We start from the raw sequence: 55786 nt of genomic DNA on the forward strand, positions 1-55786 counted from the left end.
TTTAGACTGAAAAAAACCACTTCTGAAAAACGATTCAGAAGTGGTTTTAAGTAAATAAAGACGATATTCAAACTGACTTCATTTTTCGTTCCAAATGATCGTCTGGAACGATGTCTTCCAATTCGATGAATTCAAACTGATTTCTTTCTTTTTTTTCATTTTTTGTTAATACATGAAATCCTTATTTATTCTCGTCGTTACTCGTTTATTCGACAAATACTCCAAAAGCTTTGTGCTATACTAAATACAACGTTATTGCCAACCCAGCGTGAGAAAGGTCACCTGATGAAGGACAACAAGCTTACCATCACAAAAACGTGCATCCCAGGGACGAAGGTCCACTCCCTGTACCTGTGGCAGGGTAAGTGCTACTACATCTTCCCTGACCTCACTTCCGAGACTCGACTCGGGGACATCACTGTCTTCACGACACTCCACCACACGGTGTACGTAGACGGTGATCGGCGCTTCAAGGTGCAGCCGAATGGAGACTCGAAGAAGCGCTTCTTCAGTACAGATAAGGATATGCCCGGCACTGTCAATATGCGCAGTCGTTTCGGCATCTGGCTCCAAGTCATCGGGCACTATCTCTTCAGTGCGGAAGACGGGCAGGAGCCGGAGCACCTCATCAACACGGAGGACCCGAAGCTCGAAGAGGATCGCATGGTTAACGACTGGTGGTTTCTTTGGCTCCGGGATAACCAGCGTGAGTCGAACTGATCGCTTCTCTGGATAAGGCAATAGCCTCGCTCCTCTCCATGAGAGGAGCACCAATTACACTTTCAAAAAATCCATATATAGATTGTTATCATCTCCGCAGATAAAAAACATACTTCTAAAAATTTGCTTTTGTATTCTTTTCCGCGGCTTTCGCCGCTTATTTTAGTACTCGTTCAAATACCAAGCTTACAAAAAACAGATAGAAGTGCTGTTCCATCTCAAAAATCCATTTCTATCAATTCTATCATTATTGGAATCCTAGCCAGCAATGTTCCCTAACTAGACCATGTGTATGTTAATCACACACTTCTAATGTTCCTGTGACGATCGTTTTCTCTGGAAGGTAATTGTACGGCACTGGCAGATCTCCATCATGCACAACATACGGCTCATGGACAGTGAGATTTAGGAATCTACGCTCTTTTAGTAGATTGGGAAAACACTATTTTATGAATTCTAACTATCCTTTGAATTGTACGCGATCAACCCATGAATGAGTTGCCCTTTTTGGGAATCCCCCTCTTTTATCCACAAAAGATTCTTTGTTCTGGTACTTTTTCATCCAATCCTTCACTTGACTTTCCTTTCGTATTCCTAATTCATTTGCAACTGCTCGATAACTTTTCTCTTGTTCGAGATACATTTTTCACTGCTTTTCATCAACGATTGGATGACCCCTATATATTTGCACCAATTTTTTTGCAGTGTGGCTTGGAACAGAACGATTGTTGTCCTACTTCTATAGCTGTGTTATTCTGTCGTAATACCTACTTTAGTAGGTCAATTTACAGGAGTGATTAGCATGTTAAAACAGCATGATGATTTTATCCGAAAAATAAAAAAGCAAATAAAAGATGATGAACGTTTTATAGGTATACTAGCAGGAGGTTCCATGATAAACAATACGATGGATCAATTTAGTGATCTTGATTTGATTCTCGTTTATGACTCAACCTTTCAAAACAGCATACTAAAAAATAGATTACAAATTGCAAGTGAATTCGGTCATCTCTTATCGGGATTTACTGGGGAGCATGTAGGTGAGCCTCGATTACTGATTTGTTTATACAAAGCTCCTATTCTTCATGTAGATTTAAAATTTGTAACTTTGGAAGAGGTAAAGAACGGAGTGGAGAAACCTATTATCGTTTGGCAGAGGGATTCATCTTTAAGTCAACTACTCAGTAAAACAAATTATTCTTATCCCTATCCTGATATACAATGGATGGAAGATCGATTTTGGGTTTGGATACATTATAGTGCTACAAAACTTGGAAGAGGAGAACTATTTGAGGTAGTTCATTTCCTTTCATTTCTCAGAGAAACTGTTATAGGTCCATTAGCGTTAATGAAAAACAATTTGTTACCAAGAGGGGTACGAGGGATTGAAAAAGATGCTCCAGAACTTACTGAAAAACTGAAAAGAACAGTAGCCATCCATGAAAAGAAAAGCTGTTATAACGCAATTATATCTTCAATATCTCTATATTTAGATCTTAGACGAGATTATGAAGAAGATATCCAAATAAAATATGAAGCTCAAAAAGAATCTATTAAGTATTTAGAAGAAGTATACATTAAAAGTTAATAGGACTTCCCATTTTCGTTCTATCAACATCTCAGTCTCCTTTATCTGGTCAAATTGCGCTTTATGACAATGCTGGTTCTATGCCTATGAGGAGTTTATAAGTATTCACACCATTTAGGGAACTTTTCTATATGGGTATCGCCATTTTGCCAATTTATAAGCATGACGATCTACAGTGATATCTTCGGCTGGGGGTTTGCTGCTTTTTCCGGTACCTAAGCGACTAAACTCAGAGTTACATAACCTGATTTGTTGATTGCATCTACATAAGAGTATGTTTCATGCTGATAAGGAAAGTCCCAATATGTACTTGTGAGAGTAAATCCAGGCACCAATACATGAATGGTTTTCCCAGTTGGATCTCCTTGGCTGCATAAATTTCCCGTTACTTGATAGGTTACAGACTTCCCTTTTCCCAGTGATACAGGAAACGAATGGCTGATACACTTCTTGGTGGTCTCAGTCCCTTCTGCAAAACTTAAAGAAGTTTGCAGAAACAGAGACAGAACAAGAAATATTCCGCAGAGAATGGAGAGAGGACGATAGAAAGAATGAGATCTCATACATTACTACCTCCTATGATTTGATTGTAAGATTAGTTAGATAATTATAGTTATATCACAATATTTTCTATCCTACTATCGCTGTTCCTGCACTCCATTAGCATTATTAATCGCTGTGATAAAGAAGAAAATAATACACTAATATAAATCAATTTTTCCATCAAATGGGGTGCGTCCATCTCTTTCTTGAACTTCATAATCGCAGAGGGAGTATGTTAATGGGGCAAGGATTTCCCAAAAGTAGGGATTGATACATAAAAACAAAGCACTAATCGGAATCCTGATCACATATAACTTAGAGGATAAAGGGTTGATTAGAGGAAAAAGTTAACTTATAGCATTGGTAAATAAACATGACCGACAAGGAGTGTATAAATTATTTAAACTTACTAGATCCAATCGATTTGCCGATTATTTAAAAAGGTATGTATCCCAAGACAAGAGTACGAAACCATTTCTGCAAAGTGATCTTGCATATTTGGGTAATATCACCCCTAAGGAAGAAAAAGAAATAGCACAGCGTTTAGAAATATTTTTTACTCGATTAGCATCCAAGGCTTCAAATTGGAAAATGGCAAGGCGTGCTTTTTCTAACGAAATATTCATCCCGGAGACGTATTTCAAATTCGCCCGATCCTTTGCTTTCCGTAAATCCGGCCCACTTCCCAATCATGTCACTGAGCACCTCCATAAACGAGGCTATACCGACCAAGATTTAAAAGAATGTATAGGTTTAGCAGCAATACCAGCAGTTTGCATGACAGATGATGAGTTTCAACGAGTGAAGAAGTTTCGGTTGGAATGCCCTGTTCCCGAAGTAGGTTTTCGTATCATGCGAGTGGAAGATAGGGATCGGTATTTAACTGGAGAATTTCATTCTATTTGTGGATTTTGGACAGATCATATGCATTATGATGGGGCTGCTAGCGATAAGTTGATCTATGATCTGTTGCGTTTGGACTACCCAAAGTCTGATTATCGAGCTCACGAAAAAAAATTTTATGCGATCCGCTTTGCTCTCAAGCATGCTCCATTGAAAGGTCAGATCCCTTTTATGAACCGCATAAAAATCAATGAATATGGGGAAATTTCCTCTCACAATACTCCGGGAAATCCACTAACAGCAAATGGCTTTACAGCTACGCGCGAACCCCTTTTAGTTCCTGAATATAAAGCTACTGCCTTTCAACCGATCCCTCTAATCGAAGAACAAACTTGTCTTGGCTATTTGGATAAGCATGGCAAGTTTCATGAGGAATTTATGTTTTACAAAGGCAAATGGATAATCAAAAAACAATACGAAAAGCAGAAAGAAAGCGAAAAATCTATCTCTGTATTAAAAGTTCGCATCTCTGATCCCCCAAAAAGACCCCATGAGAACTCTCTAGTGATGGATCGATGATGGAAAAAATAGACGAAAAATTTCATATTATCAAAAACTCCCTTGCTCTTATCCTTCGGAGTTCTTTTTATGCTTAGACGCAACGTAAACTTCTATTTTCATTCTATTAGCTGCAGTTGTATGCACAAACGATATAAATAATGGATGCCACGCACCTGATTTTGGATTTGTTTGTGAATATAACGAAGCGAATCATGAGCAATCTTTTCTGTTTGTTTGGCATCATGATGATCTAAATCTTTTAGAGCCTGCTTCAAAGATGTTAAATCTATTGAATAAATAAAAGGTCTTAAAGAGTTTATGATAAGGATTTTTCGGATATGGGATCGCTTAAAAAGACGATAGTTATTGGTTTTATCGCGATCTGGAGTAATAAGCCCGATCTTTTCCCAGTGACGAATAGCGGAAGCAGGAATATGTGTCTCCGCTGAAACTTCCCCAATGGTAAGCAGTCTGTTACCTGCTTTTTTGTCCACATCGGATAGTGTATGGGACAACGCCATATCTAATAGCTTTTCTGCAATCTTTTTTTCTTGATAGAGATTGGCTTGAGCTTCATTTATCAATGAAAAAGCTGCTTCGATATCTCTGATTTGAATACATCGAAGGACTTTCGAGGTAACGTCCATTCCAAAACCGCCAGACATGGCTTGAATACATTCAAAATAAGCTACATGTTCCTCCGTATATATTCGATAACCACTCGCCGAACGCTGCACAATGGGAATAAGTCCACGTGATTCATAATGTCGCAGGGCACTTGTACTAAGCTTTAATTTGCGTGCGATATCAATCGGGCGTTTATTCATCCTGCACCTTCCTTTGATCCTATTGTAAGGTTCCCTCATAAAAACCGCTTTGACAAAGAAAAAATATATCATAACCTTATCATTTGCACTCATGTTATAGACTGGAGAAGTAAGTGAAATTGTTTGTAAATGAAAAAGGGGTCTTGCAAATGCAATCACTAAAGGAACTTCTGGAAGAAAACAAAAAGGATACCATTTTTACCATTGCCCAATTTATCGAAAAACATATAGCGGAAAACTGGCAAATCATACTGAAAAAAAACCACGATCAATTGATGGACGCATACCACAAAGCCGGAGATATGGCATATGGAACATATTTAAATTTATTGTATCTAACGATTCATCAGCAGCTAAAAGAAGCCAAATTAAACCCTCATCCAAGACTGCCAGGTGACTTTGATATCTCCAGAGAATGGGGACAAAATGCGGAAGGAACGGACCAACAACGTTGGATGTGGAGTACGATTCATCAAATAAAAACCGGAGAGCCAATTGGTACCATTGTAACAATCGTTTTTCACGATCACACCCAATTTCGACTCCCACGATCTCCGCAGATCATTGGTTTAACGGAAACAACCAAAGATACCATTGTAGAAGTTCTTTCCCAGCAGTCCAATGATTTTAAACATGCACTGGAATTCACAGTAGAATATGCTAAATACTTGGAAAATCAAAATGGATAGTGATATAAATCCTCTTTGCTTTTATCGCTTATCCAGACGATAAGAGAACCAGATTAAGCGCCAATAAACCATTATCGAATCGTTTTAAGCATTTTATTTTTGACAGAGAAACTGCTTTGCCAAAATAAAACCTCTGGCACTTGGTCCGCCAGAGGTTTTATTTCATTATCTTAAACTATGCTCTTCTTTCTAATAGTCCCTTTTATTCAAACATCAGATACCAATATATTGCAGTTTCATCATTTTGCTTGTCTATACCTTTGTATACGCAAAAATCAAAGCCACCAATTACAAAGCCACAACTTTCATAAAACTTGCACGCTCTCACATTATTATTCTGTGTTTCTAGCATAATACCTGGCATGTTATGAGATCGTGCCCACTGTTTTGCTTGTTCGATCAGTCTTCTCCCTATCCCATGCATCCTGAATCGTGCGTCTACTTTTATATCTTCTACATACGCATACTGATTCCAGTTTCTTTTTAAAATGATTTGTCCGACTACTTGATTTTCTACAAATGCGAAGTAGATGATTTGATTCGGATTATCAATGTACGTAAAATAATCCTCCATTGACATCTCTTCGTATGGTTCACCAATGTAGCTCTTTCGATAACTTGGGATTTCTTTTATCGTGTAACTGATTTCCTGACCTTTTGCGGACAAAACAAGGGCAGAATCCACGATAAAACTCTCATCCACGTTCATATTCTTGATTTGATCTTCATTTCTCATTTCTCTAATAAAAATATCCATTTTCGTCCTCCTAAATAAAAGTTTTTGAAGTAGAAATGGATACTTTGATGGAGCTCGGACTTAATAAAAAACGCATTTTTCGTTCAAACGGAAAACCTCCACTTTTCAGTCATCTCAATAAAAATTTTGTCAACTTCTACCCTTTTCAGAACCCATATAGAATATATTTTATTTTGGTTTGGCATAAGAATTGACATTTTCGTGCTCTTTTATAAATTTATATCACAAAATTTAATGAGAATGGTATAAATATGTGCACCTATCGCTATTGAAATACTTTTTTTACTGAAAGTGTCTCCCATGGTAGGAAAGGCAGTAAAATTCCATAAATGACTTATTTTCCAAAGCAAAATACATGAATGATTTTCTACCATGGATGTCTATTCTTAAAAAAGCCCGGAGACTGGCACTACAAGTGTAGTACCAATCCCCTTAAAGCTCATCGCTTACTTGAAGGGCTCTACTTTCATAGGCCCATCCCCCCTGCGAATTAGTCGAGCACTGTACTGCTTAGGTTTCAGTACCTTGATCAGGTACTGCATGGCAAGCGCGGGGTCAACAGTACTACCACACGTGTAGCAGTCCAGACCCGCAAACCCTTTCTCTGGGTAAGTATGGATGGTCAGGTGACTCTCGGACAGTACCACTGCAACCGTGACGCCTTGTGGCTTGAATGCCTTTGCCTTCACGGCCACAATCGTAGCACCGCAAGCTTTAGCTGCTAACTTCAGCTGCTTCTTCAGCTTCCTCTTACTATTGAGAAGAGCAGAGTCTACTCCCCAAACATCCAGAACAACGTGCCTGCCAATCGTGCTGTACTCTTCTTGCACCCAAACTCCAAGGATGAAGCAACGATCTTTCTTAGATTTTAATTTAATAATTATATTTTGTAAATTATGAATAATTATTTTTTAAATCATTTTCTATTTTTGGGTGACATCAAATAAAGTAGTGGATCCTGAGATGACTTTTGAAATAAACGCTGTACAATTGTTCGAGACAATGATATTTCACATGATGAATCTAAGTGTCTCTAAATTTATAAGAGAATAGTTTTAGAATACTTCTGACAAATCGTTTAATCGTTCAAGATATTTTTGTATAATAAAAAAGCAAGAAGATCCGCAAACCCTGATTGGAGAAACACATGTCCTTTTCTGCAGCGGACGCCCTCGCTCACTGCCGTTCGGAGATCAAGCTCAGCAAGCTTGTGCTGTGGTTGCTGATGCTGTGCTTCCCGATCGCATCCCTCATTCGTTGCGACGTCTGGATGACGAAGCAGAAGGAAGAGTGGACGGCGTATCTCCGCCTTCAGGAAAAGCAGTTCGAGGAGTACCACGAGCTGCTGTCAGGCAAGCGCAATGTCCCTTCAACATCGGAGGAAACCATGGGACAGTTCCAGAAGAAAGTTTTCGTGATCGAGGCTGTCCAGTACACTGGCAGCAATCTCGACGAGATCAAGCAGTTCGTCGGCGCAGAGAACGTGAAGTCTGAAAGCGGACGGTATTACATCGTTACGCTCGAAGGTGACATGGATCTCAATACCCAGGATTACGTGATCAAGGGTGTCGAGGGGGAGTTCTACCCTGTTCCTGCTTCTATCATCATGGAACGCTACGACTGGAAGGGCGGCATCAAGTACCAGAAAAAGCCGATCCTCGTCGAAGCGATCAAGTACACGGGAGATAATCTGGACCAGGTGAACGAGTTTTCCAACGGAAGTGTTGTTGTGATGGAGGGCAAGCCCTACATCCGGCACCACAAGGGAAACATGCTCCTCCGCCTGAGCGACTACGTTCTCCCGAATGCTGGAACCAGTGGCTACTTCGTCCACGAAGGAGAGCTCTTCGAGAAGACTCACGACAGGGTGAAGTAATCCCAGTCAGTTGGGTCGACTTTGGGACAGAAAGCTTTTTATAATTCTAATGAACACTCTTTTAAAAAAACTTCGTTGTTCTATTCTTAAAGGTGATTTCAATGCTTATTGCAAAGTCTGATATCCCAAAATGGGCAAATAGATAAATATTCTGTTTGCCCACCATAAAAAAAACAAATGTTAACATAGATTCCATTAAGGTGAGAACAAATTCAAAAAACGACGTGAAGATATCTTCGCGTCGTTTTAGTTCTATAATGAACTTGGTAAAATCTGCAACGCAAGTTATACATTATTCCCTTCATTCCCAAGTCAAGCAGTTACCAATCGCGCCATTCCTCTGTTATATCATCTAATTCTTTTAACCCCTTCCTTTCTGCTGCAATATCTATAAAATAATGTAATTTTACTCTTTCCAGTCTCGTAATAAAGTGATGTTTCAATATCCCAATCATTTATAGCTAAAAACAACATCTTTTACACAGTTCATGATTTCTTCTTTGGTGGGATTCACCAGCTGAGATAACTGGGATATGTATTGGTCTAAAATAACATCCAAACTATTTATTATCTCTCGTATAGGTAGAGTCACTTTCCTCTTTTCTCTGTCTCCATATATGAATTGGATTATATGTATCCATCTCGTTTTTCACTTTTTATCTTCTCTCCCAATGTACGAATGCATCATTTTGTTTGTAATATTCATATATGCAACCATCAATAATATAATATACAAATATAGTATAAATCCCATTTATATTCATCTGAAAACTCATAAATTGATATAGTAACATCATATTCATACCATTGTTAGGTTAATTGTATTATGATTGTTACGATTGCAAAAATTAAAGTCACCAAGGGGTTGTTTCCATGAAAAAAGCCTTAACACTTATGTTTACCTTAACACTGATGTGTACTTTCATTTTCCCCAATGCGTCTTTTGCATCACCTGAAAAATCCCGTCACTCCTCTCTTGTAGCATTAGGTGATTCCATTATATTTGGCTACAATTTAGGGGAAAATAATGATACTCCCTCTAAGTATGCATTTCCCTATTTGATCGGAGCTACTATTCATAAGAACGTTGAAAATTTAGGAATTCCTGGTTGGACATCTGATGATTTGTTACAAGCATTGCAAACCCCAAAATTTCAAACAGCGCTAAAAAAAGCAAAAGTTGTCACCTTAAATATTGGCAGTAATGATATCTTAAGCCTAGCTAGTAAATATGGGTTATTAAATCCAGAAAATGCACAAAAACCTATTCAATTAACCCCAGAACAGCAAGCAGGTTTTGACCAAGCAACTCAAAAATTTGCTAAGAACTTACCTACCATTCTTAAAAAGATAAAACATCACGCTCCTTCAGCAAAGATTGTTTTATATAATCTTTACAATCCAATCCCATCTGCATCTGTCTATTTACATCCTATTTCCGAGTCTATCCTTGGATCACTAAATACAATCATTGATCAAAACGCGTCTAAATTCCATTTAAAAGTGGCAGATGCACACGCAGCATTTGACGAAAAGCAATATACGCTAGTTCGATTAGCTCAAAATGATGTTCATCCAACGATAGAAGGACAAGAAGTATTAGCCAAATTAGGAGAACAGATTCTTCATAAAAAACCAAAATTAATCGCAAATTGAATTGATTTTTCTATCATTTTTAAGAAATCCTGATACTAAAAAGAAAAGTGGATTATATCCACTTTTCTTTTCTTTTGTATTTTATTAGTTTTGCGCTCGAAAACGAAGGGTTAATGCTCCTCCAGCAATTAGTGCTGCACCAAGTACAATGACAGTTGGATAAGAACTTGCTGTTTTTGGTAGTGCTCCACCATTTGGTTTGGTTTGTACTGGTGTTGGGGTTTTTCCATCTGCAGGTAATGTAGTTGGTCCACCGTTACCCGCTGTTGGTGGTTCTATTGTTGGTGGTTCTACTGGTGTTGGCAGTGGCTTAGGTGGAACAGTTGTACCACCGTCATCTGTTGATGGCGGAGCTTCGGTGCAGTTGTTCACTACGATTTCTTTGCTCCAAATTGAACCATTTGGTTCAACCAAATGGAAAATATAACGTCCTTCTTTTCCATTTTCATTTTTGGTAACGTCATAGGAAATGTTATGCGCTTGCCCTTTTTTCAATGCTGGAATATCACCAGTAGCAATTTTTTTACCTTGTTTTGGGTTACCAACTTTGGACCAGTATAGATCGTAATGGCCTGCTTTTTCGCTGTCGCCTTGCTCAATGTTAACGGTAACATCTAGTTTTTTACAATCTCCACTTGCTTGCGCTCCCCAGTTACATGCCAATGCCATGGTTGGTACTGCAAAAACAAGCGTAGCGGCGAATGCTCCAGAAACAATTTTTTTGAACATTTTGTCAATTCTCCTTCTCTTCAAATGGCTCGTGGTTGTTTAAATAAATATATTTCATATTCTAATAGATAACACCTTATTTGAAAGGTATTAATAGTGTACTTTGTTTGAATATTTCTTTAAATAACATCTATCATTTTCTACTTTTCTTAATAAAATCAGCGCACGGCGAAATAGATTTCTCTATTCCGCCGCGCGAGTGACTTACAGAATGAAGATTACAACCATCTGCATCTTTTCAGCCAGCTTAATCTGGAATTCCAAAAGAGCCTTCAACTTGTCATTTTCGGACTTCTTTCCCTTCTTAACAGCAAGGCAAGTCCCTTCAAAATGGAAAATCGACTGTTCCAGCTTCTTCGAAACACGACCTATACCACATACCCTGCGTACAGGCTTCAGTCTCGGGTACTTATTGGCAAAGCCATGGGATATATCCTCTGCCAACTTCTGATCCTTTGGATCGGTGATCATGATAAATCCAGGCATCTCCAGAATTCTGATCACCTTTGGCCCCATGTCCGTGACCATTGTATCTACAGGAAACACTTGGCTCACGAGAATATGAATCTGACCACCGAGTATTTCTCGAAGACTAGTAGCCACTTGTTCCAAAGCCTTCAGGTGATTTGCATTGCCAACTTGGAAATTGTCCGGAAGATTCTTTACTGCATCGCTTAGGCTTCCCATAGGATTCCTTTCTTTATCGGCATCGTTGCCTTGAGTAAATTGTAATCCCTTTGCATATATATTGCAAAAAGATATTCCTAAACGAAGTGTGCGGTGGAATAGATTTCTCTACTCCACCGCACGGTCCAGACTACAGAACAAACACAAGTGTAGTCTTGATCAGCTCAGCGAGATTTCGCTGGAAATTTTGCAGCGCAACCTTCATTTCATTTGCAGAGGGGTTTTTCTGCTGACAAACCTCTGCCAACCTTTCGATTGCTACTCCGATAGTGAAACGTGAGCTCCCCTTCGGATGATAAATACGCACCCAACGAAACCTAGAGTCAGACTCCAACAACTTTGCAAATCTTGCCGAATGCTTCTGATGAGCAGCATCTGCGATGAGAATGGAGGACGCACGAATTTCTCTTATCGAGCCCTCGAGCAATGCATGCAGATTGTCCGCATCTACAGAGTCCTGACAAGGGTGGATACGAATCTTTCTGCCGAGCATATTTTCCAAATGCTCCTGAACCAGCTTCATCTTCTCCAATTCCTGCTTCCCACCAACCTGAAAAATGCGAGGAAGATCTTTGATGGACTTGGCCAGAGCCGCCACTGAGGCACTCATTTACACTCCTGGAAGTTATCAGCATAGTCGCCTTGTCTTTATTTTACGTTTGAACGAAAATTTATGCAAAAGGATAAATCACAACAATTCATGTAAAATAAATAAATGTGTATTATAAATAGAATAGAAATATAGAGGTGGACGCATGATTATTCCAAAACCAATTTTCCAAGGAGCACGTATAGGAATCATCGCGCCTGCAAGTCCAATTGATCCCCATCTCACTTACCAAGCGATTGATCAATTGAGCGAGATTGGCTATGAGCCTGTTTTAGGTGAAGCTATCTTTGATCAACTTGGTTTTTTAGCTGGATATGATGAAGACCGACTGACAGATTTCCACAAGATGTTTGCTGATAAAACAATTGATGCGATCCTTTGCCTTCGTGGAGGTTACGGTTCCATGCGTATGATCGATCAGATCGATTATGATCTGATTCGCTGCAACCCAAAATGGTTGATTGGGTACAGCGATATCACAACTTTGTTAAACGCGATCTATCAAGAAACAGGAGTAATGACCATGCATGGACCAATGTTAGCGGAATTACTGGGATCTGTTCATACCAATTGGTGGTCAGAACTCTGGCGTCGGGTGTCCAATCCTACTTGCCCGTATATGTATCCAAATATAAAAAAAGCCCAATGCCTCTTTCCTGGAGAAGCAGCTGGACCCATTATAGGGGGTAATCTAACTTTATTGGCAGCATCCTTGGGCACACCATATGAAATAAATACGACAGACTGCATTTTATTTATCGAAGAAGTTGGGGAAAACCCTTATCGCATTGATCGAATGTTAACACAGCTTCGACTGGCGGGAAAATTACAGACTGCAAATGGAATTATATTTGGAGATTTTACAGACTGCAAAGCTCCTGACCACAAACCTAGTATTCCCGTAGAAACGATACTTTTGAATCATATGCAGCAAGTATGTACCCCTTCTTATATCGGTTTGCCAGCTGGGCATTCTTTACCTAACTATCCGATCCCGATAGGAGCACCTACCTATATGGATGCAGATGCTTGTCTTTGCACCATTTTCCCTGAGTAACATCTATAATAAAAAGAGGTTTATCACGCTCAGGATAACGAATATCGTTATCCTGAGTTTTTTCATCAAAGCTACCAAATGGGGACGATCGACTCGACTCCCATTGCTTGCTTCAGGTAGAGAAGGAAGTCGGCCAAAGCGTGCTCAAAGGTCAGCGAATCTGCCTGTTCCAACCTAGAGGCTGCCCTGACCAGTACCCCTTCATTTCTCACAGGTGGGTGAGAGAAGTAGCCTTTAATAGACCACATCACAGATGGTCCAAGGAAATCTGATAATGCATTCTTTAGTTCCTTGGCAACTCGATTAGCTGCAATTTCCGCTTCTCCCGCACCGACACCGATGAGCTTTTCAAGATAGGCTGCTTCATACGCACGAGGTACTTTTTTTGTTGCTTCTACAATTTTTCCCATCGTTATATCCTAAGTTCAGCTGGACGATCCTTACCGTCATTATAAAGGAGGAGATAAAATTCTGCAAATTCTGACTAACTGACTAAATCCTGTATTTTGCTTAGATCCCCATCTTCAAAATATCTCTTGAGCAGTCTCTCCTCTGGTATAAATCCTAATGAATTTCCTTTTCTATCCGTTAGTTCAAACACATGGTAACATTCTTTGTACCAACTATGAAGGATAGATGTTGTAGTTACCTGTTGTATTTGAACTCGGTGAATGGGAACATCGTGACTAATTCCATGGTGATGACGATGTAACAAAAAACGCAAATATTGGAGATGATGTGCCCGCAAATGTTTTATGTTTGTCATCAGTAAAAAGAGTGCGATCGTAAACAAGGGAAAAGAGGTAAAGAAACCCCATCCAATTAAACCAATAGAAAACAAAATACTCGTCCAGTAGGTAAGCCTTATACAAAGATGGTAAGGCACTACATAACTCAATGCTGCTTGCAATACTCTGCCGCCATCCAAGGGATAGATTGGTACTAGATTGAAGAGTGCAAGAAAAAGATTTCCTTGGATAAAATATGTTGTCCATTCCTCACTCCACCAACCAAGCCGAAAAGCAAGAAGGCTAAACAATACCATCCAAACATGATGAAAAGGACCAGCTAATGCCACTACAATCTCTTCTTTAGCAGGAACTGTCCCCCATTCGTCTGTTTTTGCTACTCCACCAATCGGTAAAAGTTCAATTGATTGGATGCGCCAGCCATATGACCAAGCCGCTACAATATGACCTAGTTCATGGATAAGCACTAAAATACATAAAGTGATAATTTCTAAAAAATGGCCAGTCCAAACCGAAATAACAACAAGCAGCCAAAACGTTGGGTGTAGGCGAATTTTTTGAAGTTGAGCCATCTTCTATTACCTTAACGGAATGATTCCAGTAGGATCGATAAACTGTCCATTTTCTTGAAGTCCTACATAAACAAAATACTGGTTATTTCGTGGTTTAACTTGTCCGATAATTTGTCCTCTTTTCACATTATCTTTCACATGTAAATTTACTTTGCCGAGAAATCCGTACCAAGTTTCTTTGCCGTCCCCATGGCGGACAATAACTGTTTGACCAATACCTGTCTTATCCCCAACAAAAATAATCGTTCCTGATTTTGCTGCTGCCACTGGAACATTTTTGGTGGTTTGAATCACCACTCCTTTTCGTTGCTCATTGAAAGAGAGTACAATTTTCCCTTTCACTGGTGCTGCCCATTTCTCTATTTGTTTTTTCTCTCCAGAAAACACAGGTAATAAAGTTGGTCGACTTCCTACTATTTCTTGATAATAGGCTGTCAATTTATCATAGGGAATTTTTTGGTTCCAAGCAGTATGAATCCATTCCTCGGCAGCTGGGTATCTGGAACCTAATACGGTAATCAAAAAAAGCATAGCTGCTGCTACCAATTGAAAAAGAAACACATTTTTGGGTTTCTTGTATTCCTTGTTTTTTGGTGTATCACTCCATTTCATAAAAGATTGCTTCTCTATATCTGTTTCTATTTCTTTTGGTTCCCATGATGGTTCACGCCTGCCTAATTCTAATTTCCGCTCTAAAGATCTTATCTTTTTCTCTCTATTCTTATTTAACTCATATCCCCAGTCCACCATTACATATCCCTACCCCTCATTGCTCGTACCAATTTGTACAATCATATGATGAAGATGTGCGTCATATGCTCCTATTGTACAACTTGAAAAAGGAGGAAAATAACAGTGACAAAGATACGTGATTGGGTACAGAAAGTCTGGAAAGTATCTATCCAATGGTGTAGAGCAAAACTGCCTTCTAAGCGAGCAAACTAAAAAGGGCGACCCTTAAAGGGTTGCCTTTTTTATTCTAGTATTATACTATTATTGAACGAATTCTCTAAATTAAAAAACTAGAAAACAGGATACTAGATACTTGCTGAATTGCACCTAGCACCTTACTTTCATTCGAAAATCAATTCAAATCCCAAGAAACACGTTCATGAAACCAATCAGAAGCTGCTTGAGCTCTCTTTTGCAATTCTTCTTCGTTTGCTCCCTCGACAACAAAAGAAGCAATGTGATCGACTTGACTGACAGGATCACCATAATCTTGTCCAATTTTACCGACTGATTTGTACTCTACAACAAAACTAGGCGGTTGTTCTGTCGGTAAAGATAGTAAAGTCCCATTTTTCGGTGGAAGAATCATCCAAGCAGCAAGTATATCTGGATTTTTTTGTTTTTCAACCGAAGGAACAGGTACTGTTTTTCCACACTGCAATCGCAAAGATGCTTCTAATAGGTTCGCACCAAATGCATGTTCATTCATTTGGGCAATACGTCCGCCACCTGTACGACTTGCGATTTCTACTAATACGATTCGATCATCGGGTGTATGGAACCATTCTGCGTGGAAAGTAGTATATTCAGGGGTAGCTAAACTAGTAATAAGCTTTTTCGTCATATCTACTAATCTTTCTGCAATACTACTTGTTGGAGTGAGCAAAAATGCTCCTTGATAGTCAGTAGTGTGGAAATGCAGAGGTGCATCATAATATTTAGAAGCACTAATAAAAGCTAGCTGTCCCTCCTGCACTATTCCATCAACATGGTAAACTTCTCCCTCAACAAACTTTTCTACTGCGATTTCCAAAGGGACACCTTGTGCAATAAAGCGAGATAAAGCTTCCTTGTTTTCTAACACTGATGTTCCAGTAGAACCTCTACCAGTAACAGGTTTCACAACAACTGGGAAATCATGTTCCTGAACAAATTGGATGAGATCAAAAGAGGAGTGAATTCGGCGAAATTTTGTTACAGGTATTCCATTTTTACCAGCAACTTCTTTCATTCGCACTTTATCCCGATATTGTTCAGCGCTATCGGAACGCTGTCCTTTGAGGTCAAACCAATCCCGAATACTAGCGGCTCGTATGATGTCCATTTCTTTTAAAGCAATTACGGTATGGTATTGGTATGTTTCATACAGTTCTATCGCCCGAAGTTCAACGTTGCTATTCACGTCGTATGAGTCAAATGCTTCGATATAGGCGTATTTTTGTTTGGGAAAACCGTCAGCATACTTGCTATCAGTCAGTAAAACAAGCTCTTCCCCCAAGTCACCTAACAACTCATCATATGGACAATCTGCATGGGAAACTGCGTTTAAAATTAAGATACTCATTGGTTCCTCCTCTTTGTTACATTTACGGAATTTTCTTCAAAAAACCCCTTCAATCCATCCTCCCCCATTATAATTATATCTTTTTATTTCATGCAATCAATTAGTTATTTGTAATAAAGACCGAATTTTCTTTTTAAAACCTAAAAATTTACTTTTTTGTATAATGGTTTCCTATAATTTTTTTGCAATTTTTATCCATATAAAAAACCCCATTCGGGGTTGTTTTAAGCAAATCCAAGCCACTTTTTCATTTTCCCTATCATATTAGGTTCTTTTTCTTGAACGAGAAGCGGAACCATTTCACCCATTATTCGCCGTGCTACATTTCGATACGCCTTACCTGCGAATGATCCGCTATTCCAAACCGTCGGTTCTCCCGCATTACCAGCTCGAATCACTTGCTCATCATCTGGTATTACTCCAAGTAAATCCACTGATAAAATGGAAACTACTTCTTCGACATCAAGAATTCCACCATCCTTGACCAGTTGCTTCCGGAAACGATTGATGATTAATTTTGGAGTAGCAATCCTCTCTTTTTCTAAAAGCCCAATTACTCGATCTGCATCTCGAACAGCAGTATGTTCTGGTGTCGTCACAACAATTGCTTTATCTGCACCAGCAATTGCATGCTGGAAGCCCGATTCAATTCCTGCCGGACAATCGATGATAATATAATCAAATTGATCACGTAAATCTGCAATTAATCTCCTAAGCTGATTGGATGTGATCGCACTTTTATCTTTTGTTTGTGCTGCTGGGAGTAAATACAGTTCTTCGCATCGTTTATCTCGAATCAGAGCTTGATCTACTCTGCATTGCTCTTCGATCACATCTACAATGTCGTAAACGATCCGATTTTCTAAACCCATTAAAACATCTAGGTTACGTAGACCAATATCTGTATCTATTAAACATACTTTTTTACCAATTAGTGCTAATGCAGTGCCTATGTTAGCAGAAGTAGTAGTCTTCCCTACTCCTCCTTTTCCGGATGTTACGACAATACTTTCTCCCATTACTGGTCCTCCTCCCTAGCCGAATCTTCTACTGAGCTCTTTCCATTCCATTTCAGGCCGAATATGGCTAAGATGACTCATTTTATCTACCGCGATCTGATCTTTGACGATATAAGCAAAACGCATATGGTTTTCGGATTCTTTCCATTCGTCTGGCGGACGAGAGATAATATTATGAATTCTTAGTTGTGTTGGGCGGAAAATAGAAGCTGCAATAATTACCGTTTCATCTCCGTCACTGCCGGCATGCGCCAAACCTCGTAGTGCTCCTAATACAAAAATACTTCCGGTTGATTGTACACACCCACCTGGATTCACATCTCCAAGCAGCAGTAGATCTCCTCGGTGCGTAAGTACTTGTCCTGATCGAACGGTACCTGTGAGCATCTCCATTTTTCGTGGTGGATCTAATAAGTAAGGAACACCATCTGACTCCAACGTATGTACATGAAGATTTTTTCGGAATGAAAATATCTCGCGCATATCTTGTTCTTCACGTCTTGTAATCTGCCTTTTTCCTAGCTTTATCTGTACTCGCATATCAGGACCATTCCAAATATGGGATGCGTTTTCATGGAGCAATTTATGTTTTAATTCATTAAGCACTATGGAAAAGGGGAGGTTATCATCTAAAAAGAAAAGAAGTCCATCTTTTGTACCTTTGATTAATACACTTGGTTTTACTACCTTTGCCATTCTAGCTCACCCCATCTCCTTATTCTTTCGCTATACCCTACTGTTTTCCTTCCTGCTTGTACTTATAGAGGAAAAAAACCCCGTTCCTTTAAACTAATAAACCGTTGATCTCCGATAATAATATGATCCAATAAATCTATTCCCACTGTCATAGATGCTTGATATAAAAGTTCCGTTACCTCAATATCTTCTCGACTTGGCGATGGATCGCCACTAGGATGATTATGTATGCATATAAAAGCAGAAGCACTTGCAAGAATTGCCGCTCGTAAAACTTCCCTTGGATGAACGACAGAAGCATCTAGACTTCCAATGAAGACACATTTTTTCTCGATCACACAATGCTTGGTGTCTAAGTAAATACAGACAAAATGTTCTTGCGTCAGATAACGCATCTCATCCATGACATAATTCGCTACATCATCTGGTGATTGCATTCGTGGCTTTTCTTCTGGGAGTGTACGTGTAATTCTCCTACCTAACTCCAGTCCTGCTACTAACTGAATGGCTTTTGCTGGTCCAATTCCCTTGAGATTCATCAACTCATTTAAACTCATATTAGCAAGACCTCTTAAACCTCCGGTCTTACTCAATAAATTTTCTGCTAAATGTGTAGCTGAAACTCCTGCTGTACCAGTTCGCAATAATAAAGCAATTAGTTCAGAGTTCGATAAGTTGGCTTGTCCCAATCTCATCATTCGCTCACGAGGACGTTCGTCTATGGGCAGATCCTGAATTAACAACGCTCATCACTCCTTTAACGAGAAAAATCTGTCATGAGGTGATAACCCAGTTGTCCAAACATTTGATGAAGCAAGGGAAGCGATAACCCAACAACATTAAAATAACATCCATCAATCCGATCAACGAGACATGCCCCAAGTGCTTGAATACCATAAGATCCAGCTTTGTCCATCGGTTCCCCTGTATCTACATACCAAGCAATGGTTTGATCAGATAAGTCCGTCATCCATACATTTGTCTGACGAAAATCAGTTATAACTTGCGTAATCTCTCCTGCTTTGCATTCGATGAGCGTAATACCTGTGAAAACTTGGTGTTTTCTACCAGATAATTGCTGTAACATTGCTACTGCATGCTGCCTGTCCGCTGGTTTTCCTAGTATTTTTCCATCAATCGATACAACCGTATCTGCCCCAATTATCACAGCAGACGAAAAAGAGGTGGCAGCTACTGATCTTGCTTTAAGAAGTGCCAACTCCATAACCAGTTGTTCAGGTTCAGTAAGCGCGATCTGTGATTCATCAACGGAACTACTAATCACTTCAAATGATAGTCCTAGTTGCTCGAGCAACTCCTTCCTGCGGGGAGAGGAGGAGGCGAGAATAAGATGAGTCAAGCCGAAAATTCCTCCTATTGGAAAATATAAATGGGAATATACGTACTGTACTATTCTACAAGATTTTACTCAACTCCTGCAAAGCCCAGAAGCAAGAAAAAGCCTTGTATTTCTATAAAAATATTTTATCATTATTTTCACAAAAAATCACGCAACCCTTATCACCGTTTTTGAGAAAGGGCATAAATGAGTTGCTCATATCCTGTTGTATATCGAACTAAACCTTCTTGCACAAACCATGCAAACGCTGTACTTTGGTGTTTGGACAACTCATCTGCACCTTGAACGGCTTGATCAAGACCTCTAGCTAACTCTATCATTGCAGCACGAATTTCGTTTGAGTATGCATTCGATTTTTGATTTGCTTTCATAAATGCTTGTTGCTTCGCTTTTAAGTTAGCGGGTATTTGTGCTTTCTCAGGATTTGTAATGCTCGCTACTGATATAGCTTGCAGCTGTGTAAATAACTGATTACCTATTTTTAACGTCTGAATCAAATCAGCAATTTCTGGAGCTTTTCCCGAAAGGGATTGCTCTTTAATATAAACTGTAATCCCTTTTTCAGCGTACCTCTTCGTCAATTTCTGTGCATCCTTTTTATTAGCAGCGACTCCTAAATAGATACGATATGGTGCTTGATCAGACATAACAGCAGCAAACCCTTTTGTTCGGTACTTTTTTGCTACTGCCGTCGCACTACTCTTCGATTGGTAATTTCCTGCCTGCAAAACAGAAACATGCAGGGCAGGTATGTTCATGCTTGTTGGTTTTATTGTTGCTGATTTCTGATCAATCTGTTTGTTTGCTGCTGGTGTTTTCTCAGAAGGTGCAGGCAAATGTGCATCAATTGTATTACTATTGGCATTGGGATGATCAGAGAAAAATAACGTTAGAACCGAGAATCCCATCACTGTACCTACTAACAAAGCACCAGCAATGGAGATAAATAGATGAACAAATGGACGTTTATCTTTTTTCTGACTTCCAAACGGCTTCCCAGGAGAAGACCAATCAATCACATCACTTTGTGTGCTCACCATATCTTCTAATGGAAAAGGGATGATACGTGGTTTGATCTTGGATTTTGGTGGTTCATTGGATTTGCCGATTTTTTTAGTTTGTACTTTCGGCTGGAAAGTCTCTTTATTTGTCTTCCTTTGTACTTTGGTTCCGATATTTACTTCCATCTCATCTACCCTCTCTCAAACTTGTTAGTAGAGTATATGAGCTAGTAGAGTTGATAGAACAGATTTACAGGAAAAAAAGATAGAGCATCGAAGGCTTACCAGATAAGAAAAAAATGCTCCAAATGCAAGATGCGGACCAAATGGAAACTCTTGGTTTAAAGAGAATGTCTTTCCTCTTATGAAAAGAAACACAACGCATAAAAGACCACTGATAGATGCCAGCCAGAGTGCAAATAATACACCTTCCCAACTGATCATCAAAGAACACAAAGCCATCAACTTGGCATCTCCCTGCCCCAGACGATTGGTGCCTTTTGCAATGGAAAAGAGAATCAAATACGTCACGATGCTTATACCAATTTGATAGGGCAAAGATGGTAGATCATGCATTGCTAGTAAAATGACGAGAATCACATATCCACCAATTGTTAGTTGATCGAATATATAAGAAGTATGCCAGTCTATCCAGCCAATCAGCAAAAGAAGAAAAAGGAATAATAACGCTATTCCTATCTCAAGAATGGTATGAAGTTGAAAAAATAGAAGCCCTCCTCCCACTCCTCCTAATATAGCGAGCAAGAACGAATAAGAATGAAGGAATTCATGTGAGATGTTGCGGTATGCTAGAAGTTTTTTTCCAAGTAAAGGCAGGTAGAAACTACTAATACTGACTAAAACGATACTGATGATAGAAAGATATTCCAATATTATCATTCATTTCTAATTTTTTAGAATATCATAACAAAAAAAGCAACCTTTTTAAAAAAAGTTGCTTTTTGATTTCCTAATTCGGGACGGGATCAGCTTTTTTCTTTGACACTTCTACTCTTTCATTTCCCATCAAGGAAACGCAGATAAATGCAAAAACTGCTGGAATGATCGCCCAAGCAAATGTATATGCAATGGAATCCGACAATACAGCTGTGATTTTCTCTAGGATAATTGGTGGAATTTTTTCTCTTGTTTCTGGGTTCAAAAGAGCTCTAGGATCTGCCAATGGACCAGCAGGTAGATTTGCACCACCTACACCAGAAAACACGCTTGTTATCTTATCCGTAAAATAGTTTCGCTGTAAAATTCCGAAGATCGTAATACCAAGGGTCATTCCCAATGTCCGTAAAAAAGTACTCGTAGATGTAGCAGACCCTCGTTCTCGATATCCAAATGGTTGAATGGCTGATTGTCCTAATACGGAAAAAGAGAAGCCAACCCCAAAACCGGTAATGATCATATAGGTTGTCAAAACGGAATTTGTTATATCTGGAGAAATGGTACTCAATAAAAATACTCCCATTATAAATATCACGCAGGATGTGACCATAATCGTTCGAAAATTAGTCTTGGAAACAAGTAATCCACCGATCTGAGCTCCAACGACACTTCCAAGAGTCATAGGAATCAAAATAAAACCAGCATTTGTCGTTGATCCACCCATAACTCCTTGTACGAAGATCGGTATGTACACGGTTCCTACAATAAAAGCAATTCCATAAAACAAATTTGCTAGTACACTAGAGGTGAAAAGCCTTTTTCTGAACATCTGAAAGTTAATGATAGGCTCTTTAGCTCGCATTTCAATCCAAATAAATGCAAGAAGGAAAACCGCAAAAGAAACAAACAGGCCTAAAATCTCCACTGAATCCCATGCATATTCATTTCCGCCAAGCTCTAAGGCAAACATCAAAGACACAACACTAATAACAAGGGTAAGTGCCCCCCACCAGTCGATTTGCGCTTTGGTATATGTCTTAGACTCTTTATAAAATGGCACAATAAGCGCAAGAGAGATGATTCCTAGCGGTACATTGATATAAAATATCCAATGCCAACTAAAATTATCTGTTATTAGTGCTCCAAAAAGTGGTCCAAAAATACTAGATAAACCAAAAGTTGCTCCAAATAGACCAGACATCTTTCCACGTTTTTCAGGAGGAAAGAGATCAAACATAATCGTGAAAGCAATTGGATTTAATGCACCTGCTCCTATCCCTTGGATCGCTCGATAAATACTCAATTGCACCATGTTTTGTGCCAGTCCACACAAAATACTCCCGGTCAAAAACACGATGAGACCAAATAAAAAAAACTTTTTCCGACCATACATATCTGACAATTTCCCAAAAATCGGAGTTCCTGCTACCTGTGTGATAAGATAAGCAGACGTTACCCAGACAAATTTGTCAAATCCTCCAAGGTCGGAAACAATCGTACCAGTAGCAGTAGCGACAATGGTATTATCCATTGCAGCGATCAATATTCCAAGCAATAGCCCTGCTACAACAAAGCCATTTCTGCTCTGCTTTTGAGCAACCATCCGTATTTCCCTCCATCAAGCTGTTACTTTCATCGATTTCTTGATGTTTGTTAAATCGATTTGAAAAAACAAACTATTATTCATTTGACTGTGACTAATGAATCATTTTCATTCTTCCTTTGGAGTACTTATCAACTCCCGCCATTCATTCTACTTTTATAAGTGGATAATCACAAACCATTATATTATACCAAAGGGTCGATTTATCATTCGATTATATTCTTCACGAAACTATTTTTCTAATCTAGCATGTGGGCTATGTATAATAATGAAAAAGTCAAATTTCTTCATACTGAAAGGATTTCCGACTATGGAGACGTTCATCACTTCATTTTCGCTTTTAATGAGTTTGGAGAGTCGATTCGGCTTTCTCTGGCTCATGGTCTGCTCCTAAGACCCAGCTTAAGGGGCACGAATGCACGATCCGATTCGGTGACTACCTCCTTCAGCTCACCAAAAACCAAGCAGTGCTTTTTGTTCTGGATGAGATGGTCGATGCGCAGATCGATCGTATGCTACTAGGGAATGTTGTTCCTGATTCTCTGCGGAATTAGCTTTGGAAGCATGTTGAAGTTGTAACGAGCGGATCTTATAAACTGGACGGAGTGTGTGAGATCACGTAGAGAAACTACTTGAATTCTTCCTGTAATGCCCATTAGAGCTATCGATAAATACATCTGCTTGGGCAGCATATAAACATTCCGCTGCCCAAGTAACTAAATCACTGTATCCTTACCAATATCTACCTGTTGCCACCATCAAGCTGTTACTTTCACTTCCTCTTTTACGAATGACTGCTCATGCTTTTCGAAGTGATCCCGATATTCCACACGATCAATCGCTGCTGATTGACCGAGCTTCACTCGATTTCCACGAACAACTTTAATATTTGCCGTTTCGATATCCAGATCGTCTCCTTCCATCATATCCGTAACTACTTCTGCTTCATACGAGGAGAGGAATTTAAACCATTTGGTGAGACCAAAAGGTCGATTGAACTTTCTAACCATTATTTTTTCTCCGCCGATTTCAGGTGCTTTGCAATCCGCATAAGGAACTATATCTGCCGTCCCAATGTTCAAAAGACCTTTAATGGTAAATGCTCCACGAATTTTGAAGTCTTCCGCTTCACAATCTCCTGCTACTTGTAAACCGCCTTTGAGATTCAAGGAATCAAAGGTCGCATTTCCTTTTATTTTTAATTCTCCATAGATAGATGCAGTTTTCATAACAAGAGAAACTCCAACAGTTGTCTGACCATAAACTTTTAATCGATCCGCATTTACTTGACCTTCAAATGTTCCGTCACCATTAATTCTGATTGATTTGGCTTTGAGATTACCAGCGACTTTTACCCTGCCATTGCATATCAATTCCACGCATTCTATATCACCTGTTATCGTTGCATCTCCATTGATTCGCACCCGATCATACACTCCACCAGAGGCTGATCCATGCCCCATTAAGACTAAGTTATTCATCTTTTTTACCTCCTTGCGATATCTCTTTTACCTCAATGAAAAGCTTATGAAAAGAGTACTTTTCTATGATTCCTACCTCTGGATCAAAATGAGCATCTCCTGGTGGTGAGACGACAGTTACGACTGGTACTCCCATTTTTCTTGTAAAATAAAATACTCCGTCTTTCTGGTGTACATGCTGTAGATATGGCTCAACTGTTTGATAGATCAACTCACCTTCTGATCTGCTTATTTTTCCTTCTCTTAGCATTTTGTCAATCAAATAATACAAACAGACAAGATCAAAGGAAATGCGATCTTCTAAGGTGAATTTCTTAGCAAATTGCTCGATAACTACAGAAGAAACAATGTTACGTTTCAATATATCTTCTTTAGTAAGATAGGCAGGAAACGAATCAGGTTTTTTATCGAACACAGTAACCATATCATCCAAGGAAACATCATCTTTCATACTTTTAATCCGTTCGACACGCTCCAAAACTTCCTCTTTTAGAAAAAATGTCTCTTGCCCAGTGAACGTAGATTTACGGATAAACCACTCTTCCGGGATTAACTTTTTACGTTTCCATCGGTACAATTGCCCATATGAAATGCCTGTTTTGATCAGGAGATCCTTTTTCGAAATCAATTCTTGTTCCATATTCGTCCTCCCCTTTTTCACCAGAGTAACATAACATTGTTACATGATAAAGAGCAAATACATCTTTTAAGGGTAGAACCAGCATCCGGCGACTGAGGGGCAACGCAACCATATAACGGAAATGAACCGTGCCCCAATAGAAACCTCCACCAATCCAGCAACCTCAGATGAACTCAGTGGATAGTCTTTCAGGGGGTGATTCTCCACCAATTGGAAGATATATTGGAATTCTTTAATGCTGTAGTCTGGTGCTATTGTTGCAGCAGTTTGTCGAACTCCTAACGGAATCAATCGTTCAAAAGACACATCTATTCCTAATTCTTCTTTCATTTCTCTGATACCGTCTTCTATCTTTTCACCTTCTAGAAAGTGCCACCAACTGCCACATCTACATAATTTGGCCTATCAAAAGTATATTGATTAGGAGACTTTTTCTGAAGCAGCATTGTCTTTTTTTCACTGTTTATGACTATACATGTGAATACTCGATGCCATAATCCATTTCTATGTGCCTCTTCTTTCGAAACCTGTCCAATAAACTCATATTGGTCCGTAAAAATATCAATAAATTCATTCACCATTTTCCCACTCAAATTTAAACTCCTTGTAATTCTTGTCTTTGGGTCAATTCTAAAACATACATACCTCTTGATATAACCCAAGGATTACTAAGAGGTAAATGAAAACCAGTAACTGATTCTAAAAAATCCTTGAAGACATCAGCGTAAACTCCCCCATGTGCTATTTCAGGATGTTTTTGTTGCAATTCTGCTAATTCTTTTGCCATTGATCATAAGTCACATCTGAAACAATTGAAGTGTTTATCTATAGTACAGAAAAGAATGGATCAGAATTTGTCGACGACGACGATTAATTAATTCAAGTGCTTCAACATTCATTGGACATTCTCCCAAAAAATACAATCAAATTACTGCTACATTTAAAGGTAATATAGATTCTCATCTTTAAAAATACCTAGCGACTACTTTATTAATCACAAAGAATACCCCAGTTGTTTTGTAACCACTCAATCTCTAAAAAGAAATGTTGTGGAACTATACTACAATTCTCAATATCTGTTTTCATCTGCCAAAGTGCTTCTATTGTCTATAGTAATTGAAGTGATCGTCCTAAATCTTTTAACTCAAAGGAAGGAAGCCATCCTTGATAAACCTTTTAAAAATGCAGCTAACTTATTCTCATCCAAACCATTTTCATCAATGTAACCAGATAAGGTTGCACGAGCTACATCTAGTTCTGGTGCTGAAATATGATCATTTTAGAATAGCATATATAAGTGGAAGTCCCAGTGAGCCCAACCACTTGGACAAGTTTGAAATAGGTTGAAATCAAATTGGTTTAAGATCTCTTGTTGTTGCTCTAATTCCACTAAAAAAAGATGAGTCTAAAACCTCATTGAGTTAAAATCCTTCAACGAGACGTTGTGATCTCTTTAGAGCTTCCTTTATATCTGTGATTCGTCAACGGTTCGAAGTTTCCGATCTCTCATGAGAATTTCTCCATTCACAATGGTTGTATGTACATCAGCACCCGTAGCACAATATGCCAACAGCGCGTGAATATCGTGGTGTGGAATTAATGGGGTTGCATAATATCCACGAGGATGATATCTGCATACTTCCCTATTTCTAGTGTTCCTACATATTCATCAATTGATAATAGTTTTGCTCCCTCGATAGTAGCCATCCTTAATAACGTTTTCGCATCGAGAACTGTTGGATCAAAGTAGTTTACTTTTTGAAGTCCACCAACGATCTTCATTTCTTTGAATAGATCTAGAGTAGAGGCACTTCCTGCTCTATCTGTTCCAATCCCTACCGTGATTCCTTGATTCAGATACTTTTTAATCGGAGCAATTCCACATCCCAATTTTAGATTGCTCATCGGATTGTGAGCTACTCCTTTGTTATATTTGATTAGATCGATATCTTCATCATTCAGATGTATTCCATGAGCCAGCAACACATGGTGTTCACCCGAAAACATACCTAGATCATACAAATATTTTGTTGGGGATTTTTTGTATTTGCTTTGCATTTTCGCTACTTCTTCTTGTGTTTCAGCAAGATGAATATGCATGGGTACCTGTAGTTCTTCTGCTAGTTGAACAACTTTCTTTAGGTACTCGGGTGTACAAGTAAATGGAGCATGAGGATCTAACATGGTTGTAATTCTTCCATTCGCTTTCCCTGTCCATTTTTTGATGAGATCAATTCCCTCTTGTAACTGTTGTCCCCCATCCTCCCCTAACATTTGAATGATCCCCTTGTAAGAGAAGCACGAATACCGGAATCTTCCACTGCCCTTGCAACGTGATCCATCTGAATGTACATATCTGCATAAGCAGTAGTTCCAGATTTAATCATTTCCACAATTCCTAGCAAAGCACCCCAATAAATGTCCTCTTCATTCATTCTACTTTCGGCTGGCAACATCTTTTTCTCCAGCCAATCCATAAGACGTAGATCGTCACTAAATCCCCGTAACAATGACATCGGTGTATATTATGTTGATTATTAAACCAGGCATTGCAACCATTCCATCTGCATCTATTACTTCTTTTACCAATGAGAGATCTTTTGGGGAGATTTGGCCAATCGCTCTAATCTTTCTTCCTTTAAGAATATTCCCTTTGATAGAACTTCATCTGGTTCCATCATCGTAAGTATGATTGCATTTTGGATCAGATGAATACTCATTCATCCCAACTTCTTTCCCTCTAGAGTTTCGTTACTATTTCGCCATTTCCATCTACTTAAAACTAATGTTAACAATCCTTTCCGTCTTTTCGTCCCATTAAAGCAGTTACTGTTACCTGAAAAGGAAACTTTCCTGACGGTTCGAGCGGACAAAGGAAGGGTTAGCAGCAGCTAAATTGCATGGTCGAACACCTGGTAGACCTCAAACGGAAAAAGATAAGATGGAATATGCTCGTTACCTTCTAGATCAGGGGAATATGACGATGCAACAGGTAGCTGATAAAGTGGTGATATCTCGGATGACACTACATCGAAAATTGAAGGATGCAAATTAGCATGAATCAACAAGAACTTAGAAAAGAATTCAACAGCAAAATTAGACGGCGTTATTTCAAAGAGCATAAAGAGATTTGTTCACGATGTGGGCGTTATAGTGAAGGAATAGATTTGCATTACAAGATTCCTCTTGGTGAAGGAGGGAATAATGATTTTTAATAATCTAAATCCTTTGTGTGCTGTTAGCCATAGAGAATGGCATGATATAGCTCATTTGGTTTCATTCGATGAATTTATGGAAATGCCCAATGCAGTAGAAGTTGCAGCCTTACTTAGAAAAGAACCCATTATTTTGGTAGGTGATCAACAAATACCATTAAAAGAGTTGGTAAAAATAACACGTGGTCATATTAGGGATTATTTTGACAGAGTTACCGAACCAGCATCCGGCGACTGAGGGGTATCGTAACCATATAATAGAATCTATCTGACGGACTAGAGCACGTACGTCTCATATGATTGGATATTTTTCAAAATGTTGTGGATTTGGCGGAAGTAATACGACAGTTAAGAAAGGAAGGTTATACGGTAAACCCAGAGGATCTAAGTGCATTGAGTCCTTATCTGACGGAACATATTAAACGATTTGGTGATTATGTCATTGATTTGGAAAAACAATCTCAACCTTTTGATGGGAAATTAAAATTAGAGTTGGAAAGTGCTTGATAGAAAGGGCCTTTATTCCCTTTTTACAATTTTTTCTATCTATTGTGCCGTTTTTGGACTTATCTCGGACGACCCCCCCCTATGAGGAATGCAAAAAGGACAATACATATTTTATATTCGTTGAGCTATTTGAGAATGCTTCCCCAAAAAAGGCTCGCTTTATAAAAAAAGATTTTGTTTTCATTTAGCCTATAGCTATCATGACATTGGAAATGATGCTAAGGCTCAGATGTTATATGAAGAAAATTTAACTGATAACCCCAACAAATGATAGAAAAAACACTTCTGAATCGTTTTCAGAAGTGTTTTTTCTTCAGTCTGAAATGATTTCTGAAAAAAATCAGAGGTCTTTTTTGTTATCAATCATAAATTTTGTATTGATCATTATAGCCAGATGATTTATTAGTTGTTTGGAGATAAATTTCAGCTTGCCCATTAGTCCCATCTTCTAAAAATCGAATCCAATAAGAATCACAACTATACGGGCTAAGACTCTCATAACCACTAGTTAAATATTCATCTGAACTATCTGGATCATAATCTTTGATATAAAAATTTTGTGTCGAACCTGTTGGATTGCATACTCGAATATATTCTGAGGCATGTGCGCTATCTACAGGTGTAATATAAGCATTAAGAGTGGAATTATAATGTACCTGTCCAGACCATAACAATTGCCATCCAGCAGAATCTGCAAATACTAATGAAAACGGTGTCAATAGTGCAAAAAGAAAAGCAAGAAATGGTACTGTAATCTTTTTGAAACTCATGATGACTTCCTCCCTGTTGTCATGTAATCGTTCACAAACAATTAAGTAAAATAAAAACAAGTGACATTTATTAAATATTTAATCCTCTTGGGAATCATTATACATGAAAATAGAATAAAAATCTAATATTAAATTAATAAAATATATTATAATATGTGGTAATGATTAGAATTAATAACCATTTTTAGAAAATTCACCTAATTTCCTATAGCTATATGCAACTCTAGCAGCTAACCGAAAGATTGCTTATTAACATTTATTGCTAACAAAAAAAGCCGAATGGAATTTGGGTGTTTTTGCCATCCCCTCGAAAAGAAATATTTCAGAATTTTCCGATCAAAAATCTCATGCCTATCACCTAATAATAGCACCTGGGGTTTAGGGAGCAAGTGAACAGAAAACTGGAATAGACCTTACCGGACATGAATTTTAGCTCCTATTTCCTGCCTTATCGGATAAAGAAAGGAATCGTCTCATTATCCTTACTAGAAACAAGTAATCCCCTTCAGAAATAAGTAATGGAATATAAAAGGGGGAGGGGAATCGCTATGTTTCAGTTTGAAAAAATTCAACCTAGTGAGGATGAAGAATACATAGAGTGGGTACAAAAATGCTCGGGACGCTGTCCTGATGGGTTTGTTTAGTAAAACATAGAACAGTATGTGGACAACTAGAATTACAGATTATGTAAATCTATTATTAATTCCATCTTAGTTTGGGAGGAATTCTAAAGATGGAAAATCGTTTACAGTACGATCGTTTTTGATACATGAAGATAGAGAGCAGTTCAGTGATCCAAATAATTGATTTTGTCTATGACATGATTACTAAATATTTTGGCTAACTACCACCAACCCTACAGTGCTGCCTGTAGGGTTTTCCTTTTCCAATTGATCAACCTATCAAACTGCGCTATCTTTAAATGAGAAGATTGCTCCTATCCGGTTGAGCGATCCCGAACCCTAGAAGAGGAATCATGAGCAGTATTGAGTTCCCCACCCGCGAGCCTGACAGCGTCTCTCCTGATGGAGTCAAGGTCTGGTTCTACGGAACCACGATCTACCACGAGTACGGGGACGGTCGTCGGTTCCTGCGTGTGAAGGTCGACAAGAACACGCACATCACTGACCTTCAGACCGGTGATACCACGATCGAGGAAGGGGAATAGTCTCTTCCTCTGTTCTATGGTTCATGGACCAGTTGCGAATTTCGTAGCTGGTCCACCCACTTTCACATCCTCAAACGGCACCAACTCATGATTATCATCTCGACAAATAACCTGATAATACTTAATTCTACGATTAACGTAGAATACAACTCCACGACGACCATCTTTTGTTTGAATAGTGTCGCCTTTTTCTGAGAATTGCCACCATTCGATCATCCTCCTGTATGTGAAATATCTAATATACGCGGTTCTGAGCGTTGTTTTTATATGAGGTAATGCCCATAAGGTATATAAGATATAAAAACTGCTATAAAATGCCTTATTCTTCGAAATAGGCCCAGTGACAGGGTTCCTGCTCTAGTCTGCAGGATTATTTCCATATTTTGTAATTTTGATTTTTAACTGATTTGTACTGCTTTTGTAGATATCTTCTCTCTATCAGAAATTATACTTATTTAGAAATGACATAGAGAGAAGGGAAAGCAGTATTGAAGAGAAACTGGGACAAAAGGAATTAGAAGAACACTTCACGACATTACCCAGTAAACGTCATTTGGTTAATGGGGAAGAAAACCAACGCAAATCGTTTAGGTTGTGCGGTTCTTTTGAAATATTTTCAACAGAAACTCGTTTTCCGAATCAAAAACAAGATGTCCCTCCGGTAGTTGTTCAATATCTAGCGGATCAGGTAAATGCTTCGATTGGAGATTTCTTTAACGGATATAGTTGGGGTGGAAAAGAAAGGAGCTACACGGATCATCGGAAGATCATTCGTAATCTTCTTGGTTTTCGAGAACTAAAACGAAAAGATAACGAAAAATTGCAAGAATGGTTACAAGTTCAGCTAACCCATGATACCGATTATCTAAAAGATCAAGCATACCGTTTATTTCGGGAGTGGAAAGTCGAACCTCCTTCTACTGGCAATTTAAAACGGATGATTGACTCTGTTATGGATACCTTTGAAAAGCATTTTTTTCAAACCACTTTTAAGCAATTGTCCCCAACTACTTTGTCTCGGATGGATGTCTTACTAGAATCGGAGGAAGAGGTTGACCAGTATACAGAAGAAGAACTTGCGAAAGAAAGTGATATTTTAAGTTTTCGCCAGCTATTAGCTACTCCAAACAAACCAAGTGTATCTACGATGAATCAGGAAATGAAAAAGCACCTAGCTATCCAGCATCTTCAAGTCCCGCACGATCTATGTAAGCAAATATCTCCTAACTTGGTGAAAAAATATCGACTGCGTGCAGCTACCGAGATGGTAACCGAACTACGTGCTCATCCACCTTATATTCGTTTGCTTGCTATCTTATTTTGGCATCGTTTAGCAGAAGTCACCATCACTTGGCAGATTTAATCGATGAAGTTACTCGGAAACTGGGAAATAAGGCTGAAAACAAAATCAAAATCGAAGTGGTGAAGGATCTACAGAAAGTAGAAGGAAAGAATAAACACATCATTGATTTACCGGAAGCCACGATTACCCACCCAGAGGGTGTGATTCAAGATATTTTGTATTCTGTAGTAAATCCGGAAACCATCCGAAATATCATCCAAGAAATGAAACGAAACAAACGGAAATACCGAAAAAATTTACACCAAGATGCACACCTCCTACTAGGGGCATTATCGATCCTCTTTCTGTGACATGTTAAAACATCTGGATTTTCGTTGCAATAACCTAAACCATCAACCTGTCATTGAAGCGATTCAACTCATTCGAGAGTATAAAGGAAGGGCACAGCGCTATTTTGCTCTTTCGGATGAAGTACCGATTGAAGGGGTCATTCAACCGAAATGGAAAGAGAACCTGATTGAAACCGATAGCAAAGGAGAAGAACGTGTCAATCGAGTAAACTATAAGATTGCTGTTTTGCAATCGCTACGAAAGCGATTACGCTGTAAAGAAATTTGGATTGAAGGTGCAGATCGCTATCGGAACCCAGAAGGGGATCTTCCCCAAGATTTTGAAGAACACAAAGAAGAGCATTTTCAAGCCTTGAAAATCCCGCTAGATGTAGAACTTTTCATCTCGAAAATAAAAGATTTGATGAAAGATAGCCTAAGTCTATTGAATCAAGGATTCGAAGAAAATCGTCTGGTTTGTTTTGATTATAAACCAGCCTAGCAATAAAAGTTATAGAAGCATTAAAAGGATTTAAATTCAATTCTGAAATAAGTTCAAAAGCGGCTTTGAAAAATCACCTCATTTGTGACAAGTTCATTATACTCAACTTTTTCTTGAGTTTTGGATCGTTGTCAACATAACTTTATCTCTTCCAAAACAAAGCCCTACGATATGTCTCTATTTCATCTATCAAGTCCTACTAACAAATACTTCGATCTCTCAGCGTAACCTGAGTATGACCGAAGTATCTGATGTTTTTGAGCATTGTCGATTTAGTCGTATAATATCACTTGGCGTTCAAAGGCAAGACCACCTGATGGAAGAGCAGCCTTAACATAAAGTTCCGCTTTATTGTTGTCTCCATCTTTAAATTTATCCAAATTTTCGAATGTGTAACATTTGCCAATGCTCAATGTCTAAGATTATACATAGTCGTCATTATCGTAAACGCAATTTCGATCATATTCGTACACCAAAAACTACGTACTTCCCATGCTCTTATTATAAACCTTAAAACTTCCACCATCAGAATACACATACGAGGTTCTATAATAAGTGAGCTTTCCAGTCTTCTGTCCTGTATTAATGGTCAATTTGTACATACCCAATTTATCCAATGCTGCAAATACTGAAGAAAGAGGGAGGAGGACCACACATACAAGCACAAATAAAGACATACTCCATTTTCCTATTTTCAAAAAGCATTCCCTTTTCGATCGTACTGCTTGATATTAATGTTATTAGTTAATTATTAGAAACTTGTATTTTCGGAATAACAAATTGTAGTTGTTAATTAATCGACTACTCTTAACTAATATCGTAAATTAATTTTCATAATATACCAAAAAAAGCGAATAGTAAAATAAATTGATTAATGACAATCTTTTTTGAAATACATATTAGTAAAGAGTGGTTGCTGCGAATACAAAAAAACAAGCATTCTTGTTCATTTTTTTATTGGCATAAACAGCAAGTTTTCACAGCTATGCGAATAACAGTATAGCAGGTTATGGTTTGCTTCCTGCTCGTCTTTCATAGTAAAAAAGGAGGAAGATCTACTTTAATAAGAGCAGGCCTCCCGCTTTTCTTTGTATAACTATAAAGCTACATTCAATTTAATTGGTATTCATTCTTCCCTATTTGTTTGAAAGTCCTATGATAGAACAATGAGAATATCCTCTAAAATCTTTTGGAGTCACTTTATTCCAAGAAGTAAATATATTTGATTTTTCTTGTTCCGCATCTGATGTCTTTTTTTATTTTCCTTCTTGCTCTAACTGTTTAACATCCGCTACAAGCTGCTTCACATTGGGTTTTAACCCATCATAAAACTTGCGTACTTTCCCAGTCTGATCAACCAGATAAAATTGGGATGGGTGATTGAATAAAACGGTTTTGGGATCATTGGTATTCACTTTACTTACTTGGCCTTTAAAAGCATCTGTCGCGATCTTTTGAATATATTCAAAAGAATATCCTGTTAAAAAGTGCCAGTTAGTAAGATTAGCACCATGATCTTCTCCAAATTTTTTCAAGACATCAGATTTATCGTGTTCTGGATCAACTGTGAAAGAAACCATGGTTGCTGGAATGCCTTCCTTTTCAACCGCTTTTTGCACTCTTGCTAAATTCGCTGTCATGGGAGGGCAAATATTAGGACAACGGGTGAAGAGAAAATGAGTCAGCCATACTTTTCCCTTCAATGTATCTTTTGTAACCGTTTTGTTTGTTTGATCTACTGCTTGAAAATCAGGTACTTGCCAATTCAGATCTGTCACATCGTTTTGAGCTGCTGTTTGCTGCTCAGGTGGATTAGTAGATGGTCTGGAACAAGCAACTATAAAAAAAGAAAGAATAAGAACACATACAAAAAGACATTTGGTTTTATGTATCAAAATTAGTTCCTCCTTTTAAAAATCACCACTACCCACCATAACACAGGAACCAAGTGAACTCAATTCCTATGAATCCAAAATCCATAAAAATCATCCAAAAAGAGACATATGGAATGCCACATGCCTCTTGCATTTGCTACAGTGTTCTGGGCATACAAAAAATTTGGTATACCCAGAACAAGACTACTTGGAAATGTGAATCGTTACGCCACTATCAAATACCTCATAAGTTCCTAGTTTGGTTTCTGGATTTTCGATTCGCTTCGCATCAGAGGCTCGACAAACGTTACTCACAGATTTGACGAAGCCAAAATCAACCCAGACCTTACTAATGCCGATCGAAAAACTCTTACCGTCTTTATCTACCCAACTGATGGAGTCAGCAGGGGGAATTCGCCGGTAAGCCCGCTTATCGTCTCGAATCGTAACACCCTGATCAGGAAGACCCTTGACAGTGACGATTGGATTCTCTTTGGAAGTGTACTCCATTTTTACTCCTTCTGGAGTAGACAATAGTCATAATTAGAATATCATATATTGCTGGGTTTCGATACATTTACGAGTTCTTCCACTAGCCCGTGAGACACTCTCCAAATATCGCCTGCTCCCATCGTAAAGACCACATCACCCGCTTCGGCATGAGTAATCAAATAATCAACTACTTGCGCATGAGTGGCAAGAAAAGTTGTGTTTGGGTTACTATTGACCTTGATCAATTCCGCCAAACGCTCAGCATTAACTCCAGGAATAGGCGCTTCCCCTGCTGGTGCATATAACGTATTGATAATCACCTCATCTGCGTCACCAAAGGCTTCGCTAAATTCTTTCATCAACAAATGTGTCCGGGAATACCGCTGAGGTTGAAATACTACCCTTATTTTGCGGTTGATCGCCTTTGCTGCCGCTAATGTTGCTACAATTTCAGTCGGATGATGGGCGTAATCATCAATCACCAATATTTCATTCACTTCTCCTATGATTTGAAAACGGCGCTTAGCTCCTTGAAATTGGTAGAGTGCTTCTGCTATCGCATGGAATGAAAGACCCAGTGACAAGCTTGCTACAATCACAGCTAATGCATTTAACACATTGTGACGTCCTGGTTTTTGCAAGGTTACTTTGCCTAAACGCTCATCACCATGATAAACAGCAAATGAGATCAAGTGCCCTTCTGGCTCAATCTCTTTGGCCATATAATCCGCTGGAGTATCAATCGCATAAGTAACCACATTACTTGTTAATTCTTTGGCAATACTGCGCACATGTTCATCGTCCCAGCCTATAATTGCTTTTCCTTCTGGGCGTACTTGGTTGATAAACTCCACATAGGCCTGTTTTAGTTTCGCGAAATCGTTATCATAGTTTTCTAAGTGATCCGCTTCAATGTTAGTTACAATCGCCAAATGAGGATGATAGGCGAGAAAAGAGCCATCGCTTTCATCCGCTTCCGCTACCACATAATCACTTTTTCCTGCTTTTGCGTTACCTTTTAGGCCAACGATTTCCCCACCGATAATATAAGTGGGATCTACTTCACAAATCTCCAATGTCTGCGCCAGCATAGAGGATGTAGTCGTTTTCCCATGTGCACCTGCGACAGCAATGCCTTTCTTGCTGTTTAATAAATCTGCAAGCATTTCCGAGCGGTGAAAAGTAGGAATTCTTCTTTTTGTTGCTTCCACCAATTCCACATTATCCGCTGCGATGCTGGTGGAATAAACAACTTTGTCTGCTCCTATTACATTTTCCGCTTCGTGTCCGATTACTACAGTTGCACCTCGTTTTATTAACTTCTCCACTAGGGCGTTTTTCTCTACATCAGAGCCTGATACTTCATAGTTAAGATCAAGCAGAACTCGGGCGATAGCACTCATGCCATAGCCACCTATACCGATAAAATGGACATGCTGTTTTGTCAAATTCATCCCATCCTCTCTTATGTCTACGTAAATAACGGTCTTATTTGGGCGATTAAATATAGTGAACCTGCAATGACAATCATGTCTTTTGGTCCGGCTTGTGCTCTCACTGTCTCCAGTGCCTTCTCTGGCGAGGCTATTGCTTCTACAGATTGATCTGGATTTTGCTTTAAGATGATATCCATCAATTGCCCAGCTGTCCTACTTCGCTGTTGATTTGGTACTTCTGTAGCTACAATATGATGGGCGAGTGAAAGTAGTGGCTGTATCATTTCAGCTTCTTTTTCTTTCATCATGGCAAAAACCACAAATAGTCTCTCATATGTATACTGACAGCGTAACGTTTCAGCTAGAGCTCTCACTCCTGATGTGTTATGAGCTCCGTCTAATAAAATGGTAGGGTTCTCATTGATTTCTTCCATGCGTCCAGGCCAAGTTGCTTTTGCCAATCCTTTTTTTAAATGGATAAGCTCCACAATAGTAGCATACTGCTGGCATAAAATAGAGATAGCCATAATAGCAGCACCTGCATTGGCAAGTTGATGATCCCCTTTTAATGTGATCCTCAAGTCAGCTTCCAGCATTTTGCTTTCAAATTGGAACGACTGCCCATTTCGATCATGCTGGACCTTGCTGACCCTAAAATCCTTACCTATTTTATAAAATTTACTGTTATGTTCCCTCGCTACTCGTTGTAAAACAGGCATTGCTTCTGAATTGCTGGTACTAGTCACAACTGGGACACCAGATTTTATAATCCCTGCTTTTTCTTCCGCAATTTCAGAGACAGTAGAGCCTAAAAACTCCATATGATCTAACGCGATTTCTGTGATAATACTGACCAATGGATACACCACATTGGTGGAATCTAATCGCCCACCTAGACCAGTTTCCATAATGACAAACCAAGGTGTAGCTTCATATGCAAAATAGCAAAGGGCAATCAACGTCCAAAATTCAAACTCAGTTGGAGGTTCTTCCATTTTTTCGATAATAGGCCGAAGATGTTCCGTCCAGCGGACCAACTCAGACTCTGGAATTGGTTCTCCATTGCATCGAATTCGATCACTCCAATGTGTTAATTCTGGAGAAGTAAATAACCCAACAGAATATCCCGCCTCTTGCAAAACACTTGATAACATCGCAGCTACCGAACCTTTTCCGTTGGTTCCAGCAATATGAATCACTTTCAAGCGTCTTTCCGGATGACCTAATTCTTCTAAAACATGTTCCATCCGCTCCAAACCAGGATGAATTTTTGCAGGGGTATGATTCTCCAACCAATCCCAGACATCGTTTGCTGTTTGCAACATAAAACTTGGCATCTCCTTTAGAAAACTTCTCGTTGTTCATTGTGCACGGTAGAAGAGTATTCGTCAATATAAAGAGGTAGGATTGTGTTCCTATCTCTTGATAGGGGTAAATAATTCAGGCAAGAAAATTATGTACAACTGCTGTGTTTTCAACCTGTTTGCTTCATGCTGATGTAGTGTTGTTTGATTACACCTTATCTCCTTTTGAAAAACAAAAAAGCCTTTTCATCTCAAAGGACGAAAAGACTGGTTTCGTGGTACCACCTTTGTTCACAAACCAAAAAAAGGTTTGTGCACTTAATTACGATAACGGAATCCATCCGGTCTTTCCTACTCAATGTTCAGAAAGACAGCTCCAGGGTGACATTCAGCAAACTTTTATCGAAAACCTCACAGCCAAGGGCTTTCTTCTCTTTATAAAAGGAGTTGCTTACTCTTCCCTATCCACACTTGTTGGCTATATTATATACAACTTTCCCCTTAATCGCTACTAGCTATTCATCTTAAATCTTACGTTATACCAAAAGTAGCTTTAATTGTTTCAATCATTCTCGAAGGATCAGCTAAAAAAGTAATAAGTAAGATCGTACAAAGCATAAGCACAGCAAGTAAAACAATAAACAATAAACCTCGGTAAAATTTTTGGGCAAAGGACTTGACCATTTTCAAAAGATAGCTCCTCCCTCTTATAAAGTCTCTACGAGTATATCTATCTTGTTTTCTATTTCACTCCGCAGATATTTTTTCACAAGCAAATCCCACAAAAACCAATGTAATACACTTTATTCTCGCTTTCAACCCCAAAGGATGAACATTCAATGGTGAAAACACAGATAAATTCATTTTATATCTTATCTATCGTCTAGATTTCCAGTCTTCGTAACAAAATAGAAATGCCCGTTAAATTAGGAATTAAGATATTTTTATGAGAGATAGATTTAGAAAATGCCATGAAGGACACAAGCAGCAACGAAAGCTAATTTTCTGAGCTCACCTTTCTCATAAATAAAAGACTTTCTAGAATCTTTCCTCTTTTTCATCCGTATGATATAATCGTTTCGTCCATATCAGTGTACCTGATGTTTTCTAGAGAGAAAGAGAAAAAAATGGCACACCTTTCCGATAACGACCTCCGCAAGAAGTTCGCTTCACAGATCCAGCGCCTGAACCTGTCCGAGGATCGTATCAGGACAATCATCAAGCTTGCACGCTTGGATGCCACAGGATACACTCAAAAGGTAGCCGCCACGAATGCTTATAACAAGGTCAAGCATGAATATAGTCTTGCCGATGAAATGCAGCGTCGGAAGCTGAAGAGCCAGCTGGAGGCAAAGAAGCGGGAACACGAGAAGAAGATGGACGCCTACGGCAATATCGCAAAGACGCTCACTAGGGAATTCAAGAAGATTGGAATCACCAGTGAGGAAGATGCTCTGTGGGAAGCGATGCGGGATGCACTGACAGAGGACGTCGAGTACTACTACCCCTGATGGGTAAGAGGCAGCACTTTTAAATTAAAAATTTAAATAAAGTGAAAAAATATCCCTTCGATCGAATGATTGAAGGGATATGTGATGTAAATAAGGTTTTTTACAAATGAAGCTATGAAAAAGGTCCATTCCGATACAGACGAATTCTAACTTAGAGAATTGATCTTTTGAAATAGAACCTTCTATATGTACTGACTTAATTTTTCACTGTCACAATATCATCTTGCAAAGGAGCTATCTTGGAAATAATCGTATCAATCTTATCTTGTGGGACATTTAATTCTTGCAATGTCGCAATCAAGTGACCAGCTGTTTTTTGGAAATGTACTGGTTTGATTTGGAGATGAGCATGCGCATCTTTCATACTTTTCCCCTTATACGCCTCTTGACTGCCTATCGCAAACGACACGAACGAAGTAAGATGAGCTTTCTGCTTTTTCATATCCGTAAAATCAAAAAAATGTTTCAACTCTTCATCTGCTAACATTTTTACGTAAAAATTATCCACAACTAATGCTATCGTTTCTTTTCCACCTAGTTCATGAAATAATGTTTGTGTTGGCAAAATAAATCCTCCTTACATTGTTTGAAAGTACTCGTACTCTCTTATTATGTAGCAATCCGGAAATATTTCAAATAGAAATATTTAATTCCGGTGTATTATTCTATCGTTTGATAATTTATGTTTTCAATCAGAAATGATTAGCTTAATGAAAAGTTTCCCTCTCCTTATTAAAATTACGTTTTGCGGTGTTAAAACAAAAACATTATTTTTGAAAATGAATACTGTTTATGGAGTCTCCTTCCCTTTTCATTATAAAAAATAGTCCTTCAACCATAACATTTCTTGTTGGTTCAACATAGATGTATAAAAAGTATTTTTGCCCGAGGTAAACTTTGTATATGAAAGGACAACAATTATAGCCAAAGGAAAGGGGCGATGACCATGTTTGTAGGAATATTGCTTGCAACTGCCATCTCCATTCCATTATTCGGGATTCGCTATTACATGAGATGTGGACGAAAAAAACGAAGCAAAAAAAGACTCTATCAATGAGAGTCCTTTTTAGCAGCTACATGTCGAATTGGCAATATCTTTTTCAAAATATCTCTGGCAACTGGTGCAGCTATCTTGCCGCCTGACATACTGGAAACATTTGCTGTTGGTCGATCGAAGGCCACATAAATAACAACATCAGGTTTAACTGCAGGTGCAAATCCAATGAAGGATACAATATATTCATTTGGTATATATCCACCCTCTGGACTTGGGATTTGCGCTGTACCTGTCTTACCAGCTACATCATAATCTGCAAGGTTTGCTTCTGTGGCTGTACCTTTTTGCACAACACCACGCAAAATTTGCCTTACTTTTGTCGCTGTTTGTGGTTCTATAATCTGACGCTTCGTGATAGGATATTCATACACTGTTTTCTTGGTTTTTGGATCTACAGCTTCCTTTAAAACATGGGGTTTTACCCAATATCCATTATTTGCAATTGCAGAAACTGCCGCTATTTGTTGAATAGGGGTAACAGATATCCCTTGACCAAACGAACTGGCTGCTAGTTCAACCGGATAAAGAGGGCGATTATAGTAATATCCTCTTCCTTCAGCTGGCAGATCAATACCTGTTCGCGTTCCAAATTGCTCTGTAATATGACCAAACCCAAAACGATTTATATAATCTGCAAATCTCTCTGATCCTAGACGCTGCCCGAGGTGGATAAATCCTACATTGCTAGATAGCTCGACAGATCGTTGATAGGAAATGGTTCCCCAACCAACCCGATTGGAATCATGAAAGGTACGGTCCCCTACTTTGATGGAGCCTGACTTAAATGTATCATTTGGACGAAATAACTTTTCATTAATGCTTGCAGCTAACGTAACTATTTTAAATGTAGATCCTGGTTCATATTGACTTTCTACCGCAATATTATGACCATTTTTAGCGGGATCATACGTTTTGGAAACATTTTTTGGATCAAATGTTGGTCTACTGACCATAGACAAAATCTCCCCATTTTTGGGGTCAGCTACGATCGCAGTAGCACCTTTGGCATTGTATTTCTTCATTGCTTCATCTATGGCTACTTCTGTTTCATGTTGAATTTTTGCATCGATCGTTAAGATAAGATCCTTACCATCAGTCGGAGGACGAAATGTATCTGGTCCGTCTGATACCATCATCCCATTTTTTGCTTTATGGTATTTGATACTGCCGTTTACACCACGCAGCAATTTATCATATACTTTTTCAACTCCACCAACTGGCTCACCGCTACTATTAAGAAAACCAAGCACATGGGATAATTCCGAACTATTATACTGTCTCATATGTGTAGGATATCCATATATACCAGCAATTTTCCCACTCGTCTTTAATGAGAATACTTTTCTGTATATAGAAGGAGAATACTTCCCTTTCCCTTCATGCTTGATCTCTACAGCTTTTTTCTTTTGTAGAAACTTCTCTTCCAATATGTGAACAGGTATTTCCAAAAGAGGGGACAAAATCTTCGCTGTATTTGAAACGTCTTTAATCTGACTGGGATCTGCAACAAAATAATATCCAGGTACTTCCCAGGTATAAACTTCTTGTTTGGTACGATCATAAATAGATCCACGTGTTGCATGAAGAATCGAGTTTGAATTTTCCCAAACCTTTTTAGCCCGATCCAACAACACTTGTGAATCTACCGTCTGAATCCATAAAAGGCGAATTAAAACACTACTAAGTAGCACAGTAAGTGTGAACCCAATCATAACAGAACGAACTTTATTTTTCTTTTCTGATTGCTGCATATCAGTGCCACCATTCTATCTGAACAAATTATTCGTTCGATTAAGGATGGATAGAGGGAATGATCTGCAGGCCATTTTGCTCCGCAAATTTACGAATTTGCTCAAGACTACTTAGTCTTATTTTTTCTGAATCTAATTGAATATTTACTTCTTTGGTTTTATTAATCCGTGACTCCGTTTGTTGGATAGATACATCGAGTTGCGTTAATTGAGCATATCGAGTCATAACAAAGACAGCAGCCATAATGCAAATAATCGTACTCACAAGATATAGCACCTTTTCACTGGATGGCAGGCCTTTGATAACTCTTCTTGATCTAATTTGAGTGCGAGTCTTAGGTGTAGATACAGGTAATTGATAGGCTAACGAGGTGTTCCCTTGTTCTTTACGCACAATGATCCCCCTTTACTCTTCGCTCAAGTCCGATAAACCACGCAAAATTGATGAATTCTATGGAAACACGCCTCCACATTTCTCTTTTTAACCAATTGACCCTTCTTTTTTCTGACCGTATCATGTACATCATGACCCTTTACCCATCTCTTCCATTTTCTCTATTGAGCTTTGTATTTACTTTATTTGACCCATATCTTTCTTTGACCCTACTAACACTTGCATTTGACCCTATATTTTTTCAGCTACTCGGAGTTTTGCTGACCTAGCACGTGCATTTCTTTCTATTTCACTATCACTTGGAATAATCGGTTTTCTCGTCAGAATGTTTAGTGAAGGTTGATGGTTACATACACAGACTGGGAAATGTTTTGGACAAATACAACCAACTGATTGCTCTTGAAAAAAATGTTTGCAAATTCGATCTTCTAATGAATGGAACGAAATGACAGCTACTCTTCCACCTGTTTGAAGCATTGGTACAACTTGCTTTAATGCATTCTCAAAAACACCCAATTCATTATTTACTGCTATGCGTATGGCTTGAAAAGATCTACGGGCTGGATGTGGTCCTTTTCTGCGTGTAGCAGCAGGAATTGCCTCCTTGATGATTTCTGCCAATTCAACGGTCCGTTCAATTGGTTTGATCATACGCTTTTGAATAATTTGGCGGGCTATTCTTCTTGCAAACTTTTCTTCACCAAATCGGAATAAAATATGACTGATTTCTTCTTCGGGATAATGGTTCACTATTTGATAAGCAGTTAGCTCCTGATCTCGATCCATCCGCATATCAAGCGGAGCATCCTCATGGTAACTAAACCCTCTTTCTCCTTCATCTAACTGAGGAGAGGAAACACCTAAATCAAATAGAAAGCCATCTACCTTATCAAAGCCAAGTGAATGAATTACTTCTTGTACATGTTGAAAATTAGCTTTATGTACGATCACTTTGCATGAAACTTGATCTAATTTTCGTTTTGCAGCTTCTAATGCTTTGTTATCTTGATCTAATCCGATAAGTGTACCATTTGGACCTAATTTCTTTGCAATCAAGCTACTATGTCCTGCACCACCTAGTGTACAGTCCACATAAACTCCATCAGGTTTAATAGCAAGTGCATCTACGGATTCTTCTAATAGAACGGTGATGTGTTCAAACAAGGCTTGATCATCCTTTTACAAGTCAAAGTCGACAATGCTTTCAGCAATTTCATTAAACGACTCTTCTGATTTAGAGTAGTAGCTTTCCCAAATGGTTCGATCCCAAATCTCGACCCGTGAAGAAACTCCTAGTACGACACATTCTTTTGTCAGATTGGCAAATGTTCGTAAATTAGATGGCAGCACAATCCTGCCTTGCTTGTCCAAATCAACTTCACAAGCACCCGAGAAAAAAAATCGGGTAAAGGCACGAGCATCAGCTTTCGTAAAGGGAAGTGCTTTTAACTTCTGCTCTAATTGTGTCCATTCAGCGCGAGGGTATGCAAAAATACATTGATCAAGTCCGCGTGTAAGTACAAATGAGGAACCAAGATCTTCACGAAATTTGGAAGGGATAATCATTCGTCCCTTATCATCAATATTATGATGAAACTCCCCCATAAACATCACGCGTGACCTCCCCATCTACTTGCAAAATGACCAGTTTTACAAGTAGTTTTTGCTATCCCTCTCCTCTCCAATAATCTAGTTGCGTCACTCTATTTCTAACTAGTGGAACCACAGCGCTCCACTTCCCTCCACTTTCCACCACATTGGTAAGTATACCACAATACACGTAAAAAATCCTGCACTTGTGTACAGGATTTGAACGAAATTATCATATTTTGGTAAACAGGTTTAAATTTCCCAGCTCCCGAGATATTCTGTCTGTTCTGGAGTTAATTCATCAATTTGAATCCCGAGTGATTCCAAGAAATGACGCGATACTTGTTCGTCAATTTCATATGGAACATCAATCACATGAGCACCGATTTTCTCATTTGACTGATGCAGATAAAGCAAACTGAGTACTTGTAGCGCGAAGGTCATATCCATAATTTCTGCTGGGTGGCCATCACCTGCTGCAAGGTTTACCAAACGACCCTCTGCCAGAAGATTAATTTTACGTCCATCTAGTAAATGGTACTGTGTAATATCTTTGCGTACCACTTCGGATTGAATTGATAATTCTTCCAAAGATACTTTATCGATTTCGATGTCAAAATGCCCCGCATTTGCTAAAATCGCACCGTCTTTCATCACTTCATAATGATCTTTCGTGATGACTTTGCTGTTTCCTGTTACGGTAACAAAGAAATCTCCTTGTTTTGCTGCTTCTTTCATTGGTAAAACTGTGAAACCTTCCATATGCGCTTCTGTAGCTTTAATGGCATCTATTTCTACAACGATCACTCGTGCACCAAGCCCTTTAGCCCGCATCGCTACACCTTTCCCACACCAGCCATAACCGATTACAACTACGGTTTTTCCGGCTACGACAAGGTTTGTGGTGCGGTTGATTCCATCCCATACAGATTGACCTGTTCCATAACGATTGTCAAACAATGATTTCGAAAATGCATCGTTTACTGCAATCATTGGGAATTTGAGCTGTCCAGATTTTTCAAGAGACAATAGCCGTTTAATCCCTGTTGTTGTTTCTTCACATCCACCCTTTACTTGTTCCAATAAATCTGGGCGTTCACTATGTAAGATGGTCACTAAGTCGGCACCATCATCGATAATCAAATCGGGCTTCGTCTCTAATGTCATAATAAAATGTGATTTGTACTCTTCTGGAGTTGGGTTATATCGTGCAAAAACAGTGACACCTTCGGATACAAGTGCAGCACAAATATCATCTTGAGTAGATAGCGGGTTGCTACCTGTAATCACCACTTCTGCTCCTGCATCACGAATTAGTTCAGCCATACAAGCTGTTTTTGCTTCTAAGTGTAAGGAAATCGCAACTCGTTTTCCAGCAAGTGGTTTTTCAACCAATACCCGTTCTCGAATTCTGCCTAAAACAGGCATGTGGTCTTTTGCCCAATTAATCTTCTGCCTGCCACTCGGAGCCAAAGATATATCATGGATCACACTTTTTTCAATCGCGTTCATTGTTTATTCACTCCTATATTTTCTACTATAAGTATAATACCTGATGAGTATTTATTTCAGGTAACTCCTGTTTACATAACATATGAAGCCAATCAAGTCCATAGTTATTCCAAAAATATACAAGATTGTAACCTCTCTCTTGTGGCCCCTCCAACGGATATATGGCGTTCACTACAGCTCTTTGTTGACGCAAGGTTACTTCTTGTTTTGTATTTATGAAAGCATATGTTTTTTGTTTTAACCAATTTAAATGGGAATGCAACTTTTCGGCAGTAGCATCTCCCAACTGATCCATATTCCCACCAATTATTTGGGTAAGTTCTTCTACAAATGGAGTGTAAATTTCATCTAATTGTTTCGTCATCCTATCAAAACGCTCTTCCACATCTGGAGGCTTATTTTCTTGTTTCCAGTTTTCTAATATTGCTTGTCCTTCGCCTGAAAGCAATGAGTTTAATGCTATTCCCCAGGTTTCTCGATATTTTTCTATCGACCGCTCTACAATGGTTACATTTTGTCTTGGAAATACAATTGGCATTTGGAGATGAAACAGTGAAAATGTTTCAGCTAAACATCCCCAATAATCAATCTCTGAAGGACCGCCTACAAAAGCTAGTACAGGAAAAACCATTTCTTGCATAAGGGGTCTCGTTACTACATTATTGCTTAGCTGCAAATGCTTCTCGCATAACTCTTCCTTTGTGTATTGGAAAAATCGATTACGACTTACAAATATATCTCCATCTCGGTAAAGCGCTACTCGCTGTCCATTTTCCTCTATAAAAAGATGAGCTTGCTGTTCTTCAAATTGGAGAGGGGAATCATTTCCATTGGCTACCCAGTTTTGAATCCCTTTCTCTACAGAATCAGCGAGTTCTTTATTATGTTTGATCAATTGATGAAAATATTCTGCTTCTAACTCTCGCAAAGCTGAATCGTTGGAATCGATCAGCAGCAGTCCATATTCTCGGAAAAGGTAATGCATAATTTTTGCAAAAAATCTTGTCCAACTTATCGGCTGAGCTGTTAATTCTTCACAGAGTTGTACCCACTGTGCTTTATTTTCTCGGTCGTCTATGGATTGATGAAGATCATTTAACCAAGTATGAATCATATCTGGGTTCACTCTTATTTTTGAAACAGAGGATTTCTTTGTATCATCCCGCGGGAAAGTATGTTTTGTCATACCAATGCCTTGTGGAACATGGATATGGTTTACCTCTTGCCAGTCGTGATCTTCTCCAGCAATCCAAAAAATGGGGATAACAGGTTTTTGTAATCGTTTCTCTTCCCGCTTTGCCAATTGAATAATGGAAATTGCTTTATACAACGTATAAAGGGGACCTGTCAAGATACCAGCTTGCTGTCCTCCTATCACTACAACACTGTCAGGCGATAACAATCGGTCTATATTTTTCTCAACAGTTGGATGAAATAAATCGGAACCATGATAATTCTTCAATACTTTGACCAATTGCTCTCGTTTGTATGTCTGCTTTTGTAAATGTTGATAGCGTTGGAAGTAGCTCTCTTCTTGGGTTGGGTCATAAGGATAAAAAGATTCTATTTGCTGAAGTTTTTCACTTAGAGTTAAACACTTTTCTATTTTCAATTTCCGCCAGCCCTTCTTCCAGATGCTACTTACTTATCATAAGTATACCACATGCTCAAAACAACATACTTTTTGCTTTTATCAATTCTGTAAGCGATGTATTCATAGGCACATCGATGCCACATTGCTTGCCATATGTTACTACCATACCATTGAGTGAAGCGATCTCCGTCTGCTTCTTTGCCATAATATCTTGAAGCATAGAAGAAAAGTTTTTTGTAGTTTTGAAACAAACGTCTTTTACTTGATGATAAATCTCCTCTTGTTTAAGGTAAAAACCTTTCGCGTCTGCAACTTGAGATATTTCTTTGATTATTTGCATCATAGTGGAATGCAAACCTACTTCCATCAGTTGGCCGTTTGGTACTTCTAATAATGCTGTTAGTGAGTTGATCACACAGTTAATGGAAAATTTCTCCCATATATGCTGCTCAATATTTGTCACTATCTCCACATGAAATTGCTGTAAAAAATGCGTAAACAGAGGATCAACGTTATCAGTCGAATGAACTCTTCCCAGTCTTATATAGCCATTTCCCGTATGCTGTACACGGTTGGAAGCATATTTTCGTGCACCTTCCGTGGTAACAACTGCATACCTATTTGGAAAAGAAAAGTTTTCCATCTTCTCCAAATGACCTAATCCATTTTGCCATGCTACAATGTGTGTATTTTCATACATGACAGAAGCAAGATATGGAAGGATTTGTTCGAAAGATGGTTGCTTCACCATGAGAAACAGCACATCAAAATCAGCAGAATTATTGGACTCATTGATCCATTCTGCTGATATTTCATATCTCTTTTCCTGTCCATCCAATGTCGTTAGGATAACCCCTTCTTGTTGGATCGTTTTTGCTTGTTGATCTGTTCTACAAAGCAGCGTCACTTTTACATGCTCTGACAATCGAGCAGCCCACAAAAGTCCCAGTGACCCTCCTCCAATTATACCAATTTTCATCTTTTCTCACACCGGGTATATAGGATGTTTTCGCTTACTAAAATGAATTTGCTTATCACCATATAGATCATACCTTTTTGCTAACTCATAACGCAAATCTTCTAGTTCCACCATGGCATCTACAATTAACTCACTAGCTAGCCGATAGATATGAATATCTTCTTGATACGCTTTCCTTTTCTCTTGGATAAAAGTTTCTCGCGCCTCAGGTTCCATTGCTTGGATTTGATTGTGATAAACTGCATTCACTGCTGCTTCTGGTCCCATAACTGCAATCTGGGCAGTCGGCAGAGCAATGCAACAATCTGGTTCAAATGCAGGTCCTGCCATTGCATAAAGACCTGCTCCATAAGCTTTCCGCACAATAACAGATATTTTCGGAACTGTTGCTTCCGACATTGCCGCAATCATTTTAGCACCATGTCGGATAATTCCAGCACGCTCTACCTGTGTACCAACCATAAAACCAGGTACATCGATTAAAAAAAGAAGCGGAATCTGATAGGCATCACACAATGTAATAAATCGAGCTGCTTTATCTGCTGAATCACCAAATAAAACCCCGCCTTTGACCTTTGATTGGTTTGCAATGATACCAATTGCTCTTCCATTTAATCGTGCAAACATCGTAATCAGCTCAGGTGCAAATAGTTCTTTTACTTCTAAACTTGAATTCTGATCCACCAGCAAATTTATCAGTTTCTTCATATCAAACGGCAAATTTTGTTCTTTGGGTACTATGCTTGATATCTTTTCAACTGATGGGTTTGATCGGAACTCTTTGTGAATAGGCTGCTGCCAATAAGCAAAATAGGATTTTGCAATTTGAATTGCTTCTGATTCATCTTTTGCCAAAAAATCACCGCAACCACTGACAGAGCAATGCATTCGAGCACCACCCATTTCTTCTAATGAGACCTTCTGACCAATAACCATCTCTGCCATTCGAGGAGATCCAAGATACATGCTAGCATTTTTATCGACCATAATAACCACATCACAAAAAGCTGGGATATACGCCCCGCCGGCAGCTGATGGCCCAAACAACAGGCAAATTTGAGGAACTACTCCTGAAAGCTTTACCTGATTATAAAAGATTTTCCCTGCCCCACGGCGTCCTGGAAACATTTCTAACTGATCGGTTATTCTCGCACCAGCTGAATCAACCAAGTAGAGGAGGGGGGAGCGCAATTTTTCTGCAGTTTCTTGAATGCGAATGATCTTCTCCACTGTCCTTTTCCCCCAAGACCCAGCTTTTACAGTTGAATCATTTGCCATCACACAAACCGTAGTTCCATTTATTTTTCCCGTTCCAGTAATAACTCCATCAGCTGCTAAACCATCTTCCACCGAGTTTGCAAATAGACCATCTTCTACAAATGAATCTTGATCCAGCAACAACCTTAAACGCTCACGTGCAAACAATTTCCCTGCATGAGCGAGTTTCTCATGATACTTCCGACTGCCACCTGATTGTAAGCGTTTACTTTTATCCCTAAGTTCACTCATCGTATCTACTCTCCTCGATAATGTGGTTTTCGTTTCTCTCGAAAAGCACGCAAACCTTCAAGTCTGTCTTTTGTTGGAATTAGTTGTTCATATGCACTAGATTCCAACTCCAATGCATCCACCCATGGCTGAGAATATCCTTCATTGATAGCTTTTTTGGCTTGTTTTATCGCTAAAGGTGCATGACATGTAATCCTTTCTGCAAAGAGGATAGACTCTTTCAAAGCCTGTCCTGTCCCTGTTACTTTGCTTATAATCCCATTCAAGAATGCCTCTTTGGCTGTGATTCGCTTCGCACTAAATATAAGTTCTTTTGCGAGTGTGATACCTGCTATGCGACGAAGTCGTTGTGTACCCCCTGCTCCTGGAATAATCCCAAGTGATGTTTCCGGCAAAGCAAACGAAGCAGTTTCATCTGCGATCCGAAAATCACATGATAGCGCTAATTCCATTCCACCGCCTAAGGCCACACCTGAGACAGCAGCAATAACAGGCATAGGGAAGTTTTCTATCTTAGCAAATGTTTGGCGAATCAATGTGAGGTATGCCCTAACCTCGCCCTCTGTCATACTCTGACGTTCTTTTAGATCTGCACCTGATGAAAATGCTTTGTCTGAAGAACTTGTTATGATCAATGTTCGGGTATGATTGTCCTGTGCTATTTCATCCAAAAGAGAAGATAATTGTTTTAATAAAGGTCTATTTAAAGCGTGGTAAACTTCTGGTCTCAATAGGCGGATGATGCAAATATGACCGACTTGCTCTTTTGTCAACCAAGTCATTCTCCACTCACTCCTCTCTTTGCTAGATAGCTACGTAATACTTTGGAAGGAAGTGGTTTCTTTCGTATATTCTCCATCCAAGCAGCGGTTTCACAAAGTTCTGCAAGATCAATGCCTGTTTCCACTCCCATCCCATGCAACATCGTAACCAATTCTTCTGTAGCGACATTACCCGATGCACCAGGTGCATAAGGACATCCTCCAAGACCACCAATAGAACTATCAAATGTAGTAATTCCTTCTTCAAGCGAAACAAAACAATTAACCAATGCAAGCCCTTTTGTATCATGAAAATGAACAGCTAATTTGCCTGCATAAGAGGATTGGAGGGAATGAAGCACTTGTTTCACTTGACATGGTACAGCAACGCCGATCGTATCACCTAGTGAAACTTCATATACCCCTAAATCAAAAAGGTCCCTACAAAGCTCTTCCACTACACGAAGGGAAACATGACCTTCATAGGGACACCCAAAAACACAAGATATATATGCTCGAACTGGTAGATGAGAAGTTGATGCAAGATTTAGGATCTCTTTTATTTGTTTTAAACTAGCAGCTATTGTTTTGTTCACATTTTTCATGTTATGCGTCTGGCTTGCGGAGATAAAAACAGCGATCTCGGATAGAGGAGATGCTTTTATTCGTTCGAAACCTTTGGTATTGGGGACAAGTGCTCGATAATTGATTTTATGATGTGTTGGAAGGTCAACTAGCAATTGCTCTGCATCAGCGAGTTGGGGTATCCATTTTGGATGGACGAATGAAGTAACTTCTATATTAATGAGATTGGCAGCTATTAATCGTTTTATTAGTTCTAATTTTATCGTAGTTGGATAAATTTCTGTTTCATTTTGCAGACCATCTCGCAAACCGACTTCTACAATTTTCACTTTCATTGACTTTCTTCCAATACGATCAGTGTATCTCCTTCGTTAACAAAATCCATTTCCTTTACGTGAATTGCAGTCACTTTTCCTGCTTTTGTTGCTTCTACCGGAATTAACATCTTCATCGATTCTAAAATAACTACTTCTTGTCCCGATTGAATATCATCACCGATGGAGACCAGTACTTTTGACACAGTTCCTACGATCGTCGCTTCTACTCTAGACATGATGAAAACTCCTCTCTTTTTTTAGTATCTGCAAGGAACTATTCAGGATCTATTGCTGTTCCTTGCTGGTACTGGTGAATCATTTCCTTATATGCTAATCTGACTATAAACAAAACGGACTTCTTTTTTGAAGTTTTATTTATCTTCAAAAAATAAACATACTACCACTACATTCATAGGAGGAATAATGGATGCATCCTGTTCCATTTTTACGAGGAGAAAAAATATACCTACGTACCATCTACCAAGAAGATATTGCCAAATACTTTGAAATGTTATTTCAAGCCGAAACCAGAAAACTTACAGGGACACAAAAAAGTTTTACTCTACGTCAAGTGGAACAGTACATAGAAGAAAAAAGTACTGATTCATCTTCTATTCTATTACTAATTGCTCTAAATGAGAATGATGTAGTTATTGGAGACATTCAACTGTTAGAGATCGATAACATTAATCGTAACTGCTACATACGTATTGCGATTGATAACCAGTCCTATCAAGGAAGAGGCTATGGTTCAGAAGCAATGAAACTGATGTTAGAGTATGCTTTCGGTATTTTAAATCTACACCGAGTAGAGTTAAATGTGTTTGCATATAATGAGCGTGCTATCCATGTTTATGAACGACTTGGTTTTCAAAGAGAAGGTATCCAAAGGGATGCTTTGTATTATGATCATGCGTATCACGATTCCATTATCATGAGTATATTAGAAGAAGAATACCGCGATCGATACATAAGAGAACAACACGTGCAAAAGTAAAGCCCGTGTTGTTGTTTTTTAACAATAAGGAAAAAGAAATATGGTAGTGATTTAGGAAATTACAAGTTCAGCCAAGTCAAATAAATCTTTTACCTTCATTCCTGTCACCCATTATTTATGTTCTTTATCTAATTCTTCTGTTCGAGTCGCCAATCTTCTGGCTCTCTCCATAATTTGCACCAGTGTACGATAATCATCATTTACTAACTGATAATCTGATTCGACTGTTGTAAGTTGTTCTTTCATGGTTCTATTTTCTTTTTCCAAACGGCGTAATTCATCTTCTCGTTCAAACAATTCTTGCTCTAGTTGTTTCTGTTGTTTTTTTAATTCTCCAACTTCATTTTTATGTTGACGTAAAAATCGAATGACATGATCCAATGAGTATTCATCTTCTTGATTTTCCAAAACAGGAACACTATCTACACGTACACTACTCAATGTTAAGGGAGTGGTATAACGCGATCGATCTTGGCTCCTTCTTTGACGCTCTGTTTTTGCTACTTGAATGGCAGCCTCGTAGTTTTTACGAACGGAACTATTCCATCGAAAACCACATGCTGCTGGTGTTCTACCAAGTTTTTCTGCTACTTCTTCAAAAGCTGATAACTGTGTACCTCCATCACGAATATGACGTAGAGTCACCTCTGCTAATATCATATCGTCTTCAGAGGACCATGCATCTTGACGCTTTACAGCCATGATAAACCTCCTATTCTAGGCAATATAGTTGACTATTTTATCCTATGCATGAATGCCGTACGATAGTATGATCTCTATCCTTTTTATATCCTCAAGTTGCTAGATCTATACTTATCATGGGGATGAACAAAATATTTTCATCGTAAAATGCAAAGAAATGTACCAAAAGAGTTATGCTATTCGATAAAAGATGTAACCCCTTCCAGTTAACTTCACTTGAACCAAGAATATTAACTGGGTATAATAAAGGGTGCTTGAGCAAATGCTCTTTATTCGGTTCATTATAACGAAGAATGATTGAATTGGTGAAAGGCTGTGATTTCGTGGATCGCATGTTTCGTGTACTTGGTTTTTGGGCTTTAGCTATTGCGTTGATGTTTATAGCAGGACATATGTACACCCAAGCTGGACTATTCATCTTCCAAGCAATATTGTTTGTTGTACTTGGGTACCAACGTCTAACAGAGAAAACATATATGTACTTATTTGGCAGCTACATGGTGATTTCATTCTGTGGAATGGTAGCTTATGCTACTTTTGTTCATTAATATAAAAACGACCCATTAAGGGTCGTTTTTTATTGCCGCAACATATAGGTTTCCTTCCCCGAAATGCATATATTTTCAGTAAAAAACGATACACTAAAAAGGAAATAGCAAATTAAATGAGTCATGTCTAAAAAGAAAAGATGCACGAAGTGCAGGGAATATGTTTCGGCCTAAAGATCCAAATATGACTATATATGCGAATCCTGTCAACAGATAAGTGTCGAAGATCTTTTACTTACATTCTGGCAGGCAGTATATCTGTCCTTCATTTAGAAAGATGTAAATACTAGTTTCCATCGCAGTGGGATGAAAGATCTAGATCCCTGCACCAACTTACTTACTCTGTACTAATACGTGAAAATTTTCTCCCATGCCCATCATCAATTGTTTGATTGCATTGCGATATTCTGGAGCTGTGTATGAAAAAATACCTGCATCTATTAGAAACATTGACTGACTACCATAAAAACTCGTTGTTAAAGTCGATTGTTCTCCCCAAAACATTAAGTCCGCAAAATTGACATGAGCTGTCATATCAATACTTCCTAATAATGGATAAGGATCATCTACATGTTGGTGGGACTGGTAGTAACGCATTGTCCCATCTAAGTAACGAACCGAGTGCAACTCCCTAGTAGTACCACCATAGTCCAATGTCCAAATCAAACCAGAATGAACCCAATCTGCTACCTCTGTTATCCACTTCTTCGCATAAAGATTTACTTCTATTTGCTGACCTTCTAATATTTCTTCTGTTCGTTCGTTTACATATTTTTGTAATTCCACAGTAGAAAGGGAATCATGTATTTCCACGAGTTTGTTTTCCTTTTCTGCAACGTAAATCTCCCACCATACACCATTTTTCCATATCAATCGATGTACAGGGAATGCGTCTATAAGTTCATGGCTGAATACAATAGAAAATGAAGCTTTGGGAACATCAACCAACTTGTCCACCCAATGAATTGCATATGGGATGTTACTCAATCTTTTTTGTTGTTCCTTTTGATGATATGGGCTTCGTTCCACTGAATAAATCTGAAGGGATGATTTTGCTACACCTTTTAACTGAAATTGTGTGGTAATCTGCTGCAACAATCTGCCCTCTCCCCCACCGATTTCGATCAAGCAAAGCGAAGAGGAAGCATTTTTCTCTTGCCAATACTGCAAAAAATAATCCGCGACAACACGTCCAAATAAATCACTCACATGTACATTGGTAAAAAAATCGCCCGCTTTCCCTAATTTGGGCGTGGGCTTTGAGTAATATCCGCAGTTTGGATGATAGAGAGAGATCTCCATCACTTCGGCAAAAGGTAATTGCTTGTATGGTGCTTTTCGTAATTCCGATAAAATAACTTCTGGGATTCCTTCTACTTGTCGCTGTGAAGACGACCTGTCCACTCCAGTAATCCTCCTTCTAAATTAAAAAGCTTTTCAAATCCCTGTTCTGCCAGAATCTGAGCTGCCACTTGGCTGCGCATCCCGCTGCGACAAATGAGGAGAATGTTCTTTTGTTTATAGGAAGCGAGTTCTTCATAGCGATGTTCCATTTCATCATAAGGGATGTGAATGGAATTCTCGACATGTGCATCATCAAATTCTTCTTGTGTTCGAACATC

General features: G+C 38.8%; 68 protein-coding genes and 1 other annotated feature (1 of these 69 running past the window's edge). Of the genes, 18 read left to right on the forward strand and 50 right to left on the reverse strand.

Features of this window, described 5'->3' with window-relative positions:
• The first annotated feature begins 285 nt into the window (after nucleotides 1–285).
• Nucleotides 286–720 (forward strand): hypothetical protein, encoded by a 435-nt coding sequence (locus GSM42_RS16625; protein ID WP_160802663.1) that lies wholly within the window; start codon nucleotides 286–288, stop codon nucleotides 718–720.
• A gap of 460 nt (nucleotides 721–1180) precedes the next feature.
• Here the strand turns inward: GSM42_RS16625 and GSM42_RS16630 are convergent, their stop codons facing one another.
• Complete coding sequence (locus GSM42_RS16630) at nucleotides 1181–1363, reverse strand: helix-turn-helix domain-containing protein (RefSeq protein WP_160802664.1); 183 nt, start codon at nucleotides 1361–1363, stop codon at nucleotides 1181–1183.
• 159 nt (nucleotides 1364–1522) lie between these two features.
• Here GSM42_RS16630 and GSM42_RS16635 point away from each other — a divergent pair, with 159 nt between their 5' ends.
• Nucleotides 1523–2308, forward strand: coding sequence for an aminoglycoside 6-adenylyltransferase (locus GSM42_RS16635; RefSeq protein ID WP_160802665.1), 786 nt, complete (start codon nucleotides 1523–1525; stop codon nucleotides 2306–2308).
• Between the two features lie 215 nt (nucleotides 2309–2523).
• On the opposite strand, the gene GSM42_RS16640 is transcribed toward GSM42_RS16635, so the two are convergent.
• Nucleotides 2524–2871: a hypothetical protein gene (locus tag GSM42_RS16640; protein ID WP_160802666.1), complete on the reverse strand. Its 348-nt coding sequence runs from the start codon at nucleotides 2869–2871 to the stop codon at nucleotides 2524–2526.
• A 367-nt stretch (nucleotides 2872–3238) separates the two neighbouring features.
• On the opposite strand from GSM42_RS16640, the gene GSM42_RS16645 reads away from it, so the two are divergent.
• On the forward strand, nucleotides 3239–4273 hold the full coding sequence (locus tag GSM42_RS16645) for a hypothetical protein (RefSeq protein WP_237446675.1): 1035 nt from the start codon (nucleotides 3239–3241) through the stop codon (nucleotides 4271–4273).
• 98 nt (nucleotides 4274–4371) lie between these two features.
• On the opposite strand, the gene GSM42_RS16650 is transcribed toward GSM42_RS16645, so the two are convergent.
• Nucleotides 4372–5082, reverse strand: a complete 711-nt coding sequence (locus GSM42_RS16650) for a MerR family DNA-binding transcriptional regulator (RefSeq protein WP_160802668.1) — start codon at nucleotides 5080–5082, stop codon at nucleotides 4372–4374.
• 149 nt (nucleotides 5083–5231) lie between these two features.
• On the opposite strand from GSM42_RS16650, the gene GSM42_RS16655 reads away from it, so the two are divergent.
• Nucleotides 5232–5771, forward strand: a complete 540-nt coding sequence (locus GSM42_RS16655; protein WP_160802669.1) for a DUF6022 family protein — start codon at nucleotides 5232–5234, stop codon at nucleotides 5769–5771.
• Nucleotides 5772–5973: 202 nt separating this feature from the next.
• Here the strand turns inward: GSM42_RS16655 and GSM42_RS16660 are convergent, their stop codons facing one another.
• Nucleotides 5974–6528 (reverse strand): GNAT family N-acetyltransferase, encoded by a 555-nt coding sequence (locus GSM42_RS16660; RefSeq protein WP_160802670.1) that lies wholly within the window; start codon nucleotides 6526–6528, stop codon nucleotides 5974–5976.
• Between the two features lie 446 nt (nucleotides 6529–6974).
• Nucleotides 6975–7358, reverse strand: coding sequence for an adenosylmethionine decarboxylase (gene speD / locus GSM42_RS16665; RefSeq protein ID WP_160802671.1), 384 nt, complete (start codon nucleotides 7356–7358; stop codon nucleotides 6975–6977).
• Between the two features lie 317 nt (nucleotides 7359–7675).
• Between speD and GSM42_RS20425 the strand changes: the two genes are divergently transcribed.
• Both GSM42_RS20425 and GSM42_RS16675 read left to right on the forward strand, forming a co-directional pair.
• The gene (locus GSM42_RS20425; RefSeq protein ID WP_202404977.1) at nucleotides 7676–8404 is read left to right on the forward strand and encodes a hypothetical protein; all 729 of its coding nucleotides are present in this window, start codon (nucleotides 7676–7678) and stop codon (nucleotides 8402–8404) included.
• Between the two features lie 873 nt (nucleotides 8405–9277).
• Nucleotides 9278–10060, forward strand: coding sequence for an SGNH/GDSL hydrolase family protein (locus GSM42_RS16675; RefSeq protein WP_160802672.1), 783 nt, complete (start codon nucleotides 9278–9280; stop codon nucleotides 10058–10060).
• A gap of 84 nt (nucleotides 10061–10144) precedes the next feature.
• Here the strand turns inward: GSM42_RS16675 and GSM42_RS16680 are convergent, their stop codons facing one another.
• From GSM42_RS16680 to GSM42_RS16690, 3 genes are all read right to left on the reverse strand, one after another.
• On the reverse strand, nucleotides 10145–10789 hold the full coding sequence (locus GSM42_RS16680; RefSeq protein ID WP_160802673.1) for an LPXTG cell wall anchor domain-containing protein: 645 nt from the start codon (nucleotides 10787–10789) through the stop codon (nucleotides 10145–10147).
• A gap of 204 nt (nucleotides 10790–10993) precedes the next feature.
• The gene (locus tag GSM42_RS16685) at nucleotides 10994–11476 is read right to left on the reverse strand and encodes a hypothetical protein (RefSeq protein WP_160802674.1); all 483 of its coding nucleotides are present in this window, start codon (nucleotides 11474–11476) and stop codon (nucleotides 10994–10996) included.
• A 130-nt stretch (nucleotides 11477–11606) separates the two neighbouring features.
• Nucleotides 11607–12086, reverse strand: a complete 480-nt coding sequence (locus GSM42_RS16690) for a hypothetical protein (protein ID WP_160802675.1) — start codon at nucleotides 12084–12086, stop codon at nucleotides 11607–11609.
• A gap of 145 nt (nucleotides 12087–12231) precedes the next feature.
• On the opposite strand from GSM42_RS16690, the gene GSM42_RS16695 reads away from it, so the two are divergent.
• Nucleotides 12232–13143, forward strand: coding sequence for a S66 peptidase family protein (locus tag GSM42_RS16695; protein WP_160802676.1), 912 nt, complete (start codon nucleotides 12232–12234; stop codon nucleotides 13141–13143).
• 71 nt (nucleotides 13144–13214) lie between these two features.
• Here GSM42_RS16695 and GSM42_RS16700 read toward each other — a convergent pair whose 3' ends face one another.
• The 20 genes from GSM42_RS16700 to GSM42_RS20805 all read right to left on the reverse strand — a co-directional run bounded on the left by GSM42_RS16700 (nucleotide 13215) and on the right by GSM42_RS20805 (nucleotide 28177).
• Nucleotides 13215–13553 carry a hypothetical protein gene (locus GSM42_RS16700; RefSeq protein ID WP_160802677.1) on the reverse strand — a complete coding sequence of 113 codons (339 nt, stop codon included), beginning with the start codon at nucleotides 13551–13553 and terminating at the stop codon, nucleotides 13215–13217.
• 74 nt (nucleotides 13554–13627) lie between these two features.
• On the reverse strand, nucleotides 13628–14464 hold the full coding sequence (locus GSM42_RS16705; RefSeq protein ID WP_160802678.1) for a M50 family metallopeptidase: 837 nt from the start codon (nucleotides 14462–14464) through the stop codon (nucleotides 13628–13630).
• 6 nt (nucleotides 14465–14470) lie between these two features.
• Entirely contained in the window at nucleotides 14471–15214 is a 744-nt protein-coding gene (locus GSM42_RS16710; RefSeq protein WP_160802679.1) for a M23 family metallopeptidase, read from the reverse strand.
• 334 nt (nucleotides 15215–15548) lie between these two features.
• A complete protein-coding gene (locus GSM42_RS16715; RefSeq protein ID WP_160802680.1) occupies nucleotides 15549–16760 on the reverse strand; it encodes an ATP-grasp domain-containing protein in 1212 nt (403 codons plus the stop codon).
• A gap of 224 nt (nucleotides 16761–16984) precedes the next feature.
• A complete protein-coding gene (gene minD, locus GSM42_RS16720) occupies nucleotides 16985–17779 on the reverse strand; it encodes a septum site-determining protein MinD (RefSeq protein ID WP_160802681.1) in 795 nt (264 codons plus the stop codon).
• Nucleotides 17780–17794: 15 nt separating this feature from the next.
• Nucleotides 17795–18475: a septum site-determining protein MinC gene (locus GSM42_RS16725; RefSeq protein ID WP_160802682.1), complete on the reverse strand. Its 681-nt coding sequence runs from the start codon at nucleotides 18473–18475 to the stop codon at nucleotides 17795–17797.
• Between the two features lie 62 nt (nucleotides 18476–18537).
• The gene (gene radC / locus GSM42_RS16730) at nucleotides 18538–19218 is read right to left on the reverse strand and encodes a RadC family protein (RefSeq protein ID WP_275402165.1); all 681 of its coding nucleotides are present in this window, start codon (nucleotides 19216–19218) and stop codon (nucleotides 18538–18540) included.
• 14 nt (nucleotides 19219–19232) lie between these two features.
• Nucleotides 19233–19835: a Maf family protein gene (locus GSM42_RS16735; protein ID WP_160802683.1), complete on the reverse strand. Its 603-nt coding sequence runs from the start codon at nucleotides 19833–19835 to the stop codon at nucleotides 19233–19235.
• 161 nt (nucleotides 19836–19996) lie between these two features.
• Nucleotides 19997–21022 carry an SPOR domain-containing protein gene (locus GSM42_RS16740; RefSeq protein WP_160802684.1) on the reverse strand — a complete coding sequence of 342 codons (1026 nt, stop codon included), beginning with the start codon at nucleotides 21020–21022 and terminating at the stop codon, nucleotides 19997–19999.
• 24 nt (nucleotides 21023–21046) lie between these two features.
• Nucleotides 21047–21736 (reverse strand): prepilin peptidase, encoded by a 690-nt coding sequence (locus tag GSM42_RS16745; protein ID WP_160802685.1) that lies wholly within the window; start codon nucleotides 21734–21736, stop codon nucleotides 21047–21049.
• 70 nt (nucleotides 21737–21806) lie between these two features.
• Nucleotides 21807–23336, reverse strand: coding sequence for an MDR family MFS transporter (locus GSM42_RS16750; RefSeq protein ID WP_160802686.1), 1530 nt, complete (start codon nucleotides 23334–23336; stop codon nucleotides 21807–21809).
• A gap of 758 nt (nucleotides 23337–24094) precedes the next feature.
• Entirely contained in the window at nucleotides 24095–24817 is a 723-nt protein-coding gene (locus GSM42_RS16755; protein ID WP_160802687.1) for a polymer-forming cytoskeletal protein, read from the reverse strand.
• Nucleotides 24810–25457, reverse strand: a complete 648-nt coding sequence (locus GSM42_RS16760; RefSeq protein ID WP_160802688.1) for a DUF4004 family protein — start codon at nucleotides 25455–25457, stop codon at nucleotides 24810–24812. The genes GSM42_RS16755 and GSM42_RS16760 overlap by 8 nt, the downstream gene beginning before the upstream one ends.
• A 66-nt stretch (nucleotides 25458–25523) precedes the next feature.
• Nucleotides 25524–25787, reverse strand: a complete 264-nt coding sequence (locus GSM42_RS16765; protein WP_160802689.1) for an NUDIX hydrolase — start codon at nucleotides 25785–25787, stop codon at nucleotides 25524–25526.
• Between the two features lie 32 nt (nucleotides 25788–25819).
• Nucleotides 25820–26050, reverse strand: coding sequence for an NUDIX hydrolase (locus GSM42_RS16770; RefSeq protein WP_160802690.1), 231 nt, complete (start codon nucleotides 26048–26050; stop codon nucleotides 25820–25822).
• Between the two features lie 2 nt (nucleotides 26051–26052).
• Nucleotides 26053–26244, reverse strand: coding sequence for a DNA ligase LigA-related protein (locus tag GSM42_RS16775; RefSeq protein ID WP_160802691.1), 192 nt, complete (start codon nucleotides 26242–26244; stop codon nucleotides 26053–26055).
• Between the two features lie 34 nt (nucleotides 26245–26278).
• On the reverse strand, nucleotides 26279–26356 hold the full coding sequence (locus tag GSM42_RS21530; protein WP_476712897.1) for a DNA ligase LigA-related protein: 78 nt from the start codon (nucleotides 26354–26356) through the stop codon (nucleotides 26279–26281).
• Between the two features lie 697 nt (nucleotides 26357–27053).
• Complete coding sequence (locus GSM42_RS16780) at nucleotides 27054–27731, reverse strand: amidohydrolase family protein (RefSeq protein ID WP_275402166.1); 678 nt, start codon at nucleotides 27729–27731, stop codon at nucleotides 27054–27056.
• A complete protein-coding gene (locus GSM42_RS21065; protein WP_420821009.1) occupies nucleotides 27725–27973 on the reverse strand; it encodes an amidohydrolase family protein in 249 nt (82 codons plus the stop codon). Before GSM42_RS21065 ends, GSM42_RS16780 begins: the two co-directional genes overlap by 7 nt.
• Nucleotides 27974–28039: 66 nt before the next feature.
• Nucleotides 28040–28177 carry a hypothetical protein gene (locus tag GSM42_RS20805; RefSeq protein ID WP_237446676.1) on the reverse strand — a complete coding sequence of 46 codons (138 nt, stop codon included), beginning with the start codon at nucleotides 28175–28177 and terminating at the stop codon, nucleotides 28040–28042.
• 176 nt (nucleotides 28178–28353) lie between these two features.
• Here GSM42_RS20805 and GSM42_RS16785 point away from each other — a divergent pair, with 176 nt between their 5' ends.
• The 4 genes from GSM42_RS16785 (at nucleotide 28354) to GSM42_RS16800 (ending at nucleotide 29179) form a co-directional block, all read left to right on the forward strand.
• A complete protein-coding gene (locus GSM42_RS16785) occupies nucleotides 28354–28512 on the forward strand; it encodes a helix-turn-helix domain-containing protein (RefSeq protein ID WP_160802692.1) in 159 nt (52 codons plus the stop codon).
• 1 nt (nucleotide 28513) lies between these two features.
• The gene (locus GSM42_RS16790) at nucleotides 28514–28672 is read left to right on the forward strand and encodes a hypothetical protein (protein WP_160802693.1); all 159 of its coding nucleotides are present in this window, start codon (nucleotides 28514–28516) and stop codon (nucleotides 28670–28672) included.
• Nucleotides 28662–28910, forward strand: coding sequence for a hypothetical protein (locus tag GSM42_RS16795; RefSeq protein ID WP_160802694.1), 249 nt, complete (start codon nucleotides 28662–28664; stop codon nucleotides 28908–28910). Before GSM42_RS16790 ends, GSM42_RS16795 begins: the two co-directional genes overlap by 11 nt.
• Nucleotides 28911–28972: 62 nt before the next feature.
• The gene (locus tag GSM42_RS16800; protein WP_275402168.1) at nucleotides 28973–29179 is read left to right on the forward strand and encodes a Tn3 family transposase; all 207 of its coding nucleotides are present in this window, start codon (nucleotides 28973–28975) and stop codon (nucleotides 29177–29179) included.
• Between the two features lie 359 nt (nucleotides 29180–29538).
• On the opposite strand, the gene GSM42_RS16805 is transcribed toward GSM42_RS16800, so the two are convergent.
• On the reverse strand, nucleotides 29539–29949 hold the full coding sequence (locus tag GSM42_RS16805) for a hypothetical protein (protein ID WP_160802695.1): 411 nt from the start codon (nucleotides 29947–29949) through the stop codon (nucleotides 29539–29541).
• Between the two features lie 976 nt (nucleotides 29950–30925).
• Here GSM42_RS16805 and GSM42_RS16810 point away from each other — a divergent pair.
• Nucleotides 30926–31117 carry a hypothetical protein gene (locus GSM42_RS16810; RefSeq protein WP_160802696.1) on the forward strand — a complete coding sequence of 64 codons (192 nt, stop codon included), beginning with the start codon at nucleotides 30926–30928 and terminating at the stop codon, nucleotides 31115–31117.
• Nucleotides 31118–31138: 21 nt separating this feature from the next.
• On the opposite strand, the gene GSM42_RS16815 is transcribed toward GSM42_RS16810, so the two are convergent.
• The gene (locus tag GSM42_RS16815) at nucleotides 31139–31333 is read right to left on the reverse strand and encodes a hypothetical protein (protein ID WP_160802697.1); all 195 of its coding nucleotides are present in this window, start codon (nucleotides 31331–31333) and stop codon (nucleotides 31139–31141) included.
• Between the two features lie 337 nt (nucleotides 31334–31670).
• Here GSM42_RS16815 and GSM42_RS16820 point away from each other — a divergent pair, with 337 nt between their 5' ends.
• Genes GSM42_RS16820 through GSM42_RS16830 form a run of 3 tightly spaced genes read left to right on the forward strand, consistent with a single transcriptional unit; the run spans nucleotide 31671 to nucleotide 33251 of the window.
• Nucleotides 31671–32480, forward strand: coding sequence for a DUF4158 domain-containing protein (locus GSM42_RS16820; protein WP_237446677.1), 810 nt, complete (start codon nucleotides 31671–31673; stop codon nucleotides 32478–32480).
• Entirely contained in the window at nucleotides 32468–32770 is a 303-nt protein-coding gene (locus GSM42_RS16825) for a hypothetical protein (protein ID WP_160802698.1), read from the forward strand. The genes GSM42_RS16820 and GSM42_RS16825 overlap by 13 nt, the downstream gene beginning before the upstream one ends.
• A gap of 1 nt (nucleotide 32771) precedes the next feature.
• Nucleotides 32772–33251 (forward strand): hypothetical protein, encoded by a 480-nt coding sequence (locus GSM42_RS16830; RefSeq protein WP_160802699.1) that lies wholly within the window; start codon nucleotides 32772–32774, stop codon nucleotides 33249–33251.
• Between the two features lie 1256 nt (nucleotides 33252–34507).
• Here the strand turns inward: GSM42_RS16830 and GSM42_RS16835 are convergent.
• The 5 genes from GSM42_RS16835 to GSM42_RS16855 all read right to left on the reverse strand — a co-directional run bounded on the left by GSM42_RS16835 (nucleotide 34508) and on the right by GSM42_RS16855 (nucleotide 39047).
• Complete coding sequence (locus GSM42_RS16835; protein WP_160802700.1) at nucleotides 34508–35146, reverse strand: SCO family protein; 639 nt, start codon at nucleotides 35144–35146, stop codon at nucleotides 34508–34510.
• A 183-nt stretch (nucleotides 35147–35329) separates the two neighbouring features.
• Nucleotides 35330–35635: a hypothetical protein gene (locus tag GSM42_RS16840; protein WP_160802701.1), complete on the reverse strand. Its 306-nt coding sequence runs from the start codon at nucleotides 35633–35635 to the stop codon at nucleotides 35330–35332.
• 41 nt (nucleotides 35636–35676) lie between these two features.
• Nucleotides 35677–37071 carry a UDP-N-acetylmuramate--L-alanine ligase gene (gene murC, locus GSM42_RS16845; RefSeq protein ID WP_160802702.1) on the reverse strand — a complete coding sequence of 465 codons (1395 nt, stop codon included), beginning with the start codon at nucleotides 37069–37071 and terminating at the stop codon, nucleotides 35677–35679.
• Between the two features lie 17 nt (nucleotides 37072–37088).
• Entirely contained in the window at nucleotides 37089–38378 is a 1290-nt protein-coding gene (locus GSM42_RS16850; protein WP_160802703.1) for a bifunctional folylpolyglutamate synthase/dihydrofolate synthase, read from the reverse strand.
• Nucleotides 38379–38608: 230 nt separating this feature from the next.
• Nucleotides 38609–38834: a binding site (T-box leader), on the reverse strand.
• Between the two features lie 54 nt (nucleotides 38835–38888).
• Nucleotides 38889–39047 (reverse strand): hypothetical protein, encoded by a 159-nt coding sequence (locus GSM42_RS16855; RefSeq protein ID WP_160802704.1) that lies wholly within the window; start codon nucleotides 39045–39047, stop codon nucleotides 38889–38891.
• A 437-nt stretch (nucleotides 39048–39484) separates the two neighbouring features.
• Between GSM42_RS16855 and GSM42_RS16860 the strand changes: the two genes are divergently transcribed.
• A complete protein-coding gene (locus GSM42_RS16860; protein ID WP_160802705.1) occupies nucleotides 39485–39868 on the forward strand; it encodes a hypothetical protein in 384 nt (127 codons plus the stop codon).
• A gap of 196 nt (nucleotides 39869–40064) precedes the next feature.
• Here GSM42_RS16860 and GSM42_RS16865 read toward each other — a convergent pair whose 3' ends face one another.
• The 12 genes from GSM42_RS16865 to GSM42_RS16920 all read right to left on the reverse strand — a co-directional run bounded on the left by GSM42_RS16865 (nucleotide 40065) and on the right by GSM42_RS16920 (nucleotide 52153).
• Nucleotides 40065–40433: a group I truncated hemoglobin gene (locus GSM42_RS16865; protein ID WP_160802706.1), complete on the reverse strand. Its 369-nt coding sequence runs from the start codon at nucleotides 40431–40433 to the stop codon at nucleotides 40065–40067.
• Between the two features lie 485 nt (nucleotides 40434–40918).
• A complete protein-coding gene (locus GSM42_RS16870; RefSeq protein ID WP_160802707.1) occupies nucleotides 40919–42676 on the reverse strand; it encodes a peptidoglycan D,D-transpeptidase FtsI family protein in 1758 nt (585 codons plus the stop codon).
• Between the two features lie 40 nt (nucleotides 42677–42716).
• Entirely contained in the window at nucleotides 42717–43070 is a 354-nt protein-coding gene (locus GSM42_RS16875) for a hypothetical protein (protein ID WP_160802708.1), read from the reverse strand.
• A 231-nt stretch (nucleotides 43071–43301) separates the two neighbouring features.
• The gene (gene rsmH / locus GSM42_RS16880) at nucleotides 43302–44234 is read right to left on the reverse strand and encodes a 16S rRNA (cytosine(1402)-N(4))-methyltransferase RsmH (RefSeq protein ID WP_160802709.1); all 933 of its coding nucleotides are present in this window, start codon (nucleotides 44232–44234) and stop codon (nucleotides 43302–43304) included.
• Between the two features lie 15 nt (nucleotides 44235–44249).
• Nucleotides 44250–44681, reverse strand: a complete 432-nt coding sequence (mraZ, locus tag GSM42_RS16885; RefSeq protein ID WP_160802731.1) for a division/cell wall cluster transcriptional repressor MraZ — start codon at nucleotides 44679–44681, stop codon at nucleotides 44250–44252.
• A 231-nt stretch (nucleotides 44682–44912) separates the two neighbouring features.
• On the reverse strand, nucleotides 44913–46172 hold the full coding sequence (locus tag GSM42_RS16890; RefSeq protein ID WP_160802710.1) for an adenosylhomocysteinase: 1260 nt from the start codon (nucleotides 46170–46172) through the stop codon (nucleotides 44913–44915).
• Between the two features lie 25 nt (nucleotides 46173–46197).
• Nucleotides 46198–47784, reverse strand: coding sequence for a bacillithiol biosynthesis cysteine-adding enzyme BshC (gene bshC / locus GSM42_RS16895; RefSeq protein WP_160802711.1), 1587 nt, complete (start codon nucleotides 47782–47784; stop codon nucleotides 46198–46200).
• Nucleotides 47785–47839: 55 nt separating this feature from the next.
• A complete protein-coding gene (locus tag GSM42_RS16900) occupies nucleotides 47840–48745 on the reverse strand; it encodes a ketopantoate reductase family protein (protein WP_160802712.1) in 906 nt (301 codons plus the stop codon).
• A 6-nt stretch (nucleotides 48746–48751) separates the two neighbouring features.
• A complete protein-coding gene (locus GSM42_RS16905; RefSeq protein ID WP_160802713.1) occupies nucleotides 48752–50254 on the reverse strand; it encodes an acyl-CoA carboxylase subunit beta in 1503 nt (500 codons plus the stop codon).
• Between the two features lie 5 nt (nucleotides 50255–50259).
• On the reverse strand, nucleotides 50260–51036 hold the full coding sequence (locus GSM42_RS16910; RefSeq protein ID WP_160802714.1) for an enoyl-CoA hydratase-related protein: 777 nt from the start codon (nucleotides 51034–51036) through the stop codon (nucleotides 50260–50262).
• On the reverse strand, nucleotides 51033–51935 hold the full coding sequence (locus GSM42_RS16915) for a hydroxymethylglutaryl-CoA lyase (protein ID WP_160802715.1): 903 nt from the start codon (nucleotides 51933–51935) through the stop codon (nucleotides 51033–51035). The genes GSM42_RS16910 and GSM42_RS16915 overlap by 4 nt, the downstream gene beginning before the upstream one ends.
• Nucleotides 51932–52153, reverse strand: coding sequence for a biotin/lipoyl-containing protein (locus GSM42_RS16920; RefSeq protein ID WP_160802716.1), 222 nt, complete (start codon nucleotides 52151–52153; stop codon nucleotides 51932–51934). Before GSM42_RS16920 ends, GSM42_RS16915 begins: the two co-directional genes overlap by 4 nt.
• Before the next feature lie 191 nt (nucleotides 52154–52344).
• Here GSM42_RS16920 and GSM42_RS16925 point away from each other — a divergent pair, with 191 nt between their 5' ends.
• Nucleotides 52345–52914: a GNAT family N-acetyltransferase gene (locus GSM42_RS16925; RefSeq protein ID WP_160802717.1), complete on the forward strand. Its 570-nt coding sequence runs from the start codon at nucleotides 52345–52347 to the stop codon at nucleotides 52912–52914.
• 111 nt (nucleotides 52915–53025) lie between these two features.
• Here the strand turns inward: GSM42_RS16925 and GSM42_RS16930 are convergent, their stop codons facing one another.
• On the reverse strand, nucleotides 53026–53616 hold the full coding sequence (locus tag GSM42_RS16930; RefSeq protein WP_160802718.1) for an RsfA family transcriptional regulator: 591 nt from the start codon (nucleotides 53614–53616) through the stop codon (nucleotides 53026–53028).
• Between the two features lie 332 nt (nucleotides 53617–53948).
• Here GSM42_RS16930 and GSM42_RS16935 point away from each other — a divergent pair, with 332 nt between their 5' ends.
• Entirely contained in the window at nucleotides 53949–54164 is a 216-nt protein-coding gene (locus GSM42_RS16935) for a DUF2626 family protein (RefSeq protein ID WP_237446679.1), read from the forward strand.
• A 333-nt stretch (nucleotides 54165–54497) separates the two neighbouring features.
• Here the strand turns inward: GSM42_RS16935 and GSM42_RS16940 are convergent, their stop codons facing one another.
• Nucleotides 54498–55568, reverse strand: coding sequence for an SAM-dependent methyltransferase (locus tag GSM42_RS16940; protein ID WP_160802720.1), 1071 nt, complete (start codon nucleotides 55566–55568; stop codon nucleotides 54498–54500).
• Nucleotides 55538–55786, reverse strand: partial view of a rhodanese-like domain-containing protein gene (locus tag GSM42_RS16945; protein WP_160802721.1) — the 3' portion only. 75 nt of this gene lie beyond the right edge of the window; 249 of the gene's 324 nt are visible here — the last part of the coding sequence; its start codon lies off the right edge, out of view; it ends in the stop codon at nucleotides 55538–55540. Before GSM42_RS16945 ends, GSM42_RS16940 begins: the two co-directional genes overlap by 31 nt.

This window comes from Shimazuella alba (genome assembly GCF_009831235.1).
GTDB lineage: Bacteria > Bacillota > Bacilli > Thermoactinomycetales > Thermoactinomycetaceae > Shimazuella > Shimazuella alba.

What these genes read in the sequence shown, in the direction of transcription:
- GSM42_RS16625 (WP_160802663.1), top strand. Translation starts at nt 286, where the DNA reads ATGAAGGACAACAAGCTTACCATCACAAAAACGTGCATCCCAGGGACG.
- GSM42_RS16630 (WP_160802664.1), bottom strand. Translation starts at nt 1,363, where the DNA reads ATGTATCTCGAACAAGAGAAAAGTTATCGAGCAGTTGCAAATGAATTA.
- GSM42_RS16635 (WP_160802665.1), top strand. Translation starts at nt 1,523, where the DNA reads ATGTTAAAACAGCATGATGATTTTATCCGAAAAATAAAAAAGCAAATA.
- GSM42_RS16640 (WP_160802666.1), bottom strand. Translation starts at nt 2,871, where the DNA reads ATGAGATCTCATTCTTTCTATCGTCCTCTCTCCATTCTCTGCGGAATA.
- GSM42_RS16650 (WP_160802668.1), bottom strand. Translation starts at nt 5,082, where the DNA reads ATGAATAAACGCCCGATTGATATCGCACGCAAATTAAAGCTTAGTACA.
- GSM42_RS16655 (WP_160802669.1), top strand. Translation starts at nt 5,232, where the DNA reads ATGCAATCACTAAAGGAACTTCTGGAAGAAAACAAAAAGGATACCATT.
- GSM42_RS16660 (WP_160802670.1), bottom strand. Translation starts at nt 6,528, where the DNA reads ATGGATATTTTTATTAGAGAAATGAGAAATGAAGATCAAATCAAGAAT.
- GSM42_RS20425 (WP_202404977.1), top strand. Translation starts at nt 7,676, where the DNA reads ATGTCCTTTTCTGCAGCGGACGCCCTCGCTCACTGCCGTTCGGAGATC.
- GSM42_RS16675 (WP_160802672.1), top strand. Translation starts at nt 9,278, where the DNA reads ATGAAAAAAGCCTTAACACTTATGTTTACCTTAACACTGATGTGTACT.
- GSM42_RS16680 (WP_160802673.1), bottom strand. Translation starts at nt 10,789, where the DNA reads ATGTTCAAAAAAATTGTTTCTGGAGCATTCGCCGCTACGCTTGTTTTT.
- GSM42_RS16685 (WP_160802674.1), bottom strand. Translation starts at nt 11,476, where the DNA reads ATGGGAAGCCTAAGCGATGCAGTAAAGAATCTTCCGGACAATTTCCAA.
- GSM42_RS16690 (WP_160802675.1), bottom strand. Translation starts at nt 12,086, where the DNA reads ATGAGTGCCTCAGTGGCGGCTCTGGCCAAGTCCATCAAAGATCTTCCT.
- GSM42_RS16695 (WP_160802676.1), top strand. Translation starts at nt 12,232, where the DNA reads ATGATTATTCCAAAACCAATTTTCCAAGGAGCACGTATAGGAATCATC.
- GSM42_RS16700 (WP_160802677.1), bottom strand. Translation starts at nt 13,553, where the DNA reads ATGGGAAAAATTGTAGAAGCAACAAAAAAAGTACCTCGTGCGTATGAA.
- GSM42_RS16705 (WP_160802678.1), bottom strand. Translation starts at nt 14,464, where the DNA reads ATGGCTCAACTTCAAAAAATTCGCCTACACCCAACGTTTTGGCTGCTT.
- GSM42_RS16710 (WP_160802679.1), bottom strand. Translation starts at nt 15,214, where the DNA reads ATGGTGGACTGGGGATATGAGTTAAATAAGAATAGAGAGAAAAAGATA.
- GSM42_RS16715 (WP_160802680.1), bottom strand. Translation starts at nt 16,760, where the DNA reads ATGAGTATCTTAATTTTAAACGCAGTTTCCCATGCAGATTGTCCATAT.
- minD (WP_160802681.1), bottom strand. Translation starts at nt 17,779, where the DNA reads ATGGGAGAAAGTATTGTCGTAACATCCGGAAAAGGAGGAGTAGGGAAG.
- GSM42_RS16725 (WP_160802682.1), bottom strand. Translation starts at nt 18,475, where the DNA reads ATGGCAAAGGTAGTAAAACCAAGTGTATTAATCAAAGGTACAAAAGAT.
- GSM42_RS16740 (WP_160802684.1), bottom strand. Translation starts at nt 21,022, where the DNA reads ATGGAAGTAAATATCGGAACCAAAGTACAAAGGAAGACAAATAAAGAG.
- GSM42_RS16745 (WP_160802685.1), bottom strand. Translation starts at nt 21,736, where the DNA reads ATGATAATATTGGAATATCTTTCTATCATCAGTATCGTTTTAGTCAGT.
- GSM42_RS16750 (WP_160802686.1), bottom strand. Translation starts at nt 23,336, where the DNA reads ATGGTTGCTCAAAAGCAGAGCAGAAATGGCTTTGTTGTAGCAGGGCTA.
- GSM42_RS16755 (WP_160802687.1), bottom strand. Translation starts at nt 24,817, where the DNA reads ATGAATAACTTAGTCTTAATGGGGCATGGATCAGCCTCTGGTGGAGTG.
- GSM42_RS16760 (WP_160802688.1), bottom strand. Translation starts at nt 25,457, where the DNA reads ATGGAACAAGAATTGATTTCGAAAAAGGATCTCCTGATCAAAACAGGC.
- GSM42_RS16765 (WP_160802689.1), bottom strand. Translation starts at nt 25,787, where the DNA reads ATGAAAGAAGAATTAGGAATAGATGTGTCTTTTGAACGATTGATTCCG.
- GSM42_RS16775 (WP_160802691.1), bottom strand. Translation starts at nt 26,244, where the DNA reads ATGGCAAAAGAATTAGCAGAATTGCAACAAAAACATCCTGAAATAGCA.
- GSM42_RS21530 (WP_476712897.1), bottom strand. Translation starts at nt 26,356, where the DNA reads ATGAATGTTGAAGCACTTGAATTAATTAATCGTCGTCGTCGACAAATT.
- GSM42_RS16780 (WP_275402166.1), bottom strand. Translation starts at nt 27,731, where the DNA reads ATGTTAGGGGAGGATGGGGGACAACAGTTACAAGAGGGAATTGATCTC.
- GSM42_RS21065 (WP_420821009.1), bottom strand. Translation starts at nt 27,973, where the DNA reads ATGTCATTGTTACGGGGATTTAGTGACGATCTACGTCTTATGGATTGG.
- GSM42_RS20805 (WP_237446676.1), bottom strand. Translation starts at nt 28,177, where the DNA reads ATGAGTATTCATCTGATCCAAAATGCAATCATACTTACGATGATGGAA.
- GSM42_RS16790 (WP_160802693.1), top strand. Translation starts at nt 28,514, where the DNA reads ATGAATCAACAAGAACTTAGAAAAGAATTCAACAGCAAAATTAGACGG.
- GSM42_RS16795 (WP_160802694.1), top strand. Translation starts at nt 28,662, where the DNA reads ATGATTTTTAATAATCTAAATCCTTTGTGTGCTGTTAGCCATAGAGAA.
- GSM42_RS16805 (WP_160802695.1), bottom strand. Translation starts at nt 29,949, where the DNA reads ATGAGTTTCAAAAAGATTACAGTACCATTTCTTGCTTTTCTTTTTGCA.
- GSM42_RS16810 (WP_160802696.1), top strand. Translation starts at nt 30,926, where the DNA reads ATGAGCAGTATTGAGTTCCCCACCCGCGAGCCTGACAGCGTCTCTCCT.
- GSM42_RS16815 (WP_160802697.1), bottom strand. Translation starts at nt 31,333, where the DNA reads ATGATCGAATGGTGGCAATTCTCAGAAAAAGGCGACACTATTCAAACA.
- GSM42_RS16830 (WP_160802699.1), top strand. Translation starts at nt 32,772, where the DNA reads ATGTTAAAACATCTGGATTTTCGTTGCAATAACCTAAACCATCAACCT.
- GSM42_RS16840 (WP_160802701.1), bottom strand. Translation starts at nt 35,635, where the DNA reads ATGGAGTACACTTCCAAAGAGAATCCAATCGTCACTGTCAAGGGTCTT.
- murC (WP_160802702.1), bottom strand. Translation starts at nt 37,071, where the DNA reads ATGAATTTGACAAAACAGCATGTCCATTTTATCGGTATAGGTGGCTAT.
- GSM42_RS16850 (WP_160802703.1), bottom strand. Translation starts at nt 38,378, where the DNA reads ATGTTGCAAACAGCAAACGATGTCTGGGATTGGTTGGAGAATCATACC.
- GSM42_RS16860 (WP_160802705.1), top strand. Translation starts at nt 39,485, where the DNA reads ATGGCACACCTTTCCGATAACGACCTCCGCAAGAAGTTCGCTTCACAG.
- GSM42_RS16870 (WP_160802707.1), bottom strand. Translation starts at nt 42,676, where the DNA reads ATGCAGCAATCAGAAAAGAAAAATAAAGTTCGTTCTGTTATGATTGGG.
- mraZ (WP_160802731.1), bottom strand. Translation starts at nt 44,681, where the DNA reads ATGTTTATGGGGGAGTTTCATCATAATATTGATGATAAGGGACGAATG.
- GSM42_RS16890 (WP_160802710.1), bottom strand. Translation starts at nt 46,172, where the DNA reads ATGAACGCGATTGAAAAAAGTGTGATCCATGATATATCTTTGGCTCCG.
- GSM42_RS16900 (WP_160802712.1), bottom strand. Translation starts at nt 48,745, where the DNA reads ATGAAAATTGGTATAATTGGAGGAGGGTCACTGGGACTTTTGTGGGCT.
- GSM42_RS16905 (WP_160802713.1), bottom strand. Translation starts at nt 50,254, where the DNA reads ATGAGTGAACTTAGGGATAAAAGTAAACGCTTACAATCAGGTGGCAGT.
- GSM42_RS16910 (WP_160802714.1), bottom strand. Translation starts at nt 51,036, where the DNA reads ATGACTTGGTTGACAAAAGAGCAAGTCGGTCATATTTGCATCATCCGC.
- GSM42_RS16915 (WP_160802715.1), bottom strand. Translation starts at nt 51,935, where the DNA reads ATGAAAGTGAAAATTGTAGAAGTCGGTTTGCGAGATGGTCTGCAAAAT.
- GSM42_RS16920 (WP_160802716.1), bottom strand. Translation starts at nt 52,153, where the DNA reads ATGTCTAGAGTAGAAGCGACGATCGTAGGAACTGTGTCAAAAGTACTG.
- GSM42_RS16925 (WP_160802717.1), top strand. Translation starts at nt 52,345, where the DNA reads ATGCATCCTGTTCCATTTTTACGAGGAGAAAAAATATACCTACGTACC.
- GSM42_RS16930 (WP_160802718.1), bottom strand. Translation starts at nt 53,616, where the DNA reads ATGGCTGTAAAGCGTCAAGATGCATGGTCCTCTGAAGACGATATGATA.
- GSM42_RS16935 (WP_237446679.1), top strand. Translation starts at nt 53,949, where the DNA reads ATGTTTCGTGTACTTGGTTTTTGGGCTTTAGCTATTGCGTTGATGTTT.